This is a genomic window from Salinisphaera sp. T5B8, from assembly GCF_040361255.1.
GTDB lineage: Bacteria > Pseudomonadota > Gammaproteobacteria > Nevskiales > Salinisphaeraceae > Salinisphaera.
In genome coordinates this window covers 1-55,086 of sequence record NZ_APNG01000011.1, presented here as the reverse complement: position 1 = coordinate 55,086, position 55,086 = coordinate 1, and the positions used below count along the sequence as shown (strand labels likewise).

At 62.4% G+C, this 55,086-nt stretch carries 57 protein-coding genes, 1 tRNA gene and 1 pseudogene (1 of these 59 only partly in view); 30 read left to right on the top strand and 29 right to left on the bottom strand.

Going from position 1 to position 55,086, the window contains the following annotated elements:
- Both T5B8_RS11215 and T5B8_RS11210 read right to left on the bottom strand, forming a co-directional pair.
- On the bottom strand, positions 1–79 hold the start of the coding sequence (locus tag T5B8_RS11215; protein ID WP_353178768.1) for a c-type cytochrome. It extends 1,478 nt beyond the left edge of the window; 79 of the gene's 1,557 nt are visible here — the first part of the coding sequence; its start codon is at positions 77–79; its stop codon lies beyond the left edge, outside the window.
- Positions 80–392: 313 nt separating this feature from the next.
- Positions 393–468 (bottom strand) — tRNA-Gly (locus tag T5B8_RS11210).
- A 172-nt stretch (positions 469–640) separates the two neighbouring features.
- Between T5B8_RS11210 and T5B8_RS11205 the strand changes: the two genes are divergently transcribed.
- The 3 genes and pseudogenes from T5B8_RS11205 to T5B8_RS11195 all read left to right on the top strand — a co-directional run.
- Positions 641–1,537 carry a TIGR01777 family oxidoreductase gene (locus tag T5B8_RS11205; RefSeq protein ID WP_353178766.1) on the top strand — a complete coding sequence of 299 codons (897 nt, stop codon included), beginning with the start codon at positions 641–643 and terminating at the stop codon, positions 1,535–1,537.
- Positions 1,538–2,950 carry an FAD-binding oxidoreductase gene (locus T5B8_RS11200; RefSeq protein ID WP_353178765.1) on the top strand — a complete coding sequence of 471 codons (1,413 nt, stop codon included), beginning with the start codon at positions 1,538–1,540 and terminating at the stop codon, positions 2,948–2,950.
- A gap of 43 nt (positions 2,951–2,993) precedes the next feature.
- A pseudogene (locus T5B8_RS11195) lies at positions 2,994–3,461 on the top strand (biosynthetic peptidoglycan transglycosylase); the annotation flags it as partial.
- A gap of 21 nt (positions 3,462–3,482) precedes the next feature.
- Here T5B8_RS11195 and T5B8_RS11190 read toward each other — a convergent pair.
- The 14 genes from T5B8_RS11190 to ndhC form a co-directional block, all read right to left on the bottom strand.
- Complete coding sequence (locus T5B8_RS11190; RefSeq protein ID WP_353178930.1) at positions 3,483–4,154, bottom strand: hypothetical protein; 672 nt, start codon at positions 4,152–4,154, stop codon at positions 3,483–3,485.
- A gap of 75 nt (positions 4,155–4,229) precedes the next feature.
- Positions 4,230–5,681, bottom strand: coding sequence for an NADH-quinone oxidoreductase subunit NuoN (gene nuoN / locus T5B8_RS11185; RefSeq protein WP_353178763.1), 1,452 nt, complete (start codon positions 5,679–5,681; stop codon positions 4,230–4,232).
- A 12-nt stretch (positions 5,682–5,693) separates the two neighbouring features.
- The gene (gene nuoM / locus T5B8_RS11180) at positions 5,694–7,223 is read right to left on the bottom strand and encodes an NADH-quinone oxidoreductase subunit M (RefSeq protein WP_353178761.1); all 1,530 of its coding nucleotides are present in this window, start codon (positions 7,221–7,223) and stop codon (positions 5,694–5,696) included.
- A 70-nt stretch (positions 7,224–7,293) separates the two neighbouring features.
- On the bottom strand, positions 7,294–9,144 hold the full coding sequence (nuoL, locus tag T5B8_RS11175; protein ID WP_353178759.1) for an NADH-quinone oxidoreductase subunit L: 1,851 nt from the start codon (positions 9,142–9,144) through the stop codon (positions 7,294–7,296).
- Entirely contained in the window at positions 9,141–9,449 is a 309-nt protein-coding gene (gene nuoK, locus T5B8_RS11170) for an NADH-quinone oxidoreductase subunit NuoK (protein WP_353178757.1), read from the bottom strand. The genes nuoL and nuoK overlap by 4 nt, the downstream gene beginning before the upstream one ends.
- Positions 9,446–10,003 carry an NADH-quinone oxidoreductase subunit J gene (gene nuoJ, locus T5B8_RS11165; protein WP_353178756.1) on the bottom strand — a complete coding sequence of 186 codons (558 nt, stop codon included), beginning with the start codon at positions 10,001–10,003 and terminating at the stop codon, positions 9,446–9,448. Before nuoJ ends, nuoK begins: the two co-directional genes overlap by 4 nt.
- Before the next feature lie 7 nt (positions 10,004–10,010).
- Positions 10,011–10,526 (bottom strand): NADH-quinone oxidoreductase subunit NuoI, encoded by a 516-nt coding sequence (nuoI, locus tag T5B8_RS11160; RefSeq protein WP_353178754.1) that lies wholly within the window; start codon positions 10,524–10,526, stop codon positions 10,011–10,013.
- 46 nt (positions 10,527–10,572) lie between these two features.
- Positions 10,573–11,550 (bottom strand): NADH-quinone oxidoreductase subunit NuoH, encoded by a 978-nt coding sequence (gene nuoH, locus T5B8_RS11155; RefSeq protein ID WP_353178753.1) that lies wholly within the window; start codon positions 11,548–11,550, stop codon positions 10,573–10,575.
- Complete coding sequence (gene nuoG / locus T5B8_RS11150; RefSeq protein ID WP_353178751.1) at positions 11,550–14,234, bottom strand: NADH-quinone oxidoreductase subunit NuoG; 2,685 nt, start codon at positions 14,232–14,234, stop codon at positions 11,550–11,552. The genes nuoH and nuoG overlap by 1 nt, the downstream gene beginning before the upstream one ends.
- 14 nt (positions 14,235–14,248) lie before the next feature.
- Complete coding sequence (nuoF, locus tag T5B8_RS11145) at positions 14,249–15,565, bottom strand: NADH-quinone oxidoreductase subunit NuoF (protein ID WP_293623870.1); 1,317 nt, start codon at positions 15,563–15,565, stop codon at positions 14,249–14,251.
- A 23-nt stretch (positions 15,566–15,588) separates the two neighbouring features.
- Entirely contained in the window at positions 15,589–16,056 is a 468-nt protein-coding gene (gene nuoE, locus T5B8_RS11140; RefSeq protein ID WP_006912265.1) for an NADH-quinone oxidoreductase subunit NuoE, read from the bottom strand.
- Positions 16,053–17,801, bottom strand: a complete 1,749-nt coding sequence (gene nuoC / locus T5B8_RS11135; protein WP_353178749.1) for an NADH-quinone oxidoreductase subunit C/D — start codon at positions 17,799–17,801, stop codon at positions 16,053–16,055. Before nuoC ends, nuoE begins: the two co-directional genes overlap by 4 nt.
- Positions 17,801–18,457, bottom strand: a complete 657-nt coding sequence (locus T5B8_RS11130) for a NuoB/complex I 20 kDa subunit family protein (RefSeq protein WP_353178747.1) — start codon at positions 18,455–18,457, stop codon at positions 17,801–17,803. Before T5B8_RS11130 ends, nuoC begins: the two co-directional genes overlap by 1 nt.
- 55 nt (positions 18,458–18,512) lie before the next feature.
- Positions 18,513–18,962 carry an NADH-quinone oxidoreductase subunit A gene (gene ndhC / locus T5B8_RS11125; RefSeq protein WP_353178746.1) on the bottom strand — a complete coding sequence of 150 codons (450 nt, stop codon included), beginning with the start codon at positions 18,960–18,962 and terminating at the stop codon, positions 18,513–18,515.
- Positions 18,963–19,263: 301 nt separating this feature from the next.
- Between ndhC and T5B8_RS11120 the strand changes: the two genes are divergently transcribed.
- From T5B8_RS11120 to T5B8_RS11110, 3 genes are all read left to right on the top strand, one after another.
- A complete protein-coding gene (locus T5B8_RS11120) occupies positions 19,264–21,195 on the top strand; it encodes an aconitate hydratase (protein ID WP_353178745.1) in 1,932 nt (643 codons plus the stop codon).
- 168 nt (positions 21,196–21,363) lie between these two features.
- Positions 21,364–21,939, top strand: coding sequence for a hypothetical protein (locus T5B8_RS11115; RefSeq protein WP_353178743.1), 576 nt, complete (start codon positions 21,364–21,366; stop codon positions 21,937–21,939).
- A gap of 98 nt (positions 21,940–22,037) precedes the next feature.
- Positions 22,038–22,655: a class I SAM-dependent methyltransferase gene (locus T5B8_RS11110; RefSeq protein ID WP_353178742.1), complete on the top strand. Its 618-nt coding sequence runs from the start codon at positions 22,038–22,040 to the stop codon at positions 22,653–22,655.
- A gap of 145 nt (positions 22,656–22,800) precedes the next feature.
- Here the strand turns inward: T5B8_RS11110 and T5B8_RS11105 are convergent, their stop codons facing one another.
- The 4 genes from T5B8_RS11105 to purD are packed head-to-tail and all read right to left on the bottom strand — an operon-like array spanning position 22,801 to position 27,278.
- Entirely contained in the window at positions 22,801–23,802 is a 1,002-nt protein-coding gene (locus T5B8_RS11105; protein ID WP_353178740.1) for an alpha-L-glutamate ligase-like protein, read from the bottom strand.
- Positions 23,799–25,340: an inactive transglutaminase family protein gene (locus T5B8_RS11100; protein WP_353178738.1), complete on the bottom strand. Its 1,542-nt coding sequence runs from the start codon at positions 25,338–25,340 to the stop codon at positions 23,799–23,801. The genes T5B8_RS11105 and T5B8_RS11100 overlap by 4 nt, the downstream gene beginning before the upstream one ends.
- Positions 25,341–25,351: 11 nt before the next feature.
- Positions 25,352–25,912 carry a retropepsin-like aspartic peptidase RloA3 gene (gene rloA3 / locus T5B8_RS11095; RefSeq protein ID WP_502950795.1) on the bottom strand — a complete coding sequence of 187 codons (561 nt, stop codon included), beginning with the start codon at positions 25,910–25,912 and terminating at the stop codon, positions 25,352–25,354.
- Positions 25,913–25,967: 55 nt separating this feature from the next.
- Positions 25,968–27,278, bottom strand: a complete 1,311-nt coding sequence (purD, locus tag T5B8_RS11090; RefSeq protein WP_353178736.1) for a phosphoribosylamine--glycine ligase — start codon at positions 27,276–27,278, stop codon at positions 25,968–25,970.
- A gap of 184 nt (positions 27,279–27,462) precedes the next feature.
- Between purD and T5B8_RS11085 the strand changes: the two genes are divergently transcribed.
- On the top strand, positions 27,463–28,275 hold the full coding sequence (locus T5B8_RS11085) for a UDP-2,3-diacylglucosamine diphosphatase (RefSeq protein WP_353178735.1): 813 nt from the start codon (positions 27,463–27,465) through the stop codon (positions 28,273–28,275).
- Between the two features lie 56 nt (positions 28,276–28,331).
- On the top strand, positions 28,332–28,856 hold the full coding sequence (locus T5B8_RS11080) for an NUDIX hydrolase (RefSeq protein WP_353178734.1): 525 nt from the start codon (positions 28,332–28,334) through the stop codon (positions 28,854–28,856).
- Here the strand turns inward: T5B8_RS11080 and T5B8_RS11075 are convergent.
- Positions 28,804–29,472: a 4'-phosphopantetheinyl transferase family protein gene (locus tag T5B8_RS11075; RefSeq protein ID WP_353178732.1), complete on the bottom strand. Its 669-nt coding sequence runs from the start codon at positions 29,470–29,472 to the stop codon at positions 28,804–28,806. The two genes, T5B8_RS11080 and T5B8_RS11075, sit on opposite strands and share 53 nt — an antisense overlap.
- Before the next feature lie 85 nt (positions 29,473–29,557).
- Here T5B8_RS11075 and T5B8_RS11070 point away from each other — a divergent pair, with 85 nt between their 5' ends.
- Entirely contained in the window at positions 29,558–30,898 is a 1,341-nt protein-coding gene (locus tag T5B8_RS11070) for a cytochrome P450 (RefSeq protein WP_353178731.1), read from the top strand.
- 23 nt (positions 30,899–30,921) lie between these two features.
- The gene (locus tag T5B8_RS11065; protein WP_353178729.1) at positions 30,922–32,877 is read left to right on the top strand and encodes a non-ribosomal peptide synthetase; all 1,956 of its coding nucleotides are present in this window, start codon (positions 30,922–30,924) and stop codon (positions 32,875–32,877) included.
- Positions 32,878–33,012: 135 nt separating this feature from the next.
- Here the strand turns inward: T5B8_RS11065 and T5B8_RS11060 are convergent, their stop codons facing one another.
- Complete coding sequence (locus T5B8_RS11060) at positions 33,013–33,768, bottom strand: lysophospholipid acyltransferase family protein (protein WP_353178728.1); 756 nt, start codon at positions 33,766–33,768, stop codon at positions 33,013–33,015.
- 207 nt (positions 33,769–33,975) lie between these two features.
- Positions 33,976–34,722, bottom strand: a complete 747-nt coding sequence (locus T5B8_RS11055; protein ID WP_353178727.1) for a lysophospholipid acyltransferase family protein — start codon at positions 34,720–34,722, stop codon at positions 33,976–33,978.
- Positions 34,723–34,834: 112 nt separating this feature from the next.
- Here T5B8_RS11055 and T5B8_RS11050 point away from each other — a divergent pair, with 112 nt between their 5' ends.
- The 7 genes from T5B8_RS11050 (at position 34,835) to T5B8_RS11020 (ending at position 41,381) form a co-directional block, all read left to right on the top strand.
- Positions 34,835–36,307, top strand: coding sequence for a nicotinate phosphoribosyltransferase (locus tag T5B8_RS11050; RefSeq protein ID WP_353178726.1), 1,473 nt, complete (start codon positions 34,835–34,837; stop codon positions 36,305–36,307).
- Positions 36,308–36,314: 7 nt separating this feature from the next.
- Positions 36,315–36,944, top strand: coding sequence for a bifunctional nicotinamidase/pyrazinamidase (gene pncA, locus T5B8_RS11045; protein ID WP_353178724.1), 630 nt, complete (start codon positions 36,315–36,317; stop codon positions 36,942–36,944).
- Positions 36,945–37,036: 92 nt separating this feature from the next.
- On the top strand, positions 37,037–38,908 hold the full coding sequence (gene thiC / locus T5B8_RS11040; protein WP_353178723.1) for a phosphomethylpyrimidine synthase ThiC: 1,872 nt from the start codon (positions 37,037–37,039) through the stop codon (positions 38,906–38,908).
- A 77-nt stretch (positions 38,909–38,985) separates the two neighbouring features.
- Positions 38,986–39,375: a DUF3015 family protein gene (locus T5B8_RS11035; RefSeq protein ID WP_353178721.1), complete on the top strand. Its 390-nt coding sequence runs from the start codon at positions 38,986–38,988 to the stop codon at positions 39,373–39,375.
- Between the two features lie 216 nt (positions 39,376–39,591).
- A complete protein-coding gene (locus T5B8_RS11030; RefSeq protein WP_353178719.1) occupies positions 39,592–40,524 on the top strand; it encodes a histone deacetylase family protein in 933 nt (310 codons plus the stop codon).
- A complete protein-coding gene (locus T5B8_RS11025) occupies positions 40,503–40,886 on the top strand; it encodes a hypothetical protein (RefSeq protein WP_353178717.1) in 384 nt (127 codons plus the stop codon). Before T5B8_RS11030 ends, T5B8_RS11025 begins: the two co-directional genes overlap by 22 nt.
- A 186-nt stretch (positions 40,887–41,072) precedes the next feature.
- Complete coding sequence (locus T5B8_RS11020; RefSeq protein WP_353178715.1) at positions 41,073–41,381, top strand: ComEA family DNA-binding protein; 309 nt, start codon at positions 41,073–41,075, stop codon at positions 41,379–41,381.
- Between the two features lie 53 nt (positions 41,382–41,434).
- Here the strand turns inward: T5B8_RS11020 and T5B8_RS11015 are convergent, their stop codons facing one another.
- The gene (locus T5B8_RS11015; RefSeq protein WP_353178713.1) at positions 41,435–42,100 is read right to left on the bottom strand and encodes a glutathione S-transferase; all 666 of its coding nucleotides are present in this window, start codon (positions 42,098–42,100) and stop codon (positions 41,435–41,437) included.
- Positions 42,101–42,436: 336 nt separating this feature from the next.
- Positions 42,437–42,715 (bottom strand): DUF3634 family protein, encoded by a 279-nt coding sequence (locus T5B8_RS11010; RefSeq protein WP_353178711.1) that lies wholly within the window; start codon positions 42,713–42,715, stop codon positions 42,437–42,439.
- A gap of 43 nt (positions 42,716–42,758) precedes the next feature.
- Between T5B8_RS11010 and T5B8_RS11005 the strand changes: the two genes are divergently transcribed.
- On the top strand, positions 42,759–43,157 hold the full coding sequence (locus T5B8_RS11005; RefSeq protein ID WP_353178709.1) for an RNA-binding S4 domain-containing protein: 399 nt from the start codon (positions 42,759–42,761) through the stop codon (positions 43,155–43,157).
- An 18-nt stretch (positions 43,158–43,175) separates the two neighbouring features.
- Here the strand turns inward: T5B8_RS11005 and T5B8_RS11000 are convergent, their stop codons facing one another.
- The gene (locus tag T5B8_RS11000) at positions 43,176–43,682 is read right to left on the bottom strand and encodes a pilin (protein ID WP_353178707.1); all 507 of its coding nucleotides are present in this window, start codon (positions 43,680–43,682) and stop codon (positions 43,176–43,178) included.
- A gap of 179 nt (positions 43,683–43,861) precedes the next feature.
- Here T5B8_RS11000 and T5B8_RS10995 point away from each other — a divergent pair, with 179 nt between their 5' ends.
- The 4 genes from T5B8_RS10995 to T5B8_RS10980 all read left to right on the top strand — a co-directional run bounded on the left by T5B8_RS10995 (position 43,862) and on the right by T5B8_RS10980 (position 47,123).
- A complete protein-coding gene (locus T5B8_RS10995) occupies positions 43,862–44,341 on the top strand; it encodes a polyribonucleotide nucleotidyltransferase (RefSeq protein ID WP_502950794.1) in 480 nt (159 codons plus the stop codon).
- A 108-nt stretch (positions 44,342–44,449) separates the two neighbouring features.
- The gene (locus tag T5B8_RS10990; RefSeq protein WP_353178705.1) at positions 44,450–45,121 is read left to right on the top strand and encodes a dienelactone hydrolase family protein; all 672 of its coding nucleotides are present in this window, start codon (positions 44,450–44,452) and stop codon (positions 45,119–45,121) included.
- 158 nt (positions 45,122–45,279) lie between these two features.
- On the top strand, positions 45,280–46,092 hold the full coding sequence (locus T5B8_RS10985; RefSeq protein WP_353178703.1) for a crotonase/enoyl-CoA hydratase family protein: 813 nt from the start codon (positions 45,280–45,282) through the stop codon (positions 46,090–46,092).
- Positions 46,089–47,123, top strand: a complete 1,035-nt coding sequence (locus T5B8_RS10980; protein WP_353178701.1) for a sodium:calcium antiporter — start codon at positions 46,089–46,091, stop codon at positions 47,121–47,123. The genes T5B8_RS10985 and T5B8_RS10980 overlap by 4 nt, the downstream gene beginning before the upstream one ends.
- A gap of 78 nt (positions 47,124–47,201) precedes the next feature.
- Here the strand turns inward: T5B8_RS10980 and T5B8_RS10975 are convergent, their stop codons facing one another.
- The gene (locus T5B8_RS10975; RefSeq protein WP_353178700.1) at positions 47,202–47,768 is read right to left on the bottom strand and encodes a phosphoribosyltransferase family protein; all 567 of its coding nucleotides are present in this window, start codon (positions 47,766–47,768) and stop codon (positions 47,202–47,204) included.
- Positions 47,769–47,964: 196 nt separating this feature from the next.
- Here T5B8_RS10975 and T5B8_RS10970 point away from each other — a divergent pair, with 196 nt between their 5' ends.
- The 6 genes from T5B8_RS10970 to T5B8_RS10945 all read left to right on the top strand — a co-directional run bounded on the left by T5B8_RS10970 (position 47,965) and on the right by T5B8_RS10945 (position 52,174).
- Complete coding sequence (locus tag T5B8_RS10970) at positions 47,965–49,089, top strand: zinc-dependent alcohol dehydrogenase family protein (protein WP_353178698.1); 1,125 nt, start codon at positions 47,965–47,967, stop codon at positions 49,087–49,089.
- 201 nt (positions 49,090–49,290) lie between these two features.
- The gene (locus T5B8_RS10965) at positions 49,291–49,743 is read left to right on the top strand and encodes a plastocyanin/azurin family copper-binding protein (RefSeq protein WP_353178696.1); all 453 of its coding nucleotides are present in this window, start codon (positions 49,291–49,293) and stop codon (positions 49,741–49,743) included.
- A gap of 152 nt (positions 49,744–49,895) precedes the next feature.
- Positions 49,896–51,005, top strand: coding sequence for an alkene reductase (locus T5B8_RS10960; RefSeq protein ID WP_353178695.1), 1,110 nt, complete (start codon positions 49,896–49,898; stop codon positions 51,003–51,005).
- Positions 51,006–51,197: 192 nt separating this feature from the next.
- Entirely contained in the window at positions 51,198–51,599 is a 402-nt protein-coding gene (locus T5B8_RS10955; protein WP_502950793.1) for a GFA family protein, read from the top strand.
- 57 nt (positions 51,600–51,656) lie between these two features.
- The gene (locus tag T5B8_RS10950; RefSeq protein WP_353178693.1) at positions 51,657–51,878 is read left to right on the top strand and encodes an addiction module protein; all 222 of its coding nucleotides are present in this window, start codon (positions 51,657–51,659) and stop codon (positions 51,876–51,878) included.
- Positions 51,875–52,174, top strand: a complete 300-nt coding sequence (locus T5B8_RS10945) for a type II toxin-antitoxin system RelE/ParE family toxin (RefSeq protein ID WP_353178691.1) — start codon at positions 51,875–51,877, stop codon at positions 52,172–52,174. Before T5B8_RS10950 ends, T5B8_RS10945 begins: the two co-directional genes overlap by 4 nt.
- Before the next feature lie 50 nt (positions 52,175–52,224).
- Here T5B8_RS10945 and T5B8_RS10940 read toward each other — a convergent pair whose 3' ends face one another.
- Positions 52,225–53,097 carry an AEC family transporter gene (locus T5B8_RS10940; RefSeq protein WP_353178690.1) on the bottom strand — a complete coding sequence of 291 codons (873 nt, stop codon included), beginning with the start codon at positions 53,095–53,097 and terminating at the stop codon, positions 52,225–52,227.
- 143 nt (positions 53,098–53,240) lie between these two features.
- On the opposite strand from T5B8_RS10940, the gene hmuQ reads away from it, so the two are divergent.
- Both hmuQ and T5B8_RS10930 read left to right on the top strand, forming a co-directional pair.
- Complete coding sequence (hmuQ, locus tag T5B8_RS10935; RefSeq protein ID WP_353178688.1) at positions 53,241–53,543, top strand: heme-degrading protein HmuQ; 303 nt, start codon at positions 53,241–53,243, stop codon at positions 53,541–53,543.
- A gap of 18 nt (positions 53,544–53,561) precedes the next feature.
- Positions 53,562–54,104: an MAPEG family protein gene (locus tag T5B8_RS10930; protein ID WP_353178687.1), complete on the top strand. Its 543-nt coding sequence runs from the start codon at positions 53,562–53,564 to the stop codon at positions 54,102–54,104.
- Positions 54,105–54,112: 8 nt separating this feature from the next.
- Here the strand turns inward: T5B8_RS10930 and T5B8_RS10925 are convergent, their stop codons facing one another.
- Positions 54,113–55,012, bottom strand: coding sequence for a DNA ligase (locus tag T5B8_RS10925; RefSeq protein WP_353178686.1), 900 nt, complete (start codon positions 55,010–55,012; stop codon positions 54,113–54,115).
- Positions 55,013–55,086: the final 74 nt, after the last annotated feature.

Here is a 55,086-nt window from a genome sequence, read left to right as displayed (position 1 = left end):
CGGCTGCCGGGCTCTGCGCAAGCGCAGCCGCTGGCATCAACAGGGCGAGTGCCCAGAATGTACGTTTGATTATCGCCATGGCGAACGCCCCCACTCAGCCAGCGCGGCCGGGCCGACGCTGTATTCCACGTAGGAATTAAGATAGACCAAAAAGTTATTGTTGTCGTGCAGGTGCCGGGAATCGTCTCGAACCCAGTCCCAGACGCAATCGCTGAAAGCCGCCGCGCGGGGCGTCTCGCGATTTGCGCTGAATGCCAGGGATTGCCCGATGATGCGCGCAGCGCAGATCGTACGAGCACCTGGTGCCGCGCCCGTACTGCCTGTGGCACTTAGGGGGCACTTAAACGCGTGGGCTGGGGTTCGCCTCGTTGGGGCTGCGCCGGGCGATGCGATGGAGCGGCGGACGAGATTCGAACTCGCGACCTCGACCGTGGGAGGGTCGCGCTCTACCAACTGAGCTACCGCCGCCACGCCCGCATAGCTAACGCGATCTTTCGTGTTTTTGCAATAGCACGGGCAAAACGATGCAACGCAGCATGCTCGATCAGCGTATTGTATTAGTAACATTCGGCTACGGGCTGGCGGCGATCTAGTCTGCAAGTTCGCATCGGATATTGATTTTTTACCCGCGGAGCCTGTGATGAAAAAGGCGTTGGTGACCGGCGGCACCGGTTTTATCGGCCGGCATCTTTGTGAATCGTTTCTGGCGGATGGTTGGGCCGTTCAGGTCATCACCCGTGATACCGACGCTGCCGCCCGGGTGTTGCCGGCCGGGGTGGTGCCGGTCGCGAATATCAAAGCCGCCGAGCCGGCCGATGCGGTGATCAACCTCGCCGGCGAGAATCTGGCCGATGGCCGGTGGACCGAAGCCCGCAAGCGCGAGATGCGCGAAAGCCGCTTGCGCATTACACGCGAACTCACCGAAACGATCGGCGCCTGGGACGTCTTGCCCCGGGTGCTGATCAGCGGTTCGGCCGTGGGCTATTACGGCGCGCGGGGGGCGGACGTACTGGATGAAAGCCAGCCGCCGGGCGACGAATTCCAGTCGGAGCTCTGTGTGGCCTGGGAACAGGCAGCACGGCGTGCCGAAGCCGCCGGCATCCGGGTGTGTCGTATCCGTACCGGTATCGTGCTCGGCGCCGACGATGGCGCGCTCGCACAGATGATCACGCCGTTCAGGTTCGGCCTGGGCGGGCATTTCGGTACCGGCGCGCAGTACATGCCCTGGATTCATATTCGCGACGAAGTGCGCGCGATCCGTTTTCTCATCGATCAGGAAAATGCCAGCGGCGCGTTCAATCTCACCGCGCCCGAGCCGGTCACCAACCGCGAATTCACGGCCACGCTCGCGCGCGTGCTGCATCGGCCCAAGTTCGCCTGGGTGCCCGGGCCGGCACTCAAGCTGATGGTGGGCGAAATGGCGCATCTGCTGCTCACCGGTCAACGCGCCATTCCCAGCGCCCTGGAAAAGGCCGGGTTCAACTTCGAATTCCGCCGGCTGCAGCCGGCATTGCAGGATCTGGTCGGAGCACGCTGAATGAGCGATGGGTTGATCGCCGAACTTGGTGCAATCGTCGGCACCGAGGACGTACTACAAGGCGAGGCTGCGGCCCCCTATCTGGTGGAATGGCGGGGCGCGTTCCAACCGCAGGCGCTCGCGGTCGTGCGTCCGGCCGATACCGATCAGGTCGCAGCGGTCGTACAAGCCTGTGCCGGGGCCGATTGTGCGGTCATCGCGCAGTCCGGAAACACGGGGCTTGTGGGCGGCGCCGCGGCCAGTGATCCCCGACGCCATGTGATCGTCAATCTCGAACGCATGAATCGCGTACGCGAAGTGGATGTCGATAACGCCACGATCACCGTCGAGGCCGGCTGTATTCTCGCGGACGTGCAACAGGCGGCAGACGATGCCGGGCTGTACTTCGCGCTCACGCTGGCCTCGCGCGATCGTTGTCGGATCGGCGGCAACCTGGCGACCAACGCAGGCGGGCTGAACGTGGTGCGCTATGGCAACACGCGCGATCTGGCGCTGGGCCTGGAAGTGGTGCTTGCCGATGGGCGCATCTGGAACAACCTCACCGGTCTGCGCAAGGACAACAGCGGTTTCGATCTCGACGACCTGTTCATTGGCAGTGAAGGCGCGCTGGGGATCATCACGGCTGCCGTCTTCAAGCTTTACGAACCAGTGGTGCAACAGGCCAGCGCCTTGTTCGCGCTGCGATCACCGGCCCAGGCCGTGAAATTGCAACGCCGGCTGACCGCGGCCTCGGGGCACAACCTGACCGGCTGCGAGCTGATGTCGCGTCAGGCCGTGGAACTGGCCTGTACCCATATCGACGGCTGCGAGGAGCCGTTCGATGTCGATCACGATTGGTATCTACTGGTGGAGCTGGCCAGTTCGGCAGAAGGGCACTGGCTGCTGGAGGCCCTGTCGGCGGTGGTGGAAAACGCCCGTCAGGCGCATGAACTGGTGGATGTAATCGTCGCCCACGATACGGATACCAGCCGGCGGCTATGGCATCTGCGCGAATCCCTGCCACCGGCCCAGGTCGCCGAAGGCGCGTCGATCAAGCACGATATTTCCTTGCCGGTATCGAAGCTGCCTGCCTTTCTCGATCGGGCACTCGCGGCGGTGCGCGAGGCGTTGCCGGGCGTACGGCCCTGTCCGTTCGGGCATGTCGGCGACGGCAATCTGCATTTCAACCTGTCGCAGCCGGTGGACGCCGACGGCGCGGCGTTTCTGGCCCAGGCCGAAACCGCGCATACCGTGGTGCACGATATCGTCGCCGAGATGGGCGGCTCGATCGCCGCCGAGCACGGCATCGGCCGGCTCAAGGTCGCGGCCCTGGATCGCTACAAGTCCGATGTCGAGCGCGACATGATGCGGGCGATTAAGACAGCATTTGATCCCAATAATCAACTTAACCCTGGGGTTATTATCGGCGAATGAATAACTCGCACCTATACCGACCAATGAGTCATGCTGTACGAAAATGCTGAGAGATTGCCTAGTTCGCATAAATACGGATCTCCACGAGATAGACCTCGTAGTCCAACATCTTCGTTGGCGTAATGAACGTACGCTTTCCTCAGTTGAATTGATGTGCTTGATTCTGGAAGACCGTCGCTTCTTCCATCACCCTGGTGTCGACGTTAAATCGCTATTGAGGGAGCTTTTAAAAGCTTTGCTTAGGCGCCGGCACGGCGGAGCAAGCACCATTGACATGCAGCTGGTCAGAACGATTACTGGATATAGAACTCGTACGATACGGCGAAAACTTTACGAGATGTTCTTGGCGACCCTAATAAACAGGCGCTATCTGAAAGTGCAAATATTGCGCAGCTATCTTCGCATAGCGTTTTTCGGTTCTCGTCTTTTTGGAGCAGAGCAAGCCTCTAAACGGCATTTCAACAAAGCAGCTTGTGAACTTTCGCTGGATGAGGCGGCGGTTCTAGTGTCAATGTTGGTTTACCCTCGACCGCTATCGCCTGACGTCGAATGGAAAGGTAGGATCGACCGGCGATCTGCATATGGTATGTCTGTTTATGTCGCGTACGAACAGAGCTTTGAAAAGCTCAAAAGTGGTGAAATAACGAAACTTCGACGGCTCAAATTTTAATTTTGCGCCTTTTCCGATCGCCTTTCGATCCTCTTCTGCTTGACTCAATAGCTTGGCTATAAAGTGTTGAGCATCGATTTGCACAGAATGCGTTTCCTGCGCTAATTGGGCTAAGCTTTTTTCGCTGTGAACAGAGTGAGCCGAAAGGTAAGTCGAAATTTCTTCTGAGACAGAACGGAGCCGCATCTGAAATTTCTTTTCCAGCTCGATGGTATCTGGGTAACAAGTGAGAATATTGAGTCGCACGTAGAATGAAACCAGGTTTTCATTCCAATCGGTGATAGATGCACTATATTTTTCCGCATCAAGAAGCTGGTTGCCGCTCTGCAGCTGCTTAATAATTCTTTTCGTATGGTAAATGCGAGCCGTAAGCAGTGAGGCAATTTCTTGGGCCAGTTGTTCCAGATCGCCACAGCGATATTCGAGCTGCTCATATCGTTTTTTGATTAGCCAGCTTCTACGCTGCCATCTATCTGCGAGTAGTCCTCCGAAAAGTGTAATTAAAATGAAGCTAACAATGGTCTCGTATAGCATCCCAGTGGTCTCGATACTGGTGTTCTAACCACGAGCGTACAGTGAAAACTGATCGCAGTATCAAGTCTCCGCCTTCTAGCCGCCGGCCATGCCCGTTGCGTTCACCAGTGCGATCAGCGGCTGCGGGTAGATGCCGAAGAAGATTACGGCTGCGGCGATCAGCAGCACCATGATGCCGCCGGATTGCTGGCCCCAGCCGGAGACCGCGTCGCGGCGGCTTTCGCCGGGCTCGTCCAGGAACAGGATCACCATCATGCGCAGGTAGTAGTACAGGCCGATGGCGCTGCCGAGCACGATACCGCCGACCAGCCACCACAGGCCGGACTGCACGGCGATGGCGATCACATAGAACTTGCCGAGAAAACCGGCGGTCATCGGAATGCCGGCCAGCGACAGCATCATGATGGTGAACACGGTGGCCAGATACGGCCGGCGCCAGAACAATCCGCGATAGTGGTGCAGCGCGCCCGCATCCGTGCCCGAGTAGGGGCTGGATACGAGGGTGACCACGCCGAAGGCACCCAGCGTGGTGGCCACATAAGTCGCCAGATAGATACCCACGGTTTCGGTGCTGAAGGCCCCGCCGGCCACGATCGCGGTCAGCAGATAGCCCAGATGCGCGATCGAGGAATAACCCAGCAGGCGTTTGACGTTGCGCTGGCGCAGGGCGAGCAGGTTGCCGATGAGCATCGAGGCCATGGCGATCACGCCCATGAGCGTCAGCAACCAGCCGTTGGCGGCCGGCGGCGCCAGGGTGAAAAAGCGCAGCAGCAGGGCGAATACGGCGACCTTGCTGACCGTGGCCAGAAACGCCGAAACCGGCCCGGGGGCGCCTTCGTAGACGTCCGGCGTCCAGATATGAAAGGGCACCAGCGACAGCTTGAAGGCCAGGGCCACCACCATCATGCCTACGCCGGCCAGTAGCCACGGCGAGCCACTATTTCCGGCCAGGGTGTCGGCCAGGCCGGCGTATTCCAGCGAACCCGAAGCCGCATAGAGCAGGGCCATGCCGAACAGCAGAAATGCCGAGGCCGCGCCCGAGAGCACCATGTACTTCAGGCCGGCTTCAAGCGAAATACGGTCGCGATAGGCATAGGCGACCATGCCGTAGAGCGGTACCGACAACAGCTCCAGGCCAATGAACAGCGACGCGAAATGCCGGCTGGCGATCAGCGCGAGGGCGCCGCCGGCCGAACACAGCAGCAGGATATAGAACTCTTCGCGCCGGTCCGGCAGCGTTTCCAGATACGCATGGGCCAGGGTCGTACAGGCCAGCGACGCCACCAGCACGATAGCGCTGAACAACAGAAAGTAGTCGTCGATGACGAACAGCGGCGTGACCTGGATCGGCGTCACCTGAAGCACGCCCAGCAGCGACAGCAGTGCGGCATTCAGGCCGATGACGGTCATCGTCGCCGCGGTGAAATGATGACGACCGATGGCGATCGACAACATCACGCCGACGACGGTCGCGCACAGAATCAGCAACGGCGCGAGGGCGAGCATCTGAGTGGAAAAGTCGGTCATGACGCCTTTCGCTTAACGGGACGGCAAGGGAGCAACGGCGAACCAGTCGGTGACTTCGGTCATCGCCGTATGCGAGATATCGAGCACGGTATTCGGGAACAGGCCCAGCCAGAGCGTGAGCACGAGCAATAGCAGCATCATGCTGTATTCACGCACGTCGAGCCCGCCGAGCGAAGCCTGCGACTTGGGTGCACCCCAGTAGACACGGTGCATGAGCACCAGCGAATAGATGGCGGCCATCACCAGGCCGCCGCTGGCCGCAACCACGACCCACGGCACGGTGTTGAAGGCACCGAACAGAATGAGGAATTCGCCGATGAAGTTGCCGGTGCCGGGCATGCCCAGCGACGCCATGACGAACACCAGTGCGAAGCCCGGCAGCGCGCCCATGCGTCCGAACAGACCGCCCATCTGGCGCATGTCACGGGTATGGATACGCTCGTAGATCTGGCCCGAAATAATGAACAGCCCGGCCGCCGAGAAGGCGTGCGCGACCATCTGCACGATCACGCCCTGCAGCGCCAGCAGGGTGCCGGAGTAGATGCCGATGAGCACGAAGCCCATATGCGAAATACTCGAGCAGGCGATCAGACGCTTGACGTCGGTCTGGGCAAAGGCCATCAGCGCGCCGTAGTAGATACCGATCAGGCCCAGCGCCATCGCCACCGGCGCGAACTGGGCCGAGGCTTCGGGAAACAACGGGATCGCGAAACGCAGCATGCCGTAGGCCGCGGTCTTGAGCAGAATGCCGGCCAGGTCCACCGAGCCCGCGGTGGGCGCCTGTGCGTGGGCATCCGGCAGCCAGCCATGCAGGGGCACGACCGGCAGTTTGACGGCAAAGGCGATGAAAAAGCCCAGCATCAGCACGTAAGCGATCGGCCCGGTCAGCGGCGTGTCGCGCAGCACCATGTAATCGAAGGTGAAGGTGCCGGTCTGGCTGTAGTGGGCGAACACAAGGCCCAGAATCGAGACCAGCATCAACAGACCGCTGGCCTGGGTATAGATGAAGAACTTGATGGCCGCGCCAATACGGGTATTGCCCTTGGAACCGCTGTGTCCCCACAGCGCGATCAGGAAATACATCGGCACCAGCATCATTTCCCAGAAGAAGAAGAACAGGAAAAGATCCACGGCCAGAAACACGCCGACCACGCCGCCGATGATCCAGAGCAGGTTCAGGTGAAAAAAGCCGATCCGGTTGGTGATTTCCTGCCAGGAGCAGACCACGGCGAGCACGCCGAGAAAGCCCGTCAGCATGATCATGATCAGCGACAGGCCGTCGAGCGCCAGATGGAAGGAAATGCCGAAGCGATCGATCCACGGCAGGCGGATCTGGTGGGCCCAGTTCGGCGCATCGCCCACTGCGCCGCCGGCCAGCGTGTAGTCGCCCGTCAACCACAGCCACAACGCCAGCGCGAGCACGATCAGCATCGTCAGCAGCGCGATCCAGCGCGGCGCCTGTGCAGGCGCATGGCGGCTTTCCAACTGCCAGCACAGCAGGCCGCCGATGAAGGGAACGAATAAAAGCCAGCACAGGATCATTGAAAGCGTTCCTTGGGACCTGTGAATGAACGCGCGGCGGCGATGTCGTCAAGATAGGTACGCATGCGCATCACCCGAACAGCAAAGCCGCCAGCAACACCACCGCGCCGGCAAACAACGACAGGGCATACCAGCGCAGCCGCCCGCTCTGGGTGGTGACCAGTGCGCTGTTGAGCATGAGCGCGAACTGCGGCGCGATATTGATGGTCGAGTTGATCCAGTCGCGCTGATGCAGCCGGGTGAGCATCAGATAGGGGCGCACGAATACCAGATCGTACAGGCTGTCGAAGCCCCAGGCGTTGTGCCACAGCTGCCAGAGATTGCGGCCCAGCGGATTGCTGGCGAGCTTTTCGGCGGTCTGGCGGCTGCCCAGAAACAGCGCCGCGGCGATGCCGAGGCCGACAACCGCGACCACGGCCGAGAGCACTTCCACGACCAGCTTGGTGGTGCCGTGATCGCCGCCTTCGTGGCCCGGCAGTACGCCGGCCAGCGGCGGATGAATCCAGGCGCCGATGAAGGTCGACAGAATCGCGAGCACGATCAGCGGCAGGTGATGGGCAATGCCCTTGCCCGCATGGGCCTTTATCCTGGCCTCGCCGTGGAAGGCGATGAAGATCATACGGAAGGTATACAGCGCGGTCAGAAATGCGCCGGCCAGCCCGGCAAACCAGAGCACGTAATGGCCGTTGGCGAACGACAGCCAGAGGATCTCGTCCTTGGAATAGAAACCGGCGGTGACCAGCGGCAGGGCAGCCAGGGCCGCGCCGCCGATCATGAATACGGCGTAGTCCAGCGGCAGGCTCTTGCGCAGCCCGCCCATCTTGAAGATGTTCTGCTCGTGGTGACAGGCGATGATCACCGAGCCGGAGGCCAGGAACAGCAGTGCCTTGAAAAAGGCATGAATCATCAGATGAAAGATCGCCGCATCCCAGGCGCCCACGCCGAGCGCGAGGAACATGTAGCCGATCTGACTCATGGTGGAATAGGCCAGCACGCGCTTGATATCGGTCTGGCACAGGGCAGCGAAGCCGGCCAGCAGCAACGTGACCGCGCCGACCACGCCCACCAGGGCGAGCACCACCGGCGCGAGTTCGAAGATGCCATGCATGCGTGCGATCAGATAGACGCCCGCAGTGACCATGGTGGCGGCGTGAATCAGCGCCGACACCGGCGTGGGGCCAGCCATGGCGTCGGGCAGCCAGGTCTGTAGCGGCAGCTGGGCGGATTTGCCCACCGCGCCGCCAAGCAACAGCAGCGCGGCGACGCTGGCCATCGTATCGCCCTCGGCCCAGGCCTGCGGTGCCTGGTGCAGCAGGGTCTGAATATCGAGCGTGCCGAAAGTGGTGAACAGCAGGAACAGGCCGATGGCGAGGAACACGTCGCCGATACGGGTGATCAGAAATGCCTTGAAGGCCGCCCAGGCATTGGCCTCGTCGGTGTAGTAATAGCCGATCAGCAGATAGCTGCACAGGCCGACGCCTTCCCAGCCCAGAAACAGCAGGAACAGGTTGTCGCCGAGTACGAGCAGCAGCATGGCGACGATGAACAGGTTCATGTAGGCGAAAAAGCGCCCCATGCCCGGTTCGCCGTCGAGATCGTGGGTCATGTACCAGCCGGCGAACAGGTGGATAAGAAAACCCACCCCCGTGATCACACCGAGCATGGTCGCCGCCAGGCCATCGAAATAGAGCGCGAACGCCGGGGTGAAATCGCCGACCGACACCCATGTCCAGAGTGTCTGGTTATAGGCCATGGCGTCGCCGCTGACGAAGGTATAGATCAGCAGCGCCGACACCAGCGCCGACAGGCCCACGGACCCGGCGCCAATGGTGGCGGCGGCACGATCGGGCATGCGCGGGAAGAACGACAGCGCCAGGCTGCCGGCAAGCGGAAAGACGATGGTCAGAGCTAGCAAATTCATCCGTGCATCTCGCTGGCGGCGTCGATGTCGATGGTCTTGAAACGGCGATGCAGCTGCAGCAGCAGGCCCAGACCGATGCTGGCCTCGGCAGCGGCCAGCGTGATCACCAGAATGAACATCACCTGCCCATCGGGCGCGCCATGGGACGCGCCGGCGACGATGAAGGCCAGGCCGGCGGAATTGAGCATGATTTCCAGGCACATGAGGATGAACAGCGTATTGCGCCGTACCACCAGACCCACCAGCCCGAGCGTGAACAGCAGGGCAGCGAGCACCAGGCCGTGCTCCATGGGAATCCCGTTCATTGTTCGCCTCCCGGATGACGGCGCCCGCGAGCGGCGGCAACGCGTTTCTCTTCGGCCACGTCACGATCGTCGCGGCCCAGATGGGCAGCGACCACAAGTGCTGCCAGCAGCACGAACGCGGCCAGTTCCACGATCAGCACATAGGGGCCGAACATCGTCATGCCGATACGCGAGGCCATCAGCGGCGTGCTGTCGACGTTGCCCATCGAGCCGCCGCTGGCCAGGGCCACGGCCAGTACGCCGAGCAGCACGATGCCGAGTATGCCCGGCCCGATCCAGACCCGCGGCGCCAGCCAGCTGCGCTCGCGCGCCACGGTTTCATGATTGAGATTGAGCATCATGATCACGAATACGAACAGCACCATGATCGCGCCGGCATAGACGATCACCTCGAGCGCGGCCGCAAACGGCGCGCCCAGGGTATAGAACACGATCGCCACCGACAGCAGCGACACGATCAGATACAGCAGCGCATGCACGGCATTGGCACAGCTGATCACCCGCGCGGTGGCGGCAACGGCGACGATAGCGGCGAGATAGAAGGCGATTTCCATGACCGGCCTACGGCAGAAGGGTTTTAACGTCGATCGGCTCGGCCTCGTTCTCGGCCTCGCCCTTGTCCTTGCCGCCCACGGCCATGCCGGCGACGCGATAGAAATTGTAGCCGGGCCGCTTGCCGACGCCGGCAATGGTCAGGTCCGATTTCTCGTAGACCATGTTCTGACGATCGAACTCGCCCATCTCGAAATCCGGGGTCAGCTGGATCGCGTAGGTCGGGCAGGCCTCCTCGCAATAGCCGCAATAGATGCAGCGCGAGAAATTGATACGGAAGGTTTCCGGGTACCAGCGCCCGCTTTCGTCCTCGGCCTTGACCACGCTGATGCAGTCCACCGGACAGGCCACGCTGCACAGATTGCAGGCCACGCAGCGCTCGGCGCCGTCCGGATCGCGCGTAAGCACGATACGCCCGCGATAACGCGGCGGCAGATAAGGTTTTTCTTCCGGATACAGCACCGTATCGCGCTTGCGAAAGGTGTGCATCAGGGTCATCCAGATGGTGCGCAGAACACTCAGCATAGGTGACTCGCGTAACCGGTGAAATCGAGTAGAGAGTACGACGTGCTCATGCCATGGCCACCACGACAGCGCCCGTGATCGCAACGTTGACCAGTGCGATGGGCAGCAGAATCTTCCAGCCGAAGGCCATGAGCTGGTCGTAGCGTGGGCGCACGGTGGCCGCGCGCAGCAGCACGAAAAAGCAGATGAAGAATCCGGCCTTGAGCGCAAACCACACAAAGCCCGGCAGAATCGGACCCAGCCAGCCGCCGAAGAACAGCACCGTGGTCAGACAGGAGATGAGCACGATGCCCAGATATTCGCCCACGAAGAACATGCCGAACTTCATGCCCGAATATTCGGTGTGATAGCCGGCGGTGAGTTCCTGTTCGGCCTCCGGCAGATCGAAGGGCGCGCGGTGGATTTCGGCAATACCGGCGATGAAGAAGATCACGAATGCCGGAAACTGCGGGATCACGTTCCACATGCCGGCCTGCGATTCGACGATCGTACGCAGATCGAAACTGCCGGCCAGCAGCACAACGCCCAGCAGGCTCAGGCCCATGAAGACCTCGTAGGAGATCATCTGGGCGGCGGTACGCATACCGCCAAGCAGCGCGTATTTGTTGTCCGAGGACCAGCCGGCCAGAATCACCGAATACACGCCCAGCGAACTCATCGCCAGCACGAACAGAATGCCGATATTCAGATCGACCACGCCGATGGTTTCGGTGAACGGCACCACCGCAAACGCCATCAGTGTGGTGAACATGATGATGCCCGGCGCGATCACGAACACGGCCTTGTCGGCGAACGGCGGGATCCAGTCTTCCTTGAAGAAGATCTTGATCATGTCCGCGGCGACTTGAAGGATGCCGAACGGACCGACGCGATTCGGCCCGTAGCGATCCTGCCAGACACCCAGCAGGCGGCGTTCGACCCAGATCAGCAGCGCCGCGGCAATGACCACGGCCAGCAGAATGGCGATCGTCTCGAAGGCGGTGAACGCCAGGTCGAGCAGTGTGTCTGTGCTTATACCGAACATCAGGGCGACACCGCGGCAGGTAGGCGTACACCCATCAAGCCATGTGCGCCCACGGGCACACCAATGGTCTTGTCGGGCAGGCTCGGGTCTATAGTGACCGGCAGGGCATGGATCTCGCCATCGATGGTCAGGCGCAGGGTATCCGCCGCGGCCAGACCCAGCGCCTTCGCACCGGCCTCGTTGAGGGTGAACCAGGCCCGCGGCATGCGTTGCTGAATCGCCGGGGCCTTGGCCGACTGCGATTCGCTACCGAAGATGTGATAGCGCGGGATCGCCTGCCAGCCTTCGACCAGCTTGGGCTCGGCCGGCGCGTATTCCGGGACGTTGGCATCGACCTTGAGCAAGCGTGTGCCCGGATCGCCGCCTTTCAGATGGCCGCCGATCTCATCCTGAAAACGGGTGATCGCGGCCTGGTTGGAATCCCAGCCGGGGGCCCAGGCATAGGCCATCAGCGCCGGCGGCTGGTCGCTGCCGTGGTAACCCTCCATGGAGTAGGCCAGCGCCGAGTCCGGGTCGACTTCCGGACGGCGCTCGCGCACGTCCACATTGGCATACAGTGCTGTACGCCCGGAATACCGATGCGGGCTGCGCGGAAAACGCATGCCGGCCTTGCGAAAGCTCGTGCTCGGCGCGGCCGTCTTGATACCCGTGAACTGCGGGCAGGCCGACTCGATCGCATCGATGAGATCGTCCATGCCATACCAGTTCACCGGTTTGCCGATCGCGCGGTTGAGATCAGCACACCAGCGCCAGCCTTCCTGCAGCGGCGCTTCGGGAATGAAGACCTGGAAAAAGCGCTGGGCGCGGCCTTCGTTGTTGACGAGCGTACCGTCGGCCTCGGCGAAACTGCCGGCCGGCAGTACGTAGTCGGCCTTGGCGATGGTCGCGGTCATGCTGTGATCGAGCACGATCAGGTTCTTGGCCGCCTTGATCGCGGCATCGACCTTGCCCTGCTGGGCGCGTTCATACAGATCGTTCTGCATCACGATGAGCGTATCGGCCCGGCGGCTGTTGATCGCCTCGAAGGCGTGATCGACATCGCGATCGCTCATCATGGCCATGCCCAGGCTGTTGGCCTCGCTCAACGTAACGAACAGGCCCGCATCGTCGTGGACCGATTCGAGCGCGCGCATGACATTGCCGGCGGCGGTGAGCACCGCTTCGCTGCCCAGGCTCGTGCCGGCCACCACCAACGGTTTTTTCGCCGTCTTGAGCGCATTGGCAATGGTTTCGGCGTGGGCACGGGTTTCGTCGTCGATATCGGCCGGCATCGGCGCCGTGTCGTCCAGCATCGCGGCGACCGCAAAGCCCAGCTGGGCGATACGGGCCGGGCGCAGATGAAACAGCTCGGTGGCCACGTCGTCCAGACGCGTGGCTGCCGGCACCGCCATGAACAGCGGGCTGTAGAAATGCTGGCCCTCGTCGCGCACGGCGCGGGCATGCCATTTCGGGATATTGGCGGCCTCGGCGAGCACGTGATGCTCGTTGCGTACCGCCTGGCGCAGTGACAGCGCCAGACGCGGCGCGAACTGGGTCACGTCCTCACCGAGCACGAACACCGCGTCGCAGGATTCCACCTCGCGCAGCGTCGGCAAACGCCCGGCGTGTTCCTGCAACAGCGCGAGCGCGGCCAGGCTGGCATGGCTTTCCGGGCCGCTCATACCGTTGTGGAAGTTATCGGCGCCGACCAGATGGCGCAGTGCGAAGTTGTCTTCCAGCGACGCCCGCGGCGAGCCGATACCGACCAGGCCCTTGGCCTCGGCCAGTACGCTCTTGAGCGAGCTGAGCATGACATCCATGTCCTGCGGCTCGAGCACGCCGTTGTCGGCGCGTACCAAGGGCTGGCGCGGCCGATCTTCGCGGTTGACGAAGCCGGCGCCGAAACGCCCGCGATCGCACAGGAAATAATGGTTGATCTCGCCATGATAGCGGTTCTGGATACGCTTCAGGATACCCTGGCGCGAACCGGGGCTGGTGTTGCAGCCCAGCGAGCAGTGGGTGCAGATGCCGGGGGCATTCTGCATGTCCCATTTACGGTTGTAGTGGGCGCCCAGTGTCTTGTCAGTGAACACGCCGGTGGGGCAGACCTCCACCAGGTTGCCCGAGAACTCGCTGTTGAAGGCGCCATCGGCTTCGCGGCCGAAATAGACGTTGGAATGCGAGCCGAGTACGCGCAGATCGTCACCGTCGGCATAGTCGCGGTAGTAGCGCACGCAGCGATAGCAGGCGATACAGCGGTTCATCTCGTGATTGATGAACGGGCCCAGCTCCTGATTGCGATGGGTCCGCTTGGGCCCGCGATAGCGCCGGCGCGTATGCCCGGTCATCAGGGTCATGTCCTGCAGATGGCATTCGCCGCCTTCTTCGCATACCGGGCAGTCATGCGGATGATTGATCATCAGCCATTCGATGACCTGGGCCCGGAAATCGCTGGCTTCCTTGTCCTCGATCGAGAAGCAGCCGCCGTCCGCGGCCGGCGTCATGCAGGCCATGACGATCTGGCCCTGGGTATCGTCTTCGTTCTTGTACTGCTTGACCGCGCACTGGCGACAGGCACCCACGGAATGCAGCTCCGGGTGCCAGCAGAAATAGGGCAGGTCGAAGCCCTTGGAAAGCGCGACCTTGAGCAGGTTGTCGGTGGGGTCCACCTCGAACTGCTTGCCGTCGATCTTGATCGTTGCCATCGCTAAACCGTGCGCTAGTTGTTCGAGGCGGCGTTGGCCGGCTGGGTGAGATCCAGCGTATCCGCCTCGGGCGGAATCAGGGCCGCCAGTTCATCGCGGAAATACTTGAGACCGGATTCGAGCGGGCCCATCGCACCGGGGGCATGGGCACAGAAGGTCTTGCCGGGACCGAGCAGTTTGACGTGCAGGTCCAAAAGCTCGATATCCCCCGGCTTGCCGTGCCCGGCTTCCAGATTGGTGAGAATACGCTCGACCCAAGGCAGGCCGTCGCGACAGGGCGTGCACCAGCCGCAGGATTCCTGGGCATAGAAATGCTCGAGGTTCTTGAGCACGCCCACGATCGGGGTCTGGTCGTCCATGACCACCATCGTGCCCGTGCCCAGACGGCTGCCGACCGCGCCCACGCCTTCGTAGTCCATCGGCGTATTCAGATGCTCGTCGGTCAAAAGCGGCGTGGAGCCGCCGCCCGGCAGCAGGGCCTTGAGCTTGCGCCCACCGCGAATACCGCCGAAATGATCGAGCAGGTCGGACAGCTTCGTGCCCAGCGGCAGCTCCACCAGGCCGGGGCGGGCAACATGGCCCGAGGCGCCGAAGATCTTGGTGCCGCCGTCCTTGTGCAGGCCCAGGCCCTTGTACCACTCGGCACCGTTTTTCACGATATGCGGCACGTTGCAGATCGTTTCCACGTTGTTGACCGTGGTGGGCTGGCCGAATAGGCCGGAGGCGGCGGGGAACGGCGGCTTGTGCCGCGGTACCGCGCGTCGGCCTTCCAGGGCCGACAACAGCGCCGATTCCTCGCCGCAGATATAGCGGCCGGCGCTCATGTGCAGATACATCTTGAGGTTGAAGCCGGTGCCGAGGATATCCTCGCCCAGATAGCCGGCTTCCATGGCCTCGTCGATGGCGCGCTGGAGCTTGCGCTGGCATTCGGTGTATTCGCCGCGAATGAACACGTAGGCGATATCCGCGCCGATCGCATAGCTGGCGATCGCCATGGCTTCGATGAGCTGGTGCGGGTCGCCTTCCATGAGCAGGCGATCCTTGAAGGTGCCGGGCTCCATTTCGTCGGCGTTGACCACGAGATAGACATGGGCCGGGCGCTTCTCGGGGTTTTCCTCGAAGCGTGGCATGAACGACCACTTCACGCCGGTGGGAAAGCCTGCACCGCCGCGACCGCGCAGGCCGGCCTGTTTGACCAGATCGGCGACCTCGGTCGGCTTCATCTCATGGAGCGCCTTCTTGTAGGCCTCCCAGCCGCCGGCCTGCTCGTATTCGGCCCGGGTCATCGGCTCGCGGTTGTCGCGGATGTTTTTGGTAAGAACCTTTTCCATGACTGTTCGTCCTTGCGCCGCGCCTAGGGGTATTCCGCCAGAATGGCGTCGACCTTATCGGGCGTGAGCCGGCCGTGATAGTCGGTGTTGATACGCATGGCCGGGCCGTTGTCGCAATTGCCCAGACAGCAGATCGGCAGCAGCGTGAAGCGGTTGTCCGGCGTGGTCTGGCCGAACTCGATGCCCAGCGTCTTCTTCAGATAGGCCAGGATTTCCTCGTAGCCGGTCAGATAGCAGGAGATCGAGTCGCAGATCATGATCACGTGCCGGCCCACGGGCTGACGAAAGATCAGGTTGTAGAACGTGGCCACCGCTTCCATCTGGGTCGGGGTCACGCCGACCACGGCCGCGGCCGCCTCCAGCGACTCGTCCGATACCCAGCCGCGATGCTCCTGCACGATCTTGAGCGCTTCGATGGTCGCAGCGCCCGGGTCCTCGTACAGGGTCATCTCGTGCTGGATGGCCTCAATTTCGGTTTTCGATAACTTCATCGGTCCACGTCTGCCATAACAAAGTCGATCGCGCCGATAATCGCCACGAGGTCGGCAATCAGGCCGCCCTGGGCAATCAGCGGTATCTGCTGCAGATGGGCGAAGCTGGGCGTACGAATACGCGTGCGATAGCTCATCGCATGCTTGTCGGAAATACTGTAATAGCCGTTCAGGCCCTTGGTGCCTTCGACCATGCAGGCCGATTCCATCGCCGGCACCACCGGTCCCCAGCTCACCGTCAGAAAATGCGCGATCAGCGTCTCGATGTCGTGCATCGTGCGCTCCTTGACCGGCGGTGTGGTCAAGGGATGATCGGCCTTGTAGTCACCGGCGGGCATGTTCTTCATGCACTGCTCGATAATGCGACAGCTCTGGAACATCTCTTCGATGCGTACATCGAGACGGTCCTGACAGTCGCCGTTGGTGCCGGTGGGAATCTCGAAGTCGAAGTTTTCGTAACCGGAGTAGGGCCGGGCCTTGCGCAGATCGAAGTCCACGCCGGTCGAGCGCAGGCCGGGGCCGGTGATGCCCCAGTCGATCGCCTCGTCCTGGGAATAGGCGCCAATATGCTTGGAGCGTTTGACCAGCACGCTGTTGCGCGCCATGGCTTTCTTGTATTCGGCCAGCCGTGGCGGGAACCAATCCAGGAATTCCTTGACCTTGCGATCCCAGCCGTTCGGCAGGTCCATGGTCAGGCCGCCGATACGAAAGAACGCCGGATGCATGCGAAAGCCGGTGATCGCCTCGATCACGTCATAGGCTTTCTGGCGATCCGAGAACATCCAGAAGATCGGGCTCATCGCGCCGATGTCCTGCACATAGGTGCCGAAGAACATCAGGTGGCTGGTGATACGGAAGAACTCGCACAGCATCACGCGCACGACCTTGACCCGTTCCGGCACCTGAATGCCGAGCACGTGCTCGAGGTTCATGACGTAGGGCAGTTCGTTCATCACCCCGCCGAGATAGTCCACCCGGTCGGTATAGGGGATGTAGGTATGCCAGGACTGGCGCTCAGCCATCTTCTCGGCGCCGCGATGGTGATAGCCGATATCCGGCACCGCGCCGATGATTTCCTCGCCGTCGAGCTGTAGCACAACACGAAACACGCCATGCACCGACGGGTGGTTCGGGCCCATGTTGAGGAACATGAACTCGCTATCGCCGGACTCACGCTTCATGCCCCAGTCTTCGGGCTTGAACTGCAGGGCGTTCTCTTCTTCGTCCTGGCGCTTGGGGTCCAGATGCAGCGGCTCGAATTCGGTCGCGCGCGCGGCGTGGTCCTTGCGCAGCGGATGGCCCTTCCAGGTCGGCGGCATGAGAATACGGCGCAGGTTCGGGTGCCCGTCGAAGGTGATCCCGAACATGTCCCAGACTTCGCGCTCGTACCAGTTGGCGTTGGGCCACACGCCGGTGGCGGTGGGCGTGCTCAGATCGTCGTCGAACAGCGCGACCTTGAGGCGGATCTCGGCGACCGGCGACAGGCTGAGCAGGTGATAGACCACGGTGAAATCCGCGGCCGGCTGGTTGAGCCGGTGCTCGCGTACGCGCTCGTCGATCGCGGTCAGGTCGAACAGCATCCGGTAGGCCGGGGTGCTGTCCTGGCGCAGGAACTTGAGTACGTCGCAGATCCTGTCGCGGCCGACCCACAGGGTGGGCATGCCATCGGCGGTGATCTGCTCGGTGAACGTACGCTCGTCAAAGCGTTCGAACAGCTGCTGTTTGATATCGACGCGATCGAGCATCAGACCGAATCCGGCGTACGAAGAGTGGTGACCGACAGGCGCTCGCTGCGCTTGCGATCGCGCATCGACAGTTTCGGCCGCTGGGTGACGCCCTGCGGGCCGATCATCCACGACAGCGGGCGTTTTTCTGCGCCGATGTTTTCCTGAAGCAGCAGCAGGCCTTCGAGGAAGGCCTCGGGGCGCGGCGGACAACCCGATACGTAGACATCGACGGGCAGGAACTTGTCCACGCCCTGAACCACGGAATAGATGTCGTACATGCCGCCCGAGTTGGCACATGAACCCATGGAGATCACCCAGCGCGGCTCCATCATCTGGTCGTAGAGACGCTGAATCACCGGCGCCATTTTCAGAAAACAGGTGCCGGCAATAATCATCACGTCGGCCTGACGCGGCGTGGCGCGAATGACTTCGGAACCGAAGCGCGCCATGTCGTGCGGCGCGGTCAGGGCCGTGGCCATTTCCACATAGCAGCAGGACAGGCCGAAGTTGAACGGCCACATCGAGTGCTTGCGGCCCCAGGCGATCATGTCGTCGAGTTTGGCGGTGACGACGTTACGCGCCAGCGCATCCTCGATCGTGTTCGAGCTGCCGTCGTCCGAACCGGCCGAGCCGGGTTTCGGATTCTTGTCGGTGCTAGTCAGTGACCATCCCATTAATGATCGTCCTGTCGGGTGTTCAATCGAACGTCGTGTTCACAGTGTGCGTACGTCACCGCGGGGCAGCATCGAGATTACGGCGGCGATTGCTTTCGATCGCCTCCAGTCGATACTGGCGCGGTGCCTTGGGGGCCCAGTCGAGTGCGCCGATGCGCCACTCGTAGATCAGGCCCAGGGTCAGCACGCCGAGAAAGAACAGAAATGCAAAGTAACCGGGCCAGCCCAGCGCGGGTGCTGCGATGGCCCAGGAGAAGATGAAGACCACTTCGAGATCGAAAAGCACGAAGATGATCGCCACCAGATAGAACTTGGCCGAAAAGCGCATCCGTGCGCTGCTGGTGGGCTTGATACCCGATTCGTAGGGTTGGTTGCCCAGCCGTGAACTATGGCGCCCGCCCAGAACCGCCGAAACGCCGAGCATGAAAATAATCAGTCCCAGCGCGCCGGCTGCGAACAGCAGCAAGGGCCAGATGACAACGGCTTGTTCGGTAGCGGCATTCATGGCGTGGTCCTATTCTACGCGAAGCACTCGCCCGTCGACTCATATCGCATGCCTCGTGCCGATATGAATAGGTGTAGTATACACAAGAAGCCGGTGCCGGCATTCCCTCGTGGCCAGCCGATGCATGAGGCATCGCCGCGCTAACGGTAGCCGATTTACCCCGGTCTGTGCGAACTAAAAATGCTCTTGAATGAAACTGATTCTCATTCACGGCATATTTTTTGCTATATATCCGGTGTGTGGCTTTGTGATTGGAACGACGCAGGCTATGGTGAAGGCAACAAACACGCCGGAGGGATCCATGGCCCAGAACGTTGCCCAGAAACTCATCGAATCGCATCTGCTCGATGGCGAAATGACGCCAGGCGAGGAGATTGCGCTGCGAATCGATCAGACGCTGACCCAGGATGCGACCGGCACGCTGGTGATGCTCGAACTCGAAGCGATGGAACTCGACCGGGTCAAAACCGAGATATCGGCCCAGTATGTCGACCACAACCTGATCCAGGAAGACAACAAGAACCCCGACGATCATTTGTTCCTGCAGTCGGCCTGCGAGCGCTTTGGTGCCTTTTACTCGCGCCCGGGCAACGGTATTTCCCATGCCGTGCATATGGAGCGCTTCGGCCGTCCGGGCAAGACGCTGCTCGGTTCCGACAGCCATACTCCGGCCGGCGGCTCGATGGGTATGCTCGCCATCGGCGCGGGCGGTCTGGAAGTGGCCATGGCGATGGCCGGCGAGCCGCTCTACACCAAGATGCCGAAGGTATTCGGTATCAAGCTCACCGGTGAATTGCCGGACTGGGTTTCGGCCAAGGACGTGATTCTGGAGATGCTGCGCCGCCACGGGGTATCCGGCGGCGTGGGCAAGATCATCGAATACTACGGCCCGGGTCTCGATAACCTGGAAGCCATGGATCGCCACGTGATCGCCAATATGGGCGCAGAGCTGGGCGCGACCACCACTGTGTTTCCGGCCGATGCCGAGATCAAACGCTTTCTCAAGTCCCAGGACCGCGAGGATGAGTACGAAGAGCTCGTGGCCGATGAGGGCTGCGAATACGACGAGCACGATGAGATCGATCTGTCGACGCTCATCCCCCTGATCGCCAAACCCACATCGCCGGGCAACGTCGTGCCAGTCGAGGAAGTGGCCGGCGATGAGCTCTATCAAGCTTATATTGGCTCGTCAGCCAACCCCGGCTATCGTGATTTCGCGATCACCGCCGAGATGGTGCGCGGCCGCGAGGTGAGCAAGCACGTTTCCTTCGACGTGAATCCGTCATCGCGCGCCATGTTGCAGACCCTGGCCCGCGACAACCTGCTGGGACCGCTGATCGCATCGGGCGCACGGCTGCACCAGGCCGGTTGCAACGGCTGTATCGGCATGGGTCAGGCGCCGGCCTACAAGCGCAACAGTCTGCGTACCACGCCGCGCAACTTCCCGGGGCGTTCCGGTACGAAGGAAGATTCGGTCTTCCTGTGTTCGCCGGAAACCGCAACCGCGTCCGCATTGATGGGCAAGATCACCGATCCGCGCACCCTGGATTTCGAGTATCCGAAAGTGAAGAACCCGGACGATCCGGTGGTCAACGATACGATGCTCGAAGAGCCGCTGCCGATCGAGGAGGCGCGCAAGGTCGAGCTGGTCAAGGGGCCGAACATCAAGTCGCTGCCGGATTTCGACGGTATTCCCGACGAATTCGAGCTGCCGGTGTTGCTCAAGGTCGGCGACGATATCTCGACCGACGAGATCATGCGTGCCGGTGCCGAGGTATTGCCGTTTCGCTCCAATATTCCGGCCATCGCCGAGTTCGTTTACGACGTGGTCGACGAGGATTATCCCGATCGCGCCAAGGACACGGGCGATCACGCCATCATCGGCGGCTCCAACTATGGCCAGGGCAGTTCGCGCGAGCATGCCGCGATCGCGCCGCGCTATCTGGGGCTGCGTGTTGTCATCGCCAAGGACTATGCCCGTATTCACTGGCAGAACCTGGTCAATTTCGGCGTATTGCCACTGACCTTCGCCGACGGCGGTGACCTGGATAACCTCAAGCAGGGCACCAAACTCAAGATCAGCGGTCTACATGGGGCGCTGGCTTCGGGCGACAGTGTGGAAGTGGAAACCGAGGACGGCGAGACGATCAGCTGCAAGCATGCATTGTCCGAGCGGCAGGTGGACATCCTGCGTGCGGGCGGGCTGATCAACTGGAAGCGCGATCAGGGCTAGCCCCTGGCGCGCACCGGTTAGCGCCGGTTAGACATGGCGTTGTCACGCGGCGCCGGTTACCATGCCGGCGCCTTTTTTATGGTGCACGGCCGGCGGTCGTGTCGAATCCAGTCGACGACGGCGGCTGTCGGGGTGTTCAATCAATCTTCTTGCGCCAGGGCAACGACCATGACCGAGCTCTATCGCGATGTCGACCATGCCTATCGCTTGCGGCTGTGTGACACCGAACGCCGCTGTATCGCGGCTCGTCTGGCAGGGGTGGGCGTGCATTACGACCATGTCGAGTTGCCGCCGTTGGCCTTCGATGAAGAATCGCGTCCGGACGAAGTGATCGGCAGCTATATCGAGCCGCTCGATCGGCTTATGAGAAAAATGCCGCGGGTCGCGCTCGATGTCGCCAGTGTGGCGCTCACCCATCCGCGCCGCGACACCATCGAGCGCGAGCTCATGATCGAGCATGCCCACGATGCCGTGGAATCCCAGTTGCTGGTGCACGGCGCGGGCGTTTTGTTCATACGCACAGCCGACACGGTGTACGCGCTGGCCTGCGAGCCGGGCGATTATGTGCGCATGCCCGCCGGGCTCCGGCACTGGTTTCGTATGGATGGTACGCGCGCTTTTCGCACCATTCGTTTTTTCGAAGACGAAACCCGACCGCGGCTGAGTCATCGCGGGGCGGATATGCGCGGGCTGTTCGAACTGGTCGACGAGCACCGTGGCGAACGTTTGGCACGGCCGAATTAGAATCGCTCGCGTACAGCCGATTTTTGTGTCCCTGTCGACACAGGCGTATTCTTCGCTCGCCTAAGTGGTCTCACGGCTTATTTACGGGAACCTATTTCATGGATGAAAAATCCGTCGTCACCGCGTATCGCCGCCTGTCACGGCAATACGACCGTTTTTTCGGCCCGGTCTTCGAACAGGGACGCGAAGTGGCGGTGCGCAAGATGGACTGTCGGGCAGGCGATCGTGTGCTCGAGGTTGGCGTCGGTACCGGGCTTTCGCTCGATCACTACGCCGACGATGTCGAAGTCGTGGGTATCGATGTCTCGCCCGAGATGCTCGAATACGCCAAGGCGCGGGTCAACGGCAATGCCGATCGCATCTCGCTGGCGCTCATGGACGCGCAGGCGCTCGAATACGCCGACAACAGCTTCGACAAGGTCGTGGCGATGTACGTGGTTTCTGTCGCGCCGGATCCGAAGAAAGTCGTCGAAGAGATGAAGCGCGTCTGCAAGCCCGGTGGCGATCTGTTTATCGTTAACCATTTCAGCCAGGGCAAGGGCGCGATGGCCTCGCTGGAACGCATGGTGTCGCCGCTGTCGAAACTGGTGGGTTTCCGGCCGTCGTTTCCGTTGGACGAGTTCCTCAAGATGGCCGATCTCGACGTCGTCGAACAGCGCCCGGTTAACGCATTCGGCTACTGGACCTTCATCCACGCCCGCAACAAGGCCGGTTGAACCGCCAGCGGCGTTTTGGCGCCGCGATGCATACAAAATCGCGCCCGAGCTGTTTTCGTGGGCCTCGCGGCCGATAGCGCGAGGCCTGTATGCGTGTAATGCCGGGTGACCGGCCGGCTAGCACGGGTTGGGGCGGGCTCGTAGCTCAGCTTTCGCCGAACAGGCGCTGGCCCAGGGCCACGCGCTCGGCGGCGGATTCGGGCACGCTCTCCAGGGCGCGCACCTTTTCCAGACGATGGCGCAGGCCCATCTGGTTGGCGAGCTGGATGTTCAGCCCCGGCCGGGCGTTGTATTCGAGCACCAGGGGCCCGTGTTCGGCATCGAGCACCACATCCACGCCCAGATAGCCGAGCTGGGTGAGATCGTAAGAGCGCGCGGCCAGTTCCAGCAGCAGCTGCCAGTCCGGCACCTGAATGCCGCGCACGACATTGCCGGAATCCGGATGTGAATCGAGCACGCTGTTGAACCACACGCCGTCGACCGTGCGCCCGCTGGCCAGGTCGATGCCGGCGCCGATCGCGCCCTGATGCAGATTGGCCTTGCCGTCGGACTGGCGGGTCGGCAGGCGCACCATGCTGGCCACCGGGATGCCGCGGAACACGATGGTGCGAATATCGGGCACGCCCTGAAAACTCACTGCATCGAATACCGCATGCGGTTTCACGCGGTACTCGATGATCGCCTTGTCGGGCAGGCCGCCCAGGCTGTACATGCCCGAGAGCACATTGGAGATGAAGTGCTCGAGTTCGCCGCGCGACACACTCACGCCCGACGAGCGCAGAAACTGATTGCCGCGCCGACCGCCGATGACCATGATCCCGCTGCCGCCGGAGCCCTGGGCCGGCTTGATCACGAAATCCTGGCGATCGCCCAGAATCGTATCCAGATCGCGCACCTGGTGCTCGATCTCGATCACCCCGTAGAGTTCGGGTGTGGCGATGCCGGCTTCCAGGGCCAGCTGCTTGGTCTTGAGCTTGTCGTCGACCAGCGGATAGTACTTGCGCTTGTTGTAGATACTGATGTAGTCGCCGTTACGCTCGTTCATGCCGAGAATACCCAGCGCCTTGAGCGTGGACGGCATGCGAAACGGCGGGTTGCGCCGCAGCAGGCGCAACCGGCTTCGCCAACCCCGGCCGATACTGCTCATTGCTTGTTGCTGATCGCACGGGCCGCGGCGCGGAAGCGCCACAGCTCGGAGACACGGTAGCCGGTATAGCGTCCGGCCAGCAGGGTGAATGCAAGCACCAGCAGTAGAAGCTCGGGGAATACGAACGCCAGATACTCGGCCAGCGGATTGGTCATCACCAGAAAGCCCACTGCTGCCACGGCCAGACTGCCCAGCCCCGAAAGCAGGGCGTCCTTGGGCCCGTTTTCGTCCCAGACGATCGACATGCGCTCGATGGTCATCGCCAGAATCACCATCGGGAACAGCGCGATCGACAGCCCGTGCTCCATGCCGAGCTTGTGGCTGATGATCGAAACACCCGCCATGAGCAGGATCACGATGGTGAGCATCGACGCCAGTCTGGGCACGAGCAACAGCTTGAGTCGCTCCAGATAGAAACGAACGATCAGCCCCAGTGCCACGAGCACGGTAAACAGAATACAGCCCCACACCAGTTCGGTTTCACGAAAGGCCAGGGCGATCAGCACCGGCATGAAGGTGCCGAAGGTGCGCAGGCCGATGAAGTTGCGTAGCAGCACCACCACCAGCGCGCCCAGCGGCACGGTCAGCAGAATCTTGTAGGTGTTCTGGGTGGCGATGGGCAGCGACAGCAACGAATATTCGAGCACATCGGAATTGATCAGCCGGGCGCGCTGCTGCGCCAGGCCCATGACATCGCGCGAGGTACGCAGGGCCGAGAACTGGACGCTGGCATCGTCCGCGCCTTCGACCTCGACCAGCGGCATGTCGCCGGAATACCAGACCAGCGCATCGGCCGGAAAGCCCGCCGCGCCGGTACGCGGATTGAACGCCAGCCAGCGTTCGCCGTTATACACCTCGAGCCAGGGTGTGAGGCTGCCATGGCGCAGGCTGCCCGACAGCGGCAGCACATGGGCGATACGCGAGGGAATACGCGCGCCGGCGAGGATATGACGTATCTGCTCGACCTGGGCCACGGCATTCGCCGACTCGTCGCGCAGAACCTTCACCTCGGCCTCGGGGGTAGGGTCGTTGAAGCGACGCAGCAGCTCGTGGGCGAAGGAGGCGGTATCCGCCGAGCGTGAGCGTACGCTATCGAGCAGTGTGAACACGGCCGCGCGTTCCGGGTCCGAATACTCGGGAATATCCGGGTAGCTCGGCGTGGGCTGGGTGCGATCGCGATGCGCGGAGGCATCTTCGGTGAGCACCACGCGGTAGTAGAGCGTCTGTGGGCCGCTGAGATTGCGCGCCGCCCATTGCACCACGCGATTCGCGCCGACATCGTCGGTGGCCAGCCCGTAGCCGGCCGAAATGAAGTTCTCGTCGAGCACGGAAAAACCGGGCGGCGTGCGCGGCACGGCGAGATTGATCTTGGCCGAGCGATTCTGACCGTTGAAGCGTACGGTGGCTTCCGCGGTCCAGACCTGGGCACTGGACTGCGGGGTCAGCGGCACACCCAGACGTTCGGTCTTATAATAGCACACGCCGATGGCCACGACGCTGAGAAACAGCGCCAGCATCTTCAGATGGAAGTCTTTCACTTAGCCGCTCGTCAGTCGTCGGAATCCGATTCGTTCTTGTGTTCGACGACTTTCGAATCGTGATCACACTCGGGGTCGTTGAGAAAGCTCTTGCTGACATCGATCAGCCCGAGATGCCGAATCGTGCGCCGGCCCAGCAGCATCGGGTAGATCATGTCGCCGCGATCACGCAGCGAAAACTGTTCTTCGTAGATGGTGTTGTTCATGCACACATCGAGCAGCACGACAGGGCGCTGGTCGCTGCCGCCCGCGCCGGTGACCTCGAGCTCGCGATAGAGCGGACGCTCGAATTTCTTCTCGACCATCTCTTCGGTGCGCTGATCCTCGACGCGCGTGGTAAAGCGCACCCAGCTTTCATCGTCCTTTTCGAACTTCTCGATATCCGTGGCATGCATCGACGAGGTCAGGGCACCGGTATCGAGCTTGGCCTTGACGGTTACGCCCCAGGGAACCAGCTGCGCCTTTTCCACCCATCCGTAAACGGTCTTGTCGCTGGCGGCCTGGCTGGCGGCGGTCATGGTGAACAACACACACAACAGGCACATACGGCTCACGAGACGAGTCGTTTTCATCGCTATATTCCTTGAGACAGTCAGATCGCGGACGGGCAGGTTTTAAAATAATGATTCAAACGGACGTGGGCGTACGTGAAATCGCGCGATGCCCGATATCGCGACGATACATCGCCTTGGGCCAGCTTATTTTTTCGACCCCAGCATAGGCGCGCGCCTGGGCCTGGGCAACGTCGTCGCCGAGTGCGCAGACACACAGCACGCGCCCGCCGTCGGTTACTACACGATCGTTATCGGCCAGCCGAGTGCCGGCATGAAATACGCGGGCGCCCGTGGCCTCGGCCGCATCCAGGCCGCCGATCTCGTCGCCCTTGGCATAGGCGCCGGGATAGCCGCCGGCGGCCATGACCACGCCGAGTGCGGCGCGCGGGTCCCATTCGGCTTCGATCTGGTCGAGGCGGGCGTCCAGCGCGGCCTCGATCAGGTCCACCAGATCGCTTTGCAGGCGCATGAGAATCGGCTGGGTTTCCGGATCCCCCAGGCGGACGTTGAATTCGAGCACGCGCGCATCGCCCGCCTCGTCGATCATCAGCCCGGCATACAGAAAGCCGGTAAACGCATTACCGTCGGCGGCCATACCCGCCACGGTCGGACGAATGACATCGCGCATGACTCGTTCGAAGACCGTATCGGTCATCACCGGCGCTGGCGAATAGGCGCCCATGCCGCCGGTATTGGGGCCGGTATCGCCATCGAAGGCCGCCTTGTGGTCCTGGGAGCTGGCCAGGGGCAGGATGTTTTCGCCGTCCACCAGCGCGATGAAGCTGGCTTCCTCGCCAACCAGAAACTGTTCGACCACGATCCGTGCGCCGGATTCGCCGAAGGCATTGTCTTCGAGCATATCGCGCGCCGCCGCCAAGGCCGCTTCTTCGCTGTCGGCCAGATACACGCCCTTGCCGGCCGCCAGGCCGTCGGCCTTGACCACGATCGGCGCGCCGACGTTGTGGATATAGGCTGCGGCTTCGTCGTAATCGCTGAATACCGCGTAGTCGGCGGTCGGGATTGCATGGCGGGCCAGAAAATCCTTGGAAAAGGCCTTGCTGGCTTCCAGCTGCGCGGCGCCCTGTCGGGGGCCGAAGCAGGCCAGGCCGGCCTGTTCGAAGACATCGACGATGCCCGCGGCCAACGGCGCCTCCGGGCCGATGACGGTCAGCGAAATCGCCTGATCGCGGGCGAAATCGCGCAGCGCGTCGATATCGGTGGCCGCGATCGCGACATTCTCGACATCGGCCATGCGCGCGGTGCCGGCGTTGCCCGGCGCGACAAACACCCGCTCGACGCGCGGCGAGGCCGCGATCTTGTAGGCCAGCGCATGCTCGCGCCCGCCGTTGCCCACGATGAGAACCCGGTGTGGTGTCGTTGTCATGTGCTGTCTTGTCGTCGAAAGGGCCAGACCGCTACGGCGCAGCCGGGTGGACTCGTGCGGCGAAGCTTAGCAAAAGCGTCGGGCGCGGCGCGCCCCGCGGTTGTCATGAAAACGCAATCAAAGCGTCATCGCCGCGTGATTTGGCCGTTCTAGCCTGCATGGCGAAACCGTTACGGGACAGGCCATGCCAAAAGACAGCAAGCAACGCCAGCCACTACGCTATCGCAGCGTATTCATTTCCGATGTGCACCTGGGAACCGCGGGTAGCCAGGCTGAAGCGGTATCGGCGTTTCTCAAGCACTGCGAGTGCGAAAAACTCTATCTGGTCGGCGATATCATCGATGGCTGGCGGCTGCGTTCGACCTTTTTCTGGCCGCAGGAACATACCAATGTCATCCGTCGGATTCTGACCAAGTCCCGGCGCGGTACGCAGGTTTACTACGTGACCGGCAATCATGATGATTTCCTGCGCAAGTTCGTCGATTACGAGCTGCGCATGGGCAATATCCAGATCGTCAACGATGCCGTGCATGTCACCGCCGACAACCGCAAGCTGTTCGTCATTCATGGCGATCTGTTCGACGTGGTCACCCGCTATCATCGCTGGGTGGCGCGTATCGGCGATGTGGCATACGTCACGTTGCTGCGCGTGAACCGCTACTTCAACAATGCGCGCGCGCGGCTGGGCTATCCGTACTTTTCGTTGTCGGCCTATGCCAAGCACAAGGTCAAGTCGGCGGTGAACTTCATCAGCGAATTCGAAAAGGCAGTGGCCCACGAATGTCGGCGCCGTGGTTTCGATGGCGTGGTTTGTGGCCATATCCACCACGCCGAGATGAAGACCATCGAAGGCGTGCGCTATTACAACTCGGGCGACTGGGTGGAGTCGGCGAGCGCGCTGGTCGAGCATTTCGACGGGCGCATGGAAATCGTCTACTGGAACGATATCAAGGACACGATCAAACCCAGCAACGTGCAACCGCTGCGCGTAGCCTGACGCGTCTGGCAAGCAGGTTAGACTAGCGGCTTTGTCGTTCGAGGCCGAAAGCCGCTATGTCTGCCGATCGCACCCTGCATGAAGGCGAGTTCCTGCGTTTGAAACGCCGCGACCACTGGGAGTACGTCGAGCGCGCCAACGCCCGTGGCGCGGTGGTGATCGTGGCGGTAACCGACGCTAATGAATTGCTGCTCGTCGAACAGCCGCGCCTGCCGCTGCAAAAGCATGTGATCGAACTGCCGGCCGGTCTGGTTGGCGATGTGCCCGGCGCCGAGAACGAGGCTATGGAGATCGCCGGCGCGCGCGAACTCGAGGAAGAAACCGGCTACCGGCCGGCGCGCATGGCGTTCTTGACCGCTGGCCCGCCCAGCGCGGGCCTGGCCAACGAAACCCTGAGCTTCTATCGTGCTTTCGATCTGACCCGGATCGATGCCGGGGGCGGCGATGCCAGCGAAGACATCATTCCGCATGCGGTCCCGCTGGCCGAGGTCGAGCAGTGGCTGGCTGCGCGTGAAGCCGAGGGCCTGCTTATCGATCCCAAGATCTTTGCCGGTCTGTATTTTCTGCATCGGCCAGGCTGAATTCGCGTAGCTCCAGCGTCCCGATCGGGCCATCGCTCGCCAGACAGGCGGCATAGTCGGCGTCCAGCTCGATTGCCTGCAGATACCAGTCGCGCTCGTCCAGGCGGGCGCGATCGCCGTTGAGCTCGAGCGCGCGGATACGTTTGAGTCCTACCCGGCCGCTGGCCTTGACCGTGGCTTCGCGTGCGCACCAGTAGTCGAAAAACGCCAGCGGCGCGTGTTCGACACGCCGGCGTTCGTCGCCGTCGAGCAGACGGGCCATGCGTTGCATGTCGCGCAGGCGTCGGCGTTCCACGTCCAGGCCGATATGCGCGTGATCGCATAGCGCACAGGCCACGAGCGTATCGCTATGCGAAATACTGAAGGCAGGCGCGCCGGCGATCTGCGGCTGGCCGCTGGCACTGAAACCGATACGCGCTAGGCAATTGCCCGGATAGCCCGCGGCCCCCAGTAATTGCTGTAATAACCACAAACCAGCACGGGTACGAGTGCGCGCCCCGGTATCGGCCATGCGTTGCAAGCGTTCGCGATAGGCGGGCGGATCGGTATCGCCGGCCTGCCGGGCGAAGGCGAGTTGATCTTTTTCGCTTATAAAGATGTAGAATACACGTACCATAAAAAATAACTGGTTCGTTTTGTTAACCGCGTAGCCCACGCTTTTCGAGGAGATAGGGGCTGCGTTCCGAGTGGGGCGTTGCCCGATGTCCAGCAGCCTATCCGATATCGTCTGTGCCGCCGACGTAGCCGGCCCGAGCGTCGAATTCGATGTGGCCCCCGATGAAGCGACCCGGCGCATGCTCGTGCGTTGGCACGAGGTCTACGGCCCGGTCTATCGCATACCGGCGCCCCAGGCGCGTTCGCCGTACTGGGTGATTCACGACCCGGCACTGGTGCAGCAGATCATGGTGCGGCGCGCGGGCAACTATGCCAAGGGCATGGGTCTGGATCGCGTTCGCCTGCTACTGGGCGAGGGCATCATGGTCAGCGAGGGCGATTTCTGGGCGCGCCAGCGGCGCATGCTCCAGCCTGCGTTCAAGCCGCGGCGTCTGGCCGATTTCAATACCATGATCGCGGCGGAGAACAGGGCGTTGGCCGAGCGCTGGCAGGCCGACGTGCCGCCCGATACGCCGGTCGACGTGGCCGCCCATATCAGCGAACTCACGCTGGTGATCGTACTTAAATCGATCTTCGGGGCGGATTATCAAAGCCTGGTCGATGGGGCGAGCAACCCGTTTTCGCTGCTCAGCGAAGAGGCGACCCGTGATCTACGTTTTGCCGCGCGCTTTCATCGCCTGGGCAAGGTCGTGGAATCGGTCATCGATCACCGCGCTGATGCGCGCACCCGCGGCGCGGACGTATCTTTCGACTTTCTCGGTCATCTGCTCGCGGCACGCGATCGCGACGGCGCGGGCATGAGCCGGCGCCAGCTCGTCGACGAGGTTTTGACCCTGATCGTGGCCGGGCATGAAACCACCGCCAGTGCGCTGGCCTGGGCCTGGTACGAGATCGCGACCCATCCGCACCTTTGTGCGCGGGCGCAGGCCGAGGTCGATGCGCTGGGCCCGGATCTGGGCGACGATGAATTGGCCGCTCTCGCGGATCACGCCAGTCATCGGCTGCGCTTCATCGATGCCCTTATCCACGAAACGCTGCGCCTGTATCCGCCGGGTTGGCTGTTGTCGCGGCGCGCGATCGCGCACGACACGCTTGGCGACTACGAGATCGCGGCCGGCGATCAGATATTCATCAGCCCCTACGTGCTGCACCGCGATCGGGAGCACTGGCATACGCCGGATCGGTTTATGCCCGAGCGTTTTCTGGCCGAGCGCCCGGCCGCGCCGCGTTTTGCCTATATTCCGTTTGCCGCCGGCCCGCGCCATTGCGTGGGCGAGCATCTGGCAATGACGGAAATGCGTGTGCATCTGATCACGATGCTGCGCCGTTTTACGCCGGTTTATGCCGGCGCCCATCCCCCCACGCTGGAGGCGCGGATCAATCTGCGCCCCGGCGACGGCGTGCCGATTCGCTGGCACGCGCGATAAGAAATCGTCCTAGAGGTCTGCTTATGTCCGGTATTCGTACGCTTGCCGACGCGCTTGATGCACAAATCGACTCGCCGAATGGCATCGTATTCATCGACGGTGCCCACGACGAGCGCGGTCTGAACTACCGCATGCTGTCGAAATCGGCCGAGGGCCGGCTCGCGGTGCTGCAACAGCAGGGCATGCGTCGCGGCGATCATCTGATCCTGTTCGTCGAAGACAACATGCGCTTTCTGCAATTCTTCTGGGGAGCGATCTACGGCGCGATCGTGCCGGTGCCGATCGCGGCGGGCGCGACCCCGGCCCAGCTCGAAAAGCTGGTGCGGGTATGGCGCCATCTGGACGAGCCGCGGATCGTGGCGGCGCCAAAGCATATCGAGCGCGTGCGCGATTTTCTCGAACAGCGCGGTGAAGCCGACGCCGCCGCGCGGCTGGCCGATACGGCCTTCTCGGACGAGCCCCCGGCGGCGGATCAGCCGGCTGAGCGCCCGGTGCTCGATGCGCAGGATACGGCGTTCATCCAGTTCTCCTCCGGCTCGACCGGCGATCCCAAGGGCGTGGTGCTCAGCCATGCCAACGTACTGGCCAATATTCAGGCGATCAGCAGCGGCTCACGGTTCGGGGCCGACGAGATTGCGCTGTCCTGGATGCCCTTGACCCATGATATGGGCCTGATCGGCTTTCACCTGACGCTGGTCTACAACGGCTTTGCGCATCACCTGATGACGCCGGATCTGTTTGCACGTCGGCCCCTGCTCTGGCTGGAAAAAGCGGCCGAAACACGGGCCACGCTGCTGTGCTCGCCGAACTTCGGCTATCGCCACACCCTGCGGGCAATCGCGGCCAAGGGCCGGCCCGAGCTCGATCTGTCCCGCGTGCGTCTGATCTATAACGGCGCCGAGCCGATTGCGCCGGCGCTGGTGCGCGAATTTCTCGATACGCTCGCGCCCACCGGTCTGGCTGGCGAAACCATGTTCGCGGTGTACGGCCTGGCCGAAGCCAGCCTGGCGGCCACGTTCCCGGCGCCTGGTCGGGGTCTGCGTACCGTGTCGGTTGCGCGCGGCGAGCTGGGCGTGGGCGATACGGTGCGCTACGACGACAGCACGCACGCACTCGAACTCGTGTGTCTGGGTACGCCGGTCGCGGCCACCGAAGTCCGGCTGGCAGATGACAACGGCCAGGCCGTGGGCGATGGCGTAGTGGGCCGGGTCTGGATTCGCGGTGCCAACGTGACCGCCGGCTATCACGATAATCCCCAGGCCAACGCGGGCGCACTCATGGGGGACGGCTGGCTGGATACCGGCGATCTGGGTTTCTATCACGACGGTGAGCTCGTGATTACCGGTCGCGCCAAGGAGATCATCTTCGTCAACGGCCAGAACCACTATCCCCAGGATATCGAGGCACTGCTACAGGATCTGCCCGGCGCAGAACTCAACAAGCTCGCCGCGGCCGGCGTACAGGCGCCGAGCACGACCGAGCAGGCGCTGGTGTTGTTCGTGGTCTTCCGTGGGCATCTCGAGGATTTCGCCGAGATCGCGCGCACGCTGCGCGGTGCACTCAATCAGCGCGCGGGCCTTGTGGCGACGCGCGTCCTGCCGATCTCGCGCATGCCCAAGACCACCAGCGGCAAGCTGCAGCGCGCATTGCTGGCACGCCAGTATGCCGAGGGCGAATTCGACGAGATTGCTGCCCGGCTCGATACGCTGCTCGCCACAGAAGAGGCCGAACAACCGGTGCCCGCCAGTACCGATATTGCGGCCGAACTCAAGCGCATCTGCGACGAGGTCGTGCCCGGCCGGGATATCGGTGTCGATGACGACCTGTTCGAAATCGGGCTGTCGTCGCTCGAACTGGCCCAGATCCACGAAGGCATCGAAAACCGCTGGCCGGACCGGCTGGAGATGACCGATCTGTTCGAATATCCGACCATCAACGCCCTGGCGGCCTATCTGCAGGACGAAGTGGCGCCTGCCTAGGGGCGCTCTGAACAATCGCTCGTGGTCGCGCCGGTGGCGTTTAACGGGTTCGGCCTAAAAGGCGCCGCAACGGCGTTGCCGAGCTGGATCCGCCCATGAGGCAGGCGCGGCGCGCGCAGGCCTTGTCGCCACGGGTTATGCAGCGGTGTTCGGGGGCGGAGGATTGTCTGCCGATGGGCCCATCTTCCTGGGTGGCCGCGGGCGGGCGCCGGTCAGTCGGTCGGCCTCGCGCGTGAGCGCATCCAGGTGCGCGCTAAGCGTCTGGGCCGCGGTGTTGATATCGTCGCCGCGGGCCACGGCCATGGGTTCGCCGATGACGATGGCCACGCGTGCGAACGGCTTGGGAATGATCAGTCGATCCCAGGAGCCGAGCTGCCAGTAACGATCGGCCGAAAACGCCATCGGCAGCATCACGGCCTGGGTCATCTGGGCGAGCATGAGCGTACCGGGTTTGGCGACAAAGCCCGGCCCGTGCGGGCCGTCCGGGTGGATGATCGGGCAGACGCCGGTCTTCATCACGGTATACAAATCGCGCATGGCGCGTGCGCCGGTGCGCGTGGCCGAGCCGCGGATGATCTCGGCGCCCATGCCGTCGACCACGCCGGCCACGATCTCGCCGTCGCGCGAGGGCGACACCAGAAAGCCCGGCCGCAGTCCGCGCGCGCGAGCGCGCAGCAGATAACCCACGCTCACGCTCAAGCGCTGATGCCAGCAGCAGGGCAGAAACGCGCGCCCGCTATCGATCGCCTGTGTCAGATGCGTATCGCCTTCGACATGGCGCAGACGACAGCTGGCCAGCAGCGCGCGCGCCAACAACCGCAGTAGGGGCACAGCGACACGCATGGTCAGCCGGTGTTGCCAGCTTGGCCGATCCTGACTGTCTTCACTCATAGACCCGACATGTTCCTGTGCTTATGACTGGGCTTGTTATTAATGATCCGGCATCAAAAAAGCTGATGGGGTCAGCCGTTTCCAGCGTCATGGAAAAATAAACGTCGACACATGGCGATGGGTCATGGGGACGGCCGTTGCGGCTTCAAGGCGCGGCGCATACCGAGGCATGCCCTCAGCCCGAAAATCAGCCATTTTCATACCGACTCAATCGGCGTTGTGGGCAACCTCGCAAAGCGAATCGAGCCGCTGGCCGAGTTGTTCGGCGATGTCTTCGGCTTCGTGTTTTGCGTGCAGTTGGCCGATCGGCCACGGCTCGCCCACCGCGATTTTAAACCGGCAGAACGGTTTGGGCACGTGCATCCGATCCCACGATTTGACCTGCCAGTAGCGGCTGGCCGCCGCGCCCACCAGAAACAGCGGCGCGCCGGTACGGCTGGCAAGAATCACGGCGCCGGTCTTGAATACGCGTGCGGGCCCGCGCGGGCCGTCGCCGTACATCATCGGCGATATACCGTGCGCTACCGCTTCGACCAGGGCCTGCATCGCTTCGCGCCCGGTACGACTGGAGGAGCCGCGGATGGGTTCGACCCGATGATTGCGGGCCACCCGTGACATGAACTCGCCTTCGCGCGACGGGCTGATCAGAAAACCCACATGCATGCCGCGCTCGACCAGTGAGCGCAGGAACAAACCGCTCGGCACCAGCCGTTGGTGCCAGGCGCAGGGCACCACCGGGGTCGCGCGCGTGAGCGTGTCTTCGAGGTGTTCGCGGCCGGCGACGATGTCGATACGACAGGTCAGGCGCAACAGCCAGATATAGCCGGCCATCGCCCACTGCGACAGCGTTCTCAGCAGTCGCTTGCCCAGGGACGGTGGCCGTTTTCCGCGCTTTTTCTCGTGCGCGGGTTGGCGGGCGCGGCGCTGGGCGTCCTTGGATGTCTGCCTGTCCATGGCGCCGAGCTTGCGGCGGCCGGCGTCGCTGCGCAAGTACGCGTGGCGACGGCGAGTTGAAACTCGCGGCCAACGTTCGCATTCTACCCGGATCATTCCTGCGCTTTTGTCTATGTCCTTGCTGGGGCAACTCTACGGCCGCGCGCCCGCGCTGCTGACCGATCTCTATCAGCTGACGATGGCCTATGCCCACTGGCATAACGGCTCCAGCGAGCGCGAGGCGGTATTTCATCTGTTCTTTCGCGAGGCGCCGTTCGACAACGGCTTTGCCATCGCCTGCGGGCTGGAAACGGCGGTCGAATACGTCACCCAGATGGCGTTTACCGAGGCCGATATCGCCTATCTGGCCACGCTCGAGGACAACGCCGGCAATCCGCTGTTCGAGCGCGGCTTTCTCGATTATCTGGGCGATCTGCGTTTTACCGGCGATATCCATGCCGTGCCGGAAGGCACCGCCGTGTTCGCGCATCAGCCGATGCTGCGGGTGCGCGCGCCGATCCTGCAGGCGCAGCTGCTGGAAAGCGCGCTGTTGAACATGATGAATTTCCCCACCCTGGTCGCGACCAAGGCCGCACGTATCGCGCATGCGGCCGGCGGCGACCCGGTGCTCGATTTCGGGCTGCGCAAGGCCCAGGGCATCGACGGCGGCGTGTCGGCGGCACGCGCGGCGTATATCGGCGGCTGTGCGGGTACATCGAACGTACTCGCCGGGCAGCTGTTCGGTATCCCCGTTTCCGGCACCCATGCCCACGGCTGGGTCATGGCCTTCGACGACGAGATCGATGCGTTCGATACCTATGCGCGGGCGCTGCCGGACAACTGCGTGTTTCTCGTGGATACCTACAACACGATCGAAGGGATCGAAAACGCGATTCGGGCCGGCCAGAAACTGCGCGAAAACGGTCATGAAATGGCCGGTATCCGGCTGGATTCCGGCGATCTGGCCGAGTTGTCGAAGACAGCGCGGCGCATGCTCGACGCGGCCGGTTTCGAGAACGTCCGGATCGCGGCCAGCTCCAGTCTGGATGAAAACGTCATCGCCGAGCTCAAGCGCGAAGGCGCGCCCATCGTGCTCTGGGGGGTGGGCACGCGCCTGACGACGGCTCAGCCGGATGCCGCGCTCGACGGCGTCTACAAACTCGGCGCGATTCGTAGCGATCGCGGGACCTGGTCGTATCGAATGAAGCTCTCCGATACGCCGGGCAAGCTCACCCGGCCCGGTGTGCATCAGGTACGCCGGTTCACCCGCAACGGCGAGCCCAGCGCCGATCTACTGTTCGACGAGGCCGCGCCGAGCACCGCCTGGGCCGGTACCTGCGGCCCCCAGTGTCACCAGTTCGAGGCCAACGCGCCGCATATCGATCTGTTGGCGCCGGTGGTACAAAACGGCCAGCGGGTAGGATCGGCACCGGCGCTGGCGGACGTACGTGCCCATGCGGGCGAGCAGTTTGCCTACTTCGCCGCGCATGCCAATTATCCTGCGCTGATCGACCGCTATCTCGAAGAATCCACCGATGCGCTGCGCGACTGGCTGGCGCGACGCGATAACCCGCGGCCGAGCCGATCCGGCAAGATGGCCGAGTGAGATCGATATGACCGAGGCGCTTCTACTCGTTGATATACAGAACGATTTCCTGCCCGGTGGCGCGCTTGCCGTTGCCGACGGCGATGCCGTGGTACCGGTGGCCAACGCCTTGATGCCGGCATTCGACTATGTGGTGGCCAGTCAGGACTGGCACCCGCCGCAGCATCTGTCGTTCGCGGCCGAACATCCCGGGCGCGCGCCGTTCGAGGTGATCGAACTCGACGGCTACGAACAAATTATGTGGCCGGCGCACTGTGTTCAGGGCCAACCCGGCGCAGGCTTTGCCTCGGCGCTGGATATCGCTGGCATCGATCATGTCGTGCGCAAGGGCATGGACCGGCGCCTGGATAGTTATTCGGCCTTCTACGACAATCACCATCGCAATGCCACCGGGCTTGGCGCGCATTTGAAGGCACGCGGTATCGATCATCTGGTGGTGCTCGGCTTGGCCGCCGATGTGTGTGTGAAGTTCACGGTCCTGGATGCGCTGGCCGAAGGGTTTGCGGTCACGCTCGTGCGCGACGGCGTGCGCGGTGTGGACATGCAGCCCGGTGACACCGAGGCTGCGATCGAGGCCATGCGCGCAGCCGGGGCGATGATTGCCGACAGTGCCACGCTCGCGGGCGCGCCGCGCTGAGCCCCAACCGTGCCGCCTGCGTACGCGCGTGGCTTTTATTGCACATTGCAGGTTGGTAGATTGAAAGCCTATTCCCCCGACGGCAAATCGATATGAGCGCTGTTCCCAAAGATCTGGCGGTGTCCGCGCGTCTGGCCGACGAAATGCGCGAGCCGTTCCCCAATTCCCGCAAGATTCACGAAACCGGCTCGCGGCCGGATATTCGCGTGCCCATGCGCGAGGTCAGCCAGTCGAATACGCCGGCCACGTTCGGCGTGGAAAAGAACCCGCCGATCACGATTTACGATTGTTCCGGGCCGTATACCGACCCGGACGCCCCGATCGATCTGACCCGCGGCCTGCCCGCACTGCGTGCAGCCTGGATCGAGGAGCGCGGCGATACCGAGCTGCTCGAGGGGCTGTCGTCGCAGTACGGGCGTGCCCGGGCCGAGGACGCCGCGACCGGCCATCTGCGTTTTCCCGACGTGCGGGTGCCGCGCAAGGCCAGGGCCGGCGCCAACGTGTCGCAGATGCACTATGCCCGCCAGGGTATCGTCACGCCGGAAATGGAGTTCGTGGCGATTCGCGAGAACGCGAAGATCGAGGCGATCAAGGATTCGCGCCTGCTGCGGCGCCATCCGGGCGAAGGCTATGGCGCGAATATCCCCGACTACGTCACGCCCGAATTCGTGCGCGACGAAATCGCGGCCGGGCGCGCGATCATTCCCAATAACATCAATCACCCCGAATCCGAGCCGATGATCATCGGGCGCAATTTCCGGGTGAAGATCAACGCCAACATGGGCACCTCGGCGGTGACGAGTTCGATTGCCGAGGAAGTCGAGAAGATGGTCTGGGCCGCGCGCTGGGGCGGCGACACGATCATGGATCTGTCCACCGGCAAGCATATCCACGAAACCCGCGAGTGGATCATCCGCAACGCGCCGGTGCCGGTGGGTACGGTGCCGATCTATCAGGCGCTGGAAAAAGTCGACGGCAAGGCCGAAGACCTGACCTGGGAAATGTATCGCGACACGCTCATCGAACAGGCCGAGCAGGGCGTGGACTATTTCACCATCCATGCCGGCGTGCGCCTGCCGTTCGTGCCGATGACCGCCAATCGGGTCACCGGTATCGTCTCCAGAGGCGGCTCGATCATGGCCAAGTGGTGTCTGGCGCATCACACCGAGTCCTTCCTGTACACGCATTTCGAAGAGATCTGCGAAATCATGAAGGCCTATGACGTGGCGTTTTCGCTCGGCGACGGCCTGCGCCCCGGCGCGATTGCCGATGCCAACGACGAAGCCCAGATGGCCGAGCTGCGTACCCTGGGCGAGCTGACCCAGATCGCCTGGAAGCACGACGTGCAGGTGATGATCGAAGGCCCAGGCCATGTGCCCATGCAGCGCATCAAGGAGAACATGGACGCCGAGCTGGCCGATTGCCACGAGGCGCCGTTCTACACGCTGGGCCCGCTGACCACCGATATCGGCCCCGGCTACGACCACATCACCTCGGCGATCGGGGCGGCCCAGATCGGCTGGTACGGCACGGCGATGCTGTGCTATGTCACCCCCAAGGAACATCTCGGCCTGCCCGACAAGGACGATGTGCGCGAAGGCATCATCACCTACAAGATCGCGGCCCACGCGGCCGATCTGGCCAAGGGCCATCCGGGGGCCCAGATTCGCGACAACGCCCTGTCCAAGGCGCGCTTCGAATTCCGCTGGGAAGACCAGTTCAACCTCGGCCTCGATCCGATGAAAGCGCGTGAGTTCCACGACGAAACCCTGCCCAAGGACAGCGCCAAGGTCGCGCATTTCTGTTCCATGTGCGGGCCGAAGTTCTGTTCCATGCGCATTTCCCAGGAAGTACGCGAATTCGCGGCCGAGCGCGGTATCGAAACCCCGCAAGACGCACTCGACGCGGGGCTGGCCGAGAAAGCCGAGGAATTTCGCGAGGGTGGCCACGCGCTCTACAAATGAGCGGCGCCTGCAGTTCAGCGATAATTCATCAACGCCGCACTAACGTCGGTGGTAGATGCAACCATAGGGAGAATCCCGTGAACAAACAGAGCAGTCCGTTGATGCGCCGTATCGCCTTGTGTGGCGTGGCCGTTGTGGGTCTGAGCGTGGCGAGCATCGGCTCCGCCCGTGATCGCGATGATCTGATTACCACCGCGAGTACGGCCGGCACCACGGCTTATATCGTCGGCAAGAACATCGATGACGATTTCACCCAGGCCCAGGACTTTGCCGATACCCAGTCGGTCGCGCTGCGTCGCGAAGCCGCCATGGGTGACGGCGAGAATCTCGACGCGCTGGCCGCGCTGCTGCACGAAGACGACCCGGATGCGTTCGGGCGCTGGATGCAGGATAACTATGCCCAGCTCTATGGCTCGCAGGCTGCGCAGCAAAGCAACGTGGTCGATCGTATTGTGGCCATGCGCTAGCGCTGGTATCAGCCACCGAGAAAAACGCCGCCTCGTGCGGCGTTTTTTTTGCCGAGGCGATCGCCGCGCGGGGCTGGCCGGTGCGGCATACTTGCATTGCCGGTTGTGCTGTTGTTCGATGCCGGCATACGCTGGCGCTCGTTGAGAAAGCGTGGAAACAGCTGGCCACGACCCGCTGTTTTATGCCGGCTTAATCATCGGTATACGGACCCGCCTATGACCACTGCCTATTTCAGCCATTCGAGTTGCCCCTTGCACGACATGGGGCGCGGCCACCCGGAGTCGCCGGCGCGACTCGTGGCGGTCGAAAAAGGCATGAGTGTGGTCGGGGTAGACCGCCAGGTCGCACGCCGCGAAGCACCGCGTGCATCGCTGGATGCGATCAAACGGGTGCACGCGCCGGCCTATGTCAACGAACTGGTGAGTTTCGCGCCGACCCGCGGGCGCGTACGCCTCGACGAGGATACGTCGATGAACGGCCATAGCCTCGACGCGGCGCTGCATGCCGCGGGCGCGGTCGTCGCGGCCACCGATGCAGTGCTGGCTGGCCAGGCGGCCAACGCCTTTTGTGCCGTACGCCCGCCGGGCCACCATGCCGAACGCGATCGGGCCATGGGGTTTTGTTTTTTCGATAACGTCGCCGTGGCTGCAGCCCATGCATTGCATGTCCATGGCCTACGCCGCGTGGCGGTGCTGGATTTCGATGTCCATCATGGCAACGGCACGGAAGACGTGTTGCGTAACGAGCCGCGGGCGCTGTTCTGTTCGAGCTATCAGAACCCGTTGTTTCCTTTCACCGCCGACGACAATACGCACGACACCCTGATCAAGACACCGCTCAAGGCCGGTACACCGGGCAGTGTGTTTCGTCAGGCCGTCGAGCGCGACTGGTTGCCGGCGCTCGACGCCTTCGCGCCGGACATGATCTTCGTATCCGCCGGTTTCGATGCCCATCGCTCGGACCCGCTGGCCGATCTCATGTTCGAGGCCGAGGATTATCAGTGGATTACCGAGCGCATCGTCGAGGCGGCCGACCGCTTGTGTGATGGCCGCGTCGTATCCACCCTCGAAGGCGGCTATGCACTGGATGCGCTAGCGGCCAGTGCTGCCGTGCATATCCGTGCGTTATGCGAGGCCGGCGAGCGTTGATTGCCGGGCTACGGCTCGCCGTAGCGATGACGCTGGCGTTGGTTGTGTTGCCGGCGCTCGGCAACCCGCGGGCCGACAAGCCGACAGCACGCGACTACCTCGTATTCAGCACGGTGCTCACTGCCGACTGCATGCGCCACCGGGGCCAGTTGCGCCAGATCGCCAATAGCCATGCCAAACGCGCCATCCGGGTCGTATTGATGGCCTACACCGGCGCAACCCGCGCCCAGAGTCCCAGCGAGTTCACCCTGGCACCGCGATCCGAGCCGCGCGCGTTGGGCTGTGATCGGGTCAGCGGTCTGGCCCGGCGCTGGCAGGTCGAAAAGGCGAAGTTCGTGACGCGCTCGCCCGGGACGCAATGACAGTGGCGAGTGCGCATATTGGATTTTCGGATTTAGAACGCTATTTCGAAATTTAAGCGAAAAATGCCGTAAGTAATTGAGTCTTCGTTTCTCGATAGTGGCTATCGGCCCTATCAAATGAATCGGTTTGCGCCATCCGATCGGACTCGATAGGTTCAAGCTTCCGAATGCACGGGAGTCTAAACCATGAAAAAAATAGCCATTCTTTTCATCGCCATCTGCCTGCTGAGCCTCAGTGGTCTCGCCATGGCAGCGGTCAATATCAATAGCGCTGATGCCGAGGCGCTCAGTCAGCTGCCTTATATCGGCGAATCCAAGTCGGCTGCGATCATCGAAGAACGTGAAGCCCACGGGCCGTTCGAATCGGTGGACGATCTGACGCGGGTCAGCGGTATCGGCGACAAGACGGTCGAGGAAATCCGCGACCAGGTCACGGTCGGCGATGACGCGTCGTCGACGGCCGACGAGAGTGCGGACGAATCGTCCGGCAGTTAAGCCGTTACGGGCGAACGTGTCGAACAGGCCCGCTCTTCGCGGGTCTGTTCACGTCAGGCGTAGGCGTAGGGGCCACCGGCCTCGAGGGCGCGCTGATAGGCGGGGCGCTCGTGAATACGTTTGACGAAGGCGGCGATATTGGGGCAGCGCGGCTGTAGATCCATACGCGCGCAGGCGGCCTCCAGGGGAAAGCTCATCATGATATCGGCGGCGCTGAAGGTATCGCCCACGAACCAGGTATGTTGGCGCAGGGCGTGCTCGATATAGTCCATATGCAGATTGAGCTGCGGGCGGATGAACTGTTTTTTCACGTTGGCCGAAATCGCCTTCGCGATGGGGCGGATTACGAACGGCGCCTTCTTTTCCACGGTATCGAAGACCAGATGCAGCAATAACGGCGGCATGGCCGAGCCTTCGGCATAGTGCAGCCAGTAGTCGTAGGCCATGCGTTGTTCGCTGCCGCGGGGCGGGGCCAAAGCGCCGTTGCCGTGGGTTTCCACGATGTAGTCGATGATCAGCCCGGTTTCGGCAACCGTGCGCTCGTCGTCGGTAATCAGCGGCGATTTACCCAGCGGATGTATTTTCTTGAGTTCGGCGGGCGCGAGCATGGTCTTGGGATCACGCTTGTAGTGCTTGACCTCATAGGGCAACTCCAGTTCTTCGAGTAGCCATAGCACGCGTTGCGAGCGTGAATCCTCGAGATGGTGAACCGTGATCATGCGCTTGTCCCTGCGAAGTGAAGCCCCGCGTAAACATACGCCATTCGATCGATCGATGTCAGACCTTTGTCGTATCTCACGGCGTTGGCCGGGTGTGCGTGCCGACGGGTTGATGGCCGGGCGACAGGGCGACAGGGCGACAGGGCGCGCGGCGCGCCAAGTCCGTCTCGGTCATGTGCAAAGTTCAGGAGGCCGCCCGAACATCGCACCCGGCGCGTTTCGAGCGCGCTATCTTTCGCCGCGTGTCTTCGCGTTCATTGGTGGACCAACTTGCCTGGGTGCAGCCAATCGCGTTTCCTGCATCGTCAAGCAGCCCGTTGCGTGGACCCCGGGTATTCAGCCGCGCGCACGTCGGCCGCCGCTTGGTCCTGGCGCGGTTGGCGGTGTCCAGACATTGCGTATGGCCTGACGGCCGGTTTTGGGGAAATCGTCGGAAAAGCGCAGACGCGCATGGCGGGCGCGGCCCTTGCATTCGATCTCGCCGCAGTCGATGCCGTGGAGACGGGCGATATCGCGCACGGCCGCGAGAAAACGCGGCGGTACACGCCCGGCAACGACATGAATCCCTTCGGGCGTCGCACGCAGGCGATAGATCAGACGGAAACGATCGAACACGCGAATGGTTTGCGGTCATCGAATTTGATGTCACAGTCTGGGCATGACGCAGGCTGCACACAACACTGCCGTACGGGTCGATAAATGGCTCTGGGCGGCGCGTTTCTTCAAGACCCGCTCCATGGCCGCCAAGGCGGTCAAGGGCGGCAAGGTGCATGTCAACGGCCACCGGGCCAAGGCGAGCACGGCGGTCAAGGTCGACGACCGGCTGGATATCACCAAGGGCGAGACAGCGTTCGAGATCGATGTATGCGGGCTCAGCGAACAGCGCGGCCCGGCAGTGCAAGCCGTGCAGCTTTATAACGAAACCGACGCCAGCCGCGAACGCCGTGCAGCTCAGGCCGCCGAGCGGCGGGCGGCGCGCATGTCCATGCCACGGCCGGCCATACGTCCGGACAAGAAACAGCGCCGCGAACTGCGGCGTTTCAAGCAGGGCGAATAAGCCCGATCACGGTGCCGGTCAGCGGCAGCTGGCGGGCAGGTAACGATCGTCCACGCCGTCGCTGCTGGGCGCGGTGCAGTTCCAGCGGATCGCGCCGTCGTTGATGTCGGCTTCCAGGAACAACAGATCGTCGTCGATGGGAATGCCGCTATAGCGGATCTTGATCGCCGGGGCATCGGCGTTGTTGTACCACCAGATACGCTTGACGTACTTGCCCGAGGCCGCGCCGGCGTCCGAACTGTCCGGCAGGTTGAGGGCCTTGAGTACCTGGATCCAGTTGTTGCCTTCGACATCGGGCAGTTTGCCGTGGATGCTGTAGTACTCGACGACCGCTGTTTTCACCGGTGCTGCCAGCGCCAGGCCTTCGCTGACCTTGGCACGGGCGATGTAATTGATATAAACCGGTACCGCGATGGCCGCGAGAATGCCGATGATCGCGACCACGATCATGAGTTCGATCAGGGTGAAGCCCGCACTGTCGCCGGCCGGCTCTGCGCTCGTCGCAAATGCCTGGGTTCGGTCCATCGCCGACCCGTTATATTTCGCCATGGTGTTCGTTCGCGCTGCGTGGGCGGGAAGGGCTCTACCCACTTGATCGGCCGCGCGCGCGAATCCTGAGTAGGCGCTACAATCATTCGGTCGAGGTCATGGCGCGGGATGGGCGCGCTACACACTCGACGTCCAATCATTCATGGGGAAAACATATGACCGATCGATTCAGAAACGCGCGCCGTGCGGGTATCGTGGCGACGATGACGGCGACGCTGATCGGCACCACGGCCTGTGGTGTGATCCTGTATCCCGAGCGCAAGGGCCAGGTCGATGGCCGTATCGATCCGGCCGTCGCCGTGCTCGATGCCGTGGGCCTGCTGTTCTTCATCGTGCCGGGCGTGATCGCTTTTGCCGTGGACTTTGCCACCGGCGCGATCTATCTGCCGGGCAGCGCGAACAACACCACCCTGGAGCTGGACGAGGCCGAACTGGTCAAGCTGCAGAAAGGTGAACTGGATGCGGCCGCCATCGAACGCATCATCGAGGAAAAGACCGGCGAAAAAGTCTCGCTGGCCGATCCGGCCCTGCGCACCCGTACCCCCGACAGCCAGGCCTGGTTGCCGCTGGATGCCGTGCTTAACGATACCCAGTTCGCGGCCCTGACCGGCGTGCGTCAGCAGGCCGCGCGCTAGGCGCCTCACTTGAGCCGAACATGCGCCGCGCCCGCGATCGTCGCGTTTAAAAACGCAATATGGGCGCGGTAGCATGCAGGTACGTTTTCTTATCGAGTAACACACGCCATGTCCGAAAATATCGAATACAAGCGGCCCGACGGCGGCACGGCCAGCGGCTTCTATGCCGAGCCGCAGAATAATGCGAATGCGCCGGGTATTGTGGTGATCCAGGAATGGTGGGGGCTCAACGACCAGATCAAGCGGGTCGGCCAGCAGTGGACGGACGCCGGCTATCGGGTGCTCGTGCCCGATCTCTATCACGGCGACAAGGCGCTGGATGAAAAAGAAGCCGAGCACAAGATGAACGAGCTCGACTTCGGTGATGCCGCGACCCAGGATATTCGCGGTGCGCTGCAATACCTCAAGGCCGATAGCGACAAGGTCGGCGTCATCGGTTTCTGCATGGGCGGCGTGCTAGCGGTGCTGTCGGCCATGCATAACGACGAAACCGATGCCGCGGTGTCCTGGTATGGCATTCCGCCGGACGAAGCCGGCGATCCGGCCTCGATTACCATCCCGTTGCAGTGTCATTTCGCCGAGCAGGACACCTTCTTCCCCATCGATCAGGCCGATGCCTTCGAGGACAAGCTCAAGGCGGCAAACGTGCCCTATGAAGCCTATCGCTATGATGCGCCGCATGCCTTCGGCAACGAAGACTGGGACTATTACGATCCCGAGGCCAGCAAGAAAGCCTGGCAACGCAGCATGACGTTTTTCGAACAGCATCTGAAAGCATAAAGCGCGATCGCAATGCGTCGAAAAGGCGGCCTGCGGGCCGTCTTTTTTTGCCTGGCCGGTAGGCGTGTGCGCGGCCGATCGCCAAACGGGCGTCGCGCCGCGCTAGGCGATCGGATCAAAAGCCGGCAAAGTGAGATCTTTTGCGCCGGAGAGGGCCTATGAGCGAAGCGGAACAAACCGTCGTCGTCGAACATGAAAGTAATCTGGCGCGGGTGTGCCTGAACCGGCCGCGCAAGCACAACGGCATGAATCTGGCCATGCTGGACGCGGTTAACGACGCCGCGAGCACCTTGGCCAAGGATCGCGATCTGCGTGCGATCGTCATTCAGGGCAATGGGCCCTCGTTCTGTGCCGGTCTGGATTTCGCCTCGGTGATGAAGTCGCCGCTGGCCGCGGCACCGGCGATGGCGCAACTGTTGCTGCCCTATGCCAATCGGTTTCAACGCTGGAGCCTGGCCTGGCGCGATATTGCCGTGCCCGTGATCGCGGCTATCCATGGCAACTGCTTTGGTGCCGGCATACAGCTGGCTTTGGGTGCGGACGTGCGTGTGGCCGCACCGGATGCGCGGTTTTCGATCATGGAAACCAAATGGGGCCTGGTTCCGGATATGGGCGGCGTGGCCCTGTTGCGCGAGCTGGTGCGTATCGACGTGGCCAAGCAACTGGTCATGAGTGCCAAGATCATCGGTGCTGACGAAGCCCATGCGCTGGGTCTGGTCACCCATATCGACGCCAATCCGGCCGAAGCCGCACGCGATATTGCGCTCGAGATGAGCGCCTACTCGCCCGATGCCGTTGCGGCCGGAAAATTCCTGTTGCAGGAAGCCTGGGGTGCCAGTGAATCGGCGGCCACCGCTGCCGAGCGGCGTTGGCAACGGCGACTGATCGGACGCGTGAATCAGCGCATCAGCATCGCGCGCAATGGCAAGGAACGCGACAAACCCTTCAAACGGCGCAGTATTTCCGGATGAGTTGGATCGCGTCGCTGGGGCTGGAAGCCAACCTGGGCCTGTTTGTACTGATCGCGGTCGTGATCGCCGTGGTCGGCACGCGCCTGACCCATATTGCCGACGATCTGGCCGACCGTACCGGCCTGGGCGAAGCGATCGCGGGTGCGGTATTGCTGGGGGCGGCGACGTCGCTGTCGGGTATCGTCGTATCGGTGACCGCCGCGCTCAAGGGCGAGCCGGAGCTGGCCATGAGCAATGCGCTGGGTGGTATCGCCGTACAGACGGTGTTTCTGGCGATCGCCGATGGGGTCTATCAGCGCGCCAATCTCGAACATGCCGCTGCCTCCACCGCCAATCTGGCCCAGAGCGCGTTGCTTATCTGTTTGTTGTCGCTATTGCTGGTCGCGCCCTATACGCCGGACTATACGATCGCCGGTATTCATCCGGCTACGCTGGTGTTGTTCGCCGGCTACGGCTTTGGTCTGCGCGTGGTCAACGATGCCCAGCAGCTGCGCATGTGGGCGCCGCGCGAAACCGGTGAAACCCGTGCAGACGAGCCCGACGACGACGCACTGGCGCGTTCACTGGTGTCGCTATGGCTGAGCTTTGCGGCGCTGGCCGCGCTGCTGGGCCTTAGCGGGTTCGTGCTCGAAACCGTGGCCAGCCGTATCGGCGCCCAGACCGGTCTCGGTGCGACCGCGGTGGGCGTGGTGCTCACCGCCATCTGTACCTCGTTGCCGGAACTGGTGACCTCGATCGCGGCGGTACGCCGTGGCGCACTGCAGCTGGCGGTGGGTGGCATCATCGGCGGTAATGCCTTCGATTGCCTGTTCGCGGGCGCGGCGGATATCGCCTACCGCGACGGCTCGATCTATCACGCCATCCCGCAACAGACGCTGCTCTGGATGGCGCTGTCGATTCTCATGACCGGCGTGCTGTTGCTGGGCCTCATCCGCCGCGAAAAGCGCGGGCTGGCCAATATCGGCTTCGAAAGTGCGGCGCTGGTCGTGCTCTATGGTTTCGGTATCGCGACCGCGGTCTTTGCCGTGTAGAGGTCGATTGATCCGGTAGACCAATCGATGATCTTTCGGGTTGAAAACAGCTGACCACGTCCGCTGTTTTGCTCCGGATTACGAGCTTTGATCGTCGGTGAAGACCGGCAGATGGCCAAGCGCGATGATCTCGTGCCAGCTTTCGCGCTCGCCTTCGGTGAGGATCGCGGCCTCGGCGGCCACGATCGCACCGGCGCGATCCATGATCGCCTGCATCGCCTTGAGCGTGGAGCCGGAGCTGATCACGTCGTCCAGCAGGATAATGCGTGCGCCGTCGACCAGGGCCCGGTCCTTGGCATCGAGAAACAGCGTCTGCGGTTCGCCGGTGGTGATCGACAGCGTTTCGGCCTTGAGCGCATCGCCCATATACGGCTTGTAGTTCTTGCGCAGCACGACGTAGGGCTTGCCGGTAGCCACCGACAGGGCATGCACCAGCGGGATCGATTTCGCCTCGGCGGTGACGAGCACGCTGTAGTCCACGGCATCGAGTTTTTTGGCGAGCGCGCGGCTGGCGGTTTCTACCAGTTCGGTGTCGCCGAGTACGTTGAGCACTGCGATGCGGGTTCCGCTGGAAACCTCGAACAGCGGAAGCTCGCGATGCAGGCCGGCGATATCGATGGCGTAGGTCTCGGTGCTGGGGGTCATGTCAAAGCCTTTGCGAACGAGCCAGCGCACGACGCACTGACCGTCGGGTAAACGTATGAAGGCCGTATTTTTGCACGACTGACAGGACCCTCGAAGCCTCGCAGGTAAGATTCATACTCCCGAAACATCGTTTCGAATGATAGATTCGAGCGCAGGCCGCTTATGTTGCCGGCATTTTTCTAGACCAGGAGTTCTTATGCAGACCCGAGCTGCCGTATTGCGCGAGATGTCCGCGCAGCGTCCGTACAGCGATTCCCAGCCGCTCAAGATCGAGACCTTCGAGCTCGATGACCCGCAGGCGGGGGAAGTGCTGATCAAGATCCATGCAGCCGGGCTGTGTCATTCCGACCTGTCTACCATCGACGGTAATCGCCCACGCCCCACGCCCATGGTGCTCGGCCACGAAGCCGCCGGCGAGATCATCGAAGTTGGGCCGAACGTGAAAGGCTTCGAGGTGGGCGATCACATCGTGTGTTCGTTCGTGCCCAGCTGCGGCCACTGCGAATACTGTGCCGACGGGCGCGCTGCGCTGTGTACACCGGGTGCGGTGGCCAATAATGCCGGCACGCTGCTCGATGACGGCATTCGTCTGAAAGAACAGGGCAACGATGTCTATCACCATCTGGGCGTATCCGGCTTTGCCGAATATGCGGTGGTGCGTACGGAATCGCTGGTCAAGATCGACAAGAACCTCGATTTCGAGATCGCGGCCATCTTCGGTTGTGCCGTGCTCACCGGCGTGGGCGCGATGGTGCATACCGCCGGTTTGCGTCTGGGCCAGACGGTACTCGTCGTGGGCCTGGGCGGGGTCGGTCTGTCGGCGGTACTTGGCGCGATCGCCGGTGGCGCCGCGCAGGTGATCGCCGCCGATATCGACGACGACAAGCTCGAACGTGCGCGTGAGCTGGGTGCCACCGCCACCGTGAATACCAAGGACGACGACGCGCTGGACAAGATCAAGGAATGGACGGGCGGCGGCGTGGATATCGCCGCGGAATTCGCCGGCGTGCAGCCGGCGCTCGAATTCGCGTTTGCCGCGACCGGCAAGGGAGGCAAGACGGTCACTGCGGGCTTGCCGCATCCGGATGTGCGTCTGCCGGTGTCGCCGACCCAACTGGTGGCCCAGGAACGCACACTCATGGGCTCGTATCTGGGCGGGCATGTGCCCAAGCTCGATATCCCCGAATACATTGCCCTCTATCAGGCCGGACGGCTGCCGGTCGATCGCCTGCTCACGCACCGGCTGACCCTCGACGAAATCAATACCGGCTTTGAACGCCTAGCCGCCGGCGAGGCCATTCGGCAGGTGATTGTGTTCTAGGGGGTGTCGTCACGGGCTTATCTCGTGTCGATAGGCCCTGGTTTGCGTCAGCCATCGTTCAGGCGCTTCGACTAGACTCGACAAGGTCATGAGCGGGGGCTGAAACGGCCTGCATGATGAGCCGCAAAGCCTTGTCGAAGCTTGCGTATTGCACTGATTCGATGCATTGTGCATTGACGAATTCAAAGGAGATCGAGCGATATGTTGAAGAAAACTGTCCTGTTCGTATTGTTTGCCGCGTTGTCCACGCTGGCGGTGGCCGCCCAGGCCAAGACGGTCGAAATCGAAGGCATGAACAGCCTGCGTTTCAGCCAGGAATCGATTACCGTCAAGCCGGGCGAAGAAGTGACCATCAAGCTGGTCAACAACAGCAAGCTGCCGGCAGCCGCCATGGCGCATAACTGGCTCCTGCTCAAGGCCGACGCCGATGCCGCCAAGGTCGACGAAGCCGCCATGAGCGCCAAGGCCAACGACTATGTGCCGGAAGACATGAGCGATCAGATCATCGCCCATACCGGTCTGGTCGGCGGTGGTGAATCCGACACCGTCACCTTCACCGCGCCGGAAGAGCCGGGTGATTACACCTATATCTGCACCTTCCCGGGCCATTTCCAGGCCGGCATGAAGGGCACGCTGACGGTCAAGGCCGAATAAGCGAACCGGCTTTTGCAAAGCCTCGGCCCTGTCGCGTTGCGGCAGGGCTTTTTTGTGTCTGGCGCATGAAAGCGTTGTGCGCAATCGACTTGATTTGATGCGCGAGGCCACCAAGTCTCGGGCATCACTCGATCTTTCGACCAAGGAAAACCATGGCTGTCGACAAGCTTCTTTCGCCGATCAATTTCGGCGCCGTCCAGCTGCCCAACCGCGTCATCATGGCGCCGCTCACCCGGGCTCGCTGTCGTGACCAGGTACCCGGCGACATGCAGCGCACCTATTATTCGCAGCGGGCCGGTGCGGGCATGATCATCTCCGAGGCTACCAATATCTCGGAATCCGCCCGGGGTTATGTATTTACGCCGAGTATCTTCACCGACGAACAGGAAGCCGGCTGGAAAGGCGTAGTGGATGCCGTTCACGACGCCGGCGGGCGTATGTGCCTGCAGTTGTGGCATGTCGGCCGGGTCGGCCATGAAATGGTGCACCCGGACGGGCGCAAGCCGGTTGCACCCAGCGCCATTCGCGGCGAAGGCGCAAAATCCTATGTCCAGTTCGAGGACGGCAGCGAAGGCCTGCAGGATTCCTCTACGCCACGCGCACTGGAAACCAAGGAAATCCCCGAAGTGGTGGAGGAATATCGTCAGGCTGCGATCCGCGCCAAGCGGGCCGGCTTCGATATGGTGGAAGTGCATGCCGCCAACGCCTATCTGCTCCAGCAGTTCATGGCCACTGGTGCCAACAAGCGTACCGATGCCTACGGTGGCTCCATCGAAAACCGGGCGCGTCTGCCGCTGGAAGTCGTGGATGCCGTGGTCGAGGTGATGGGCGCGGATCGCGTGGGCATTCGCATGTCGCCGTTCATCGAGATCTTCGGCCTGACCGACGACGAGCCCAAGGCGATGGCCTTCTACATGGCCGAACAGCTAAACAAGCGCGGTCTGGCCTATCTGCATATCAACGAGCCCGACTGGGCCGGCGGCGACATCAAGCTCACCGACGAATTCCGTCAGGCCATGCGCGAACGCTTTGCCGACGGCGCGCTCATCTTCTGTGGTCACTACACCGCGGAAAAGGCCGAAGCGCTGATCGAAAAGGGCCTCGGCGACGGTGCGGCCTTCGGTCGTCCCTATATCGCCAACCCGGACCTGGTCGAGCGATTCCGCGTCGGCGCCGAACTCAACAAGCCGGACGAAGCCACCTACTACGGCGGTGACGAAAAGGGCTATACCGATTATCCGTTCCTGAGCGAACAGAGTTGATCGGCTAGCGCATCCTGCTGTACCGAGCCGGCCGGTCTTATGATCGGCCGGCTTTTTTTGTGCGGTTGGTACGAGTACGGCATGGGCGGCTCCCGTTGTTGTTGGCGCCAGCGGTTTAGACAAACGGCTCGAGTCGAGATTGACGAAAACGTTGTTCCGGCGTGCGGGTATACCTGCGATATCTTGACCAGGTTGAACCAGCGAATCCGAGGAAGCCTTATGACGGAGTTTCGAAAAGCGACTTGCCATTGCGGGTCGGTTGAGCTTGAAATTCAATTCGACAACGGCCTGGAGAACCTCAGGCGATGTGATTGCTCGCTTTGCAGCCGAAAAGGCTATGTCATGGCCAGTGTGCCCACGACCCACGTCACCGTCGTCAAAGGCGAAGACGTACTTTCGGTCTATCGCTGGGGCACGCGGGTGGCCGAACATTTCTTCTGCAGCCTGTGCGGCGTTTATACCCACCACAAACGACGCAGCAACCCGTCGGAGTATGGGCTCAATATTGCCTGTATCGAGGGTGTGAACGCGCTGGCGTTCGACCCCGTGCCGATCGGTAATGGCCACATGAATCGTGCGCTGCCGCCGGTTTGAATCGGGCAGTCGGTTGCGGGCGTATTGCGTATGCCGCGATTACGCTATTCTCTATCCATGGTCGATACGAACTTAATATCGAAGGTCAAGGAACTCTCGCTCGCTGAGCGATTGGAGTTCATTGAGGCGGTCTGGGAAACGATTGGCACGGAAGAGGTGCCTGTGACAGCCGCCGAGCGATCGATACTGGACGCGCGTATCGCCGATGCTGAAGCTAATCCGGTTGACGAAAGTCCGTGGTCCGACGTTCGCGAGCGGCTCAACCGCCAGCTACCTTGATCTATAACGTCTATCTGCGTCGTGCTGCAGAACGCGATGTGGTTGAAGCGCAGCAGTGGTACGAACAGCAACAGGCTGGTTTGGCAGCCGAGTTCAACGCGGAATTTAACGCGCTAATGGACCGGCTTGCCGAGGCGCCGTTTCTTTACCCACAGAAATACCGCGGCGTACGGCGGGCAGTACTGCGCCGATTTCCGTTTCTGATTTGGTATCAGGTGCAAGAAAGCCGGATCACGATACTTGCTTGTACGCATGGCAAGGCAAATCCGATCAAACTACCTTCGCGGCTTCGCTGATGTGTTCTCTAGCATGGCGGTAAGCCGGGCAATCGATCTCGATCCAAGTGCTATAAAACGCAATAAAGCGCGAGCGGTATCACCGCCAGCGCAATCACATGCCCAACGGCCACGATCGCGGCGACCTGTTCCGGGGCGATCTCGAATTGTTCGGCGAGCATGTAGTTGAGTACCGCCGGAGGCAGGGCGCCGAACACGATCAGCAGGGCGGCCAGCGGCGGCTCGGGCTGGGTGATCAATACCCAGGGCACGGCCACGAGCAGGCCGGTGAGTGGGCACAGCAACCCGCCCCAGAAGCCGGCGACCCATTGACCCGGCGCGCCGTCGGCCAGGCGCACGCCGAGTGCGACCAGCATGAGCGGAATGGAGATTTCCCCGAGCATGCGAATACCGGGCTCGATCATCGCCGGGGCATGCCAGTCCATAACCATGCCGATCACGCCGGCGAAGGTAGCCACCAGGACCGGATTGGTGGCCAGACGCTTGATATGAATCGAATCGCCCAGCAACCACAGGCCGACGGTGAACTGCAGCAGGTTTTCGGTGACCAGCAGCACCACGGCCAGCGGCAGGGCGTCTTCGCCAAAGGCGAGAATGGCCAGTGGCAGGCCCAGATTGCCGCAGTTGTTGAACATGGCCGGGCCGATATAAACGGCCGGGTCGCGTTTGGTGACCCGTACCCAGGCCCAGGCGAGCAGGCCGGAGCCCAGCACGATGACCGTGGCGCCGAGGGCGGCCATGATGAAATCGTCCCCACCCTGCGAGCGCTCGGTGAGCGCATGAAAGATCAGCGCGGGCGTGAAGATGCTGATGTTGAGCCGGTTCGCGTCGCGCAGATCGGTCGGGCGCCGACGGCCGTAGGCATAGGCCAGGGCGATGATGCCGAATACCGGCACCGTGATCTCAAGAATACGAATCAGCACAGCGGCTCCCGATGGCGCGAGCGGCTATGCCCGGCCAGGTCACAAAGCGCGCCATTGTAGCTGTATTGCGCAATGACCGTTGTGCCATGGGCGCGGCCGCGATGCGTATACTCGCAACGGTTTTTCAAAGATGGGAGCAGGCCATGTTCATCGCCATGAACCGTTTCAAGATCAAGCCCGGCTGCGAGGAGGAGTTTCTTGCCATCTGGCGCGAACGCGACACCCATCTGCAGGATGTGCCCGGCTTCAAGCAGTTCAATCTGTTGCAGGGGCCGTCCAACGAGGAGCACACGTTGTTCGCTTCCCACTCCGAGTGGGAATCCCGCGAAGCGTTCGAGGCCTGGACCCAGAGCGAAGCCTTTCGCAAGGCGCATGCGAATGCCGGCGCGCGTCGCGATATCTATCTCGGCCCGCCCCAGTTCGAGGGGTTCGAGGTCAAGCTCTGATACCGGGCCAGCGCTTCGATGACGGCGTTGTCGACCCACCAGCGCGGCGTGCTTCGCGGCATGGCGGCCGGTGCCATCGTGGCGGTCGTCGTGGTGTGGGGCGGTGCGTTCGTCGATCTATTCGGCCCGTTCGACAACGACCTGGCCACGCGGTTGTCGATCGCCAGCGGGGCTTCGTTATTGCCGGCGCTGTGTCTGATGTTCGCGCTCGGACGTATCGCAAAGCATCGCTTCTTTCATGCGGCTGATATCGACGGGGCGGGGCTGAGCGAGGGTACGCCGCGCGTTCAGTTGTTGCGGGCGCTGGCCCAGAACACGCATGAGCAGGTAATGCTGGCCGTGGTGGCGTATTTCGCCTGGGTGCTGCTCATGCCCATCGGCACACTGTCGGCCGTGGTGCTCGCGGCCATCGTGTTCGTACTCGGCCGTATTCTGTTTTTCGCCGGCTATGCACGTGGCGCGCCCGCGCGCTCGTTGGGCTTTACCGCCTGTTTCTACCCGACGGCACTCATGCTGGCCACGGTGGCGGTGATGCGCGCTTCGCGGTGGCTATTCGGTTGAGCCAGGCCTTAGGGCTGTGATGGCGGCTCGGGCGGCGGCCCGCCCGGTCGTCGCCGCAGAAAACGGGCGAAACGCGGTAGGCCGGTCGCGGTTTCGCCGTTGTAGCGGTAGGTAATCCAGCTGCCGACCGGTGGCGGGTCGGCACGCTCCGCGTCGGTAAAGCCGCTGCCGATGGCAAATTCGCGACCATCGGGCGTGCGAACATCGAGTGAGCCCATCAGCCCTTCGAGCCGGCCCTGGCCGGGGTTGATGGCGGTCACCACCGCCTCGGCATCGTCATATGGCTTGAGCTTGAGCAGATCGTCGCTGCGCCCGGCGTGATAAAGCGCATCGCCCCGGTGCAGCATCAAGCCCTCGCCGCCACGGGCGAGCACCGCGTCCAGTGCCGTATCGAGCGCGGCCGGATCGTCCACTTTGAACTGACGAATCGCCACCACCCAGGGCTGGTCAATATCGGCCACGGTTTCGCGAATGGCGGGTACGCGGGCATCGAAGTTGCCCCCGTGTTCGGGCAGGTCGAACACGCGATAACTGATCTGGCGCCAGTCGCTATCCTGGGCGTCGTGCGTACGCACGATGCCGGAAACGCGCGCGAATTCGCCGTAGCCGATCCACAACTCGCCGTCCATGGGTGTGTCCGGCCAGCCGGCGGTAAACCATGCCGGCGCATCGATGCGCGTGCCGCCGCGGGTGATCAGTGCGTGGCCGGTCCAGTAGCCACGGACACCGTCGTATTTTTCGCTAACCCAGTAGTCGGCAACATCGGCCTGGCCGTCATAGCGCTCGGCGAGCGTGACGGGCGGCGGTTCGGCTCCAGCAAGCAGTCCGGCCCGTAGCGCCAGTGCCAGTGCCAGTGCCAGTAAAAGACCGGCCAGTAATCGCGTTCGGCATGTCAGGCTCGATTGCATCTTTCACCCCCGGCTCGACGCTAGCTGTGATCTTTCAGTAGGTTGTTCATCCGGGTCATTTGCCTTGAAGCTGA

What these genes read in the sequence shown, in the direction of transcription:
- T5B8_RS11205 (WP_353178766.1), top strand. Translation starts at nt 641, where the DNA reads ATGAAAAAGGCGTTGGTGACCGGCGGCACCGGTTTTATCGGCCGGCAT.
- T5B8_RS11200 (WP_353178765.1), top strand. Translation starts at nt 1,538, where the DNA reads ATGAGCGATGGGTTGATCGCCGAACTTGGTGCAATCGTCGGCACCGAG.
- T5B8_RS11190 (WP_353178930.1), bottom strand. Translation starts at nt 4,154, where the DNA reads ATGCTATACGAGACCATTGTTAGCTTCATTTTAATTACACTTTTCGGA.
- nuoN (WP_353178763.1), bottom strand. Translation starts at nt 5,681, where the DNA reads ATGACCGACTTTTCCACTCAGATGCTCGCCCTCGCGCCGTTGCTGATT.
- nuoM (WP_353178761.1), bottom strand. Translation starts at nt 7,223, where the DNA reads ATGATCCTGTGCTGGCTTTTATTCGTTCCCTTCATCGGCGGCCTGCTG.
- nuoL (WP_353178759.1), bottom strand. Translation starts at nt 9,144, where the DNA reads ATGAATTTGCTAGCTCTGACCATCGTCTTTCCGCTTGCCGGCAGCCTG.
- nuoK (WP_353178757.1), bottom strand. Translation starts at nt 9,449, where the DNA reads ATGAACGGGATTCCCATGGAGCACGGCCTGGTGCTCGCTGCCCTGCTG.
- nuoJ (WP_353178756.1), bottom strand. Translation starts at nt 10,003, where the DNA reads ATGGAAATCGCCTTCTATCTCGCCGCTATCGTCGCCGTTGCCGCCACC.
- nuoI (WP_353178754.1), bottom strand. Translation starts at nt 10,526, where the DNA reads ATGCTGAGTGTTCTGCGCACCATCTGGATGACCCTGATGCACACCTTT.
- nuoH (WP_353178753.1), bottom strand. Translation starts at nt 11,550, where the DNA reads ATGTTCGGTATAAGCACAGACACACTGCTCGACCTGGCGTTCACCGCC.
- nuoG (WP_353178751.1), bottom strand. Translation starts at nt 14,234, where the DNA reads ATGGCAACGATCAAGATCGACGGCAAGCAGTTCGAGGTGGACCCCACC.
- nuoF (WP_293623870.1), bottom strand. Translation starts at nt 15,565, where the DNA reads ATGGAAAAGGTTCTTACCAAAAACATCCGCGACAACCGCGAGCCGATG.
- nuoE (WP_006912265.1), bottom strand. Translation starts at nt 16,056, where the DNA reads ATGAAGTTATCGAAAACCGAAATTGAGGCCATCCAGCACGAGATGACC.
- nuoC (WP_353178749.1), bottom strand. Translation starts at nt 17,801, where the DNA reads ATGCTCGATCGCGTCGATATCAAACAGCAGCTGTTCGAACGCTTTGAC.
- T5B8_RS11130 (WP_353178747.1), bottom strand. Translation starts at nt 18,457, where the DNA reads ATGGGATGGTCACTGACTAGCACCGACAAGAATCCGAAACCCGGCTCG.
- ndhC (WP_353178746.1), bottom strand. Translation starts at nt 18,962, where the DNA reads ATGAATGCCGCTACCGAACAAGCCGTTGTCATCTGGCCCTTGCTGCTG.
- T5B8_RS11120 (WP_353178745.1), top strand. Translation starts at nt 19,264, where the DNA reads ATGGCCCAGAACGTTGCCCAGAAACTCATCGAATCGCATCTGCTCGAT.
- T5B8_RS11115 (WP_353178743.1), top strand. Translation starts at nt 21,364, where the DNA reads ATGACCGAGCTCTATCGCGATGTCGACCATGCCTATCGCTTGCGGCTG.
- T5B8_RS11110 (WP_353178742.1), top strand. Translation starts at nt 22,038, where the DNA reads ATGGATGAAAAATCCGTCGTCACCGCGTATCGCCGCCTGTCACGGCAA.
- T5B8_RS11105 (WP_353178740.1), bottom strand. Translation starts at nt 23,802, where the DNA reads ATGAGCAGTATCGGCCGGGGTTGGCGAAGCCGGTTGCGCCTGCTGCGG.
- rloA3 (WP_502950795.1), bottom strand. Translation starts at nt 25,912, where the DNA reads ATGAAAACGACTCGTCTCGTGAGCCGTATGTGCCTGTTGTGTGTGTTG.
- purD (WP_353178736.1), bottom strand. Translation starts at nt 27,278, where the DNA reads ATGACAACGACACCACACCGGGTTCTCATCGTGGGCAACGGCGGGCGC.
- T5B8_RS11085 (WP_353178735.1), top strand. Translation starts at nt 27,463, where the DNA reads ATGCCAAAAGACAGCAAGCAACGCCAGCCACTACGCTATCGCAGCGTA.
- T5B8_RS11080 (WP_353178734.1), top strand. Translation starts at nt 28,332, where the DNA reads ATGTCTGCCGATCGCACCCTGCATGAAGGCGAGTTCCTGCGTTTGAAA.
- T5B8_RS11075 (WP_353178732.1), bottom strand. Translation starts at nt 29,472, where the DNA reads ATGGTACGTGTATTCTACATCTTTATAAGCGAAAAAGATCAACTCGCC.
- T5B8_RS11070 (WP_353178731.1), top strand. Translation starts at nt 29,558, where the DNA reads ATGTCCAGCAGCCTATCCGATATCGTCTGTGCCGCCGACGTAGCCGGC.
- T5B8_RS11065 (WP_353178729.1), top strand. Translation starts at nt 30,922, where the DNA reads ATGTCCGGTATTCGTACGCTTGCCGACGCGCTTGATGCACAAATCGAC.
- T5B8_RS11060 (WP_353178728.1), bottom strand. Translation starts at nt 33,768, where the DNA reads ATGAGTGAAGACAGTCAGGATCGGCCAAGCTGGCAACACCGGCTGACC.
- T5B8_RS11055 (WP_353178727.1), bottom strand. Translation starts at nt 34,722, where the DNA reads ATGGACAGGCAGACATCCAAGGACGCCCAGCGCCGCGCCCGCCAACCC.
- T5B8_RS11050 (WP_353178726.1), top strand. Translation starts at nt 34,835, where the DNA reads ATGTCCTTGCTGGGGCAACTCTACGGCCGCGCGCCCGCGCTGCTGACC.
- pncA (WP_353178724.1), top strand. Translation starts at nt 36,315, where the DNA reads ATGACCGAGGCGCTTCTACTCGTTGATATACAGAACGATTTCCTGCCC.
- thiC (WP_353178723.1), top strand. Translation starts at nt 37,037, where the DNA reads ATGAGCGCTGTTCCCAAAGATCTGGCGGTGTCCGCGCGTCTGGCCGAC.
- T5B8_RS11030 (WP_353178719.1), top strand. Translation starts at nt 39,592, where the DNA reads ATGACCACTGCCTATTTCAGCCATTCGAGTTGCCCCTTGCACGACATG.
- T5B8_RS11025 (WP_353178717.1), top strand. Translation starts at nt 40,503, where the DNA reads ATGCGAGGCCGGCGAGCGTTGATTGCCGGGCTACGGCTCGCCGTAGCG.
- T5B8_RS11020 (WP_353178715.1), top strand. Translation starts at nt 41,073, where the DNA reads ATGAAAAAAATAGCCATTCTTTTCATCGCCATCTGCCTGCTGAGCCTC.
- T5B8_RS11015 (WP_353178713.1), bottom strand. Translation starts at nt 42,100, where the DNA reads ATGATCACGGTTCACCATCTCGAGGATTCACGCTCGCAACGCGTGCTA.
- T5B8_RS11005 (WP_353178709.1), top strand. Translation starts at nt 42,759, where the DNA reads ATGACGCAGGCTGCACACAACACTGCCGTACGGGTCGATAAATGGCTC.
- T5B8_RS11000 (WP_353178707.1), bottom strand. Translation starts at nt 43,682, where the DNA reads ATGGACCGAACCCAGGCATTTGCGACGAGCGCAGAGCCGGCCGGCGAC.
- T5B8_RS10995 (WP_502950794.1), top strand. Translation starts at nt 43,862, where the DNA reads ATGACCGATCGATTCAGAAACGCGCGCCGTGCGGGTATCGTGGCGACG.
- T5B8_RS10990 (WP_353178705.1), top strand. Translation starts at nt 44,450, where the DNA reads ATGTCCGAAAATATCGAATACAAGCGGCCCGACGGCGGCACGGCCAGC.
- T5B8_RS10985 (WP_353178703.1), top strand. Translation starts at nt 45,280, where the DNA reads ATGAGCGAAGCGGAACAAACCGTCGTCGTCGAACATGAAAGTAATCTG.
- T5B8_RS10980 (WP_353178701.1), top strand. Translation starts at nt 46,089, where the DNA reads ATGAGTTGGATCGCGTCGCTGGGGCTGGAAGCCAACCTGGGCCTGTTT.
- T5B8_RS10975 (WP_353178700.1), bottom strand. Translation starts at nt 47,768, where the DNA reads ATGACCCCCAGCACCGAGACCTACGCCATCGATATCGCCGGCCTGCAT.
- T5B8_RS10970 (WP_353178698.1), top strand. Translation starts at nt 47,965, where the DNA reads ATGCAGACCCGAGCTGCCGTATTGCGCGAGATGTCCGCGCAGCGTCCG.
- T5B8_RS10965 (WP_353178696.1), top strand. Translation starts at nt 49,291, where the DNA reads ATGTTGAAGAAAACTGTCCTGTTCGTATTGTTTGCCGCGTTGTCCACG.
- T5B8_RS10960 (WP_353178695.1), top strand. Translation starts at nt 49,896, where the DNA reads ATGGCTGTCGACAAGCTTCTTTCGCCGATCAATTTCGGCGCCGTCCAG.
- T5B8_RS10950 (WP_353178693.1), top strand. Translation starts at nt 51,657, where the DNA reads ATGGTCGATACGAACTTAATATCGAAGGTCAAGGAACTCTCGCTCGCT.
- hmuQ (WP_353178688.1), top strand. Translation starts at nt 53,241, where the DNA reads ATGTTCATCGCCATGAACCGTTTCAAGATCAAGCCCGGCTGCGAGGAG.
- T5B8_RS10930 (WP_353178687.1), top strand. Translation starts at nt 53,562, where the DNA reads ATGACGGCGTTGTCGACCCACCAGCGCGGCGTGCTTCGCGGCATGGCG.
- T5B8_RS10925 (WP_353178686.1), bottom strand. Translation starts at nt 55,012, where the DNA reads ATGCAATCGAGCCTGACATGCCGAACGCGATTACTGGCCGGTCTTTTA.